General features: G+C 71.0%; 48 protein-coding genes and 1 riboswitch (2 of these 49 only partly in view). Of the genes, 12 read left to right on the forward strand and 36 right to left on the reverse strand.

Going from position 1 to position 57,265, the window contains the following annotated elements; all coding sequences use genetic code 11:
* From AB0M70_RS13215 to AB0M70_RS13230, 4 genes are all read right to left on the reverse strand, one after another.
* Nucleotides 1–36, reverse strand: the 5' portion of a protein-coding gene (locus AB0M70_RS13215) for a spore photoproduct lyase family protein (protein ID WP_365819532.1). Its footprint begins 1,152 nt before the window's first position; only the first 36 of its 1,188 coding nucleotides appear in the window; it begins with the start codon at nt 34–36; its stop codon lies off the left edge, out of view.
* A gap of 32 nt (nt 37–68) precedes the next feature.
* Entirely contained in the window at nt 69–1,436 is a 1,368-nt protein-coding gene (locus AB0M70_RS13220; protein WP_365819534.1) for a class I SAM-dependent RNA methyltransferase, read from the reverse strand.
* A 107-nt stretch (nt 1,437–1,543) separates the two neighbouring features.
* A complete protein-coding gene (locus AB0M70_RS13225; RefSeq protein WP_365819536.1) occupies nt 1,544–3,592 on the reverse strand; it encodes an APC family permease in 2,049 nt (682 codons plus the stop codon).
* Between the two features lie 61 nt (nt 3,593–3,653).
* On the reverse strand, nt 3,654–5,930 hold the full coding sequence (locus tag AB0M70_RS13230; RefSeq protein ID WP_365819538.1) for an MMPL family transporter: 2,277 nt from the start codon (nt 5,928–5,930) through the stop codon (nt 3,654–3,656).
* Between the two features lie 200 nt (nt 5,931–6,130).
* Between AB0M70_RS13230 and AB0M70_RS13235 the strand changes: the two genes are divergently transcribed.
* From AB0M70_RS13235 to AB0M70_RS13250, 4 genes are all read left to right on the forward strand, one after another.
* Nucleotides 6,131–6,460, forward strand: coding sequence for a winged helix-turn-helix domain-containing protein (locus AB0M70_RS13235; protein ID WP_363209915.1), 330 nt, complete (start codon nt 6,131–6,133; stop codon nt 6,458–6,460).
* The gene (locus AB0M70_RS13240) at nt 6,460–6,699 is read left to right on the forward strand and encodes a hypothetical protein (RefSeq protein ID WP_190082440.1); all 240 of its coding nucleotides are present in this window, start codon (nt 6,460–6,462) and stop codon (nt 6,697–6,699) included. The genes AB0M70_RS13235 and AB0M70_RS13240 overlap by 1 nt, the downstream gene beginning before the upstream one ends.
* Nucleotides 6,700–6,853: 154 nt before the next feature.
* On the forward strand, nt 6,854–7,522 hold the full coding sequence (locus AB0M70_RS13245) for a TrkA family potassium uptake protein (protein ID WP_365819541.1): 669 nt from the start codon (nt 6,854–6,856) through the stop codon (nt 7,520–7,522).
* The gene (locus tag AB0M70_RS13250; RefSeq protein WP_363209917.1) at nt 7,522–8,199 is read left to right on the forward strand and encodes a TrkA family potassium uptake protein; all 678 of its coding nucleotides are present in this window, start codon (nt 7,522–7,524) and stop codon (nt 8,197–8,199) included. The genes AB0M70_RS13245 and AB0M70_RS13250 overlap by 1 nt, the downstream gene beginning before the upstream one ends.
* 90 nt (nt 8,200–8,289) lie before the next feature.
* Here AB0M70_RS13250 and AB0M70_RS13255 read toward each other — a convergent pair whose 3' ends face one another.
* The 16 genes from AB0M70_RS13255 to AB0M70_RS13330 form a co-directional block, all read right to left on the reverse strand.
* Nucleotides 8,290–9,021: a DUF3159 domain-containing protein gene (locus AB0M70_RS13255; RefSeq protein WP_365819543.1), complete on the reverse strand. Its 732-nt coding sequence runs from the start codon at nt 9,019–9,021 to the stop codon at nt 8,290–8,292.
* A 3-nt stretch (nt 9,022–9,024) separates the two neighbouring features.
* Nucleotides 9,025–9,423: an OB-fold nucleic acid binding domain-containing protein gene (locus AB0M70_RS13260; RefSeq protein ID WP_365819545.1), complete on the reverse strand. Its 399-nt coding sequence runs from the start codon at nt 9,421–9,423 to the stop codon at nt 9,025–9,027.
* 89 nt (nt 9,424–9,512) lie between these two features.
* Nucleotides 9,513–10,196: a response regulator gene (locus AB0M70_RS13265; RefSeq protein WP_249592796.1), complete on the reverse strand. Its 684-nt coding sequence runs from the start codon at nt 10,194–10,196 to the stop codon at nt 9,513–9,515.
* Nucleotides 10,197–10,240: 44 nt separating this feature from the next.
* Nucleotides 10,241–12,787, reverse strand: a complete 2,547-nt coding sequence (locus tag AB0M70_RS13270) for a sensor histidine kinase KdpD (RefSeq protein WP_365819547.1) — start codon at nt 12,785–12,787, stop codon at nt 10,241–10,243.
* Nucleotides 12,788–12,937: 150 nt separating this feature from the next.
* The gene (locus AB0M70_RS13275; protein WP_365819549.1) at nt 12,938–13,618 is read right to left on the reverse strand and encodes an ABC transporter ATP-binding protein; all 681 of its coding nucleotides are present in this window, start codon (nt 13,616–13,618) and stop codon (nt 12,938–12,940) included.
* Nucleotides 13,619–13,694: 76 nt separating this feature from the next.
* Complete coding sequence (locus AB0M70_RS13280; protein WP_365819551.1) at nt 13,695–14,921, reverse strand: alginate lyase family protein; 1,227 nt, start codon at nt 14,919–14,921, stop codon at nt 13,695–13,697.
* 99 nt (nt 14,922–15,020) lie between these two features.
* Entirely contained in the window at nt 15,021–15,941 is a 921-nt protein-coding gene (locus AB0M70_RS13285; protein WP_365819553.1) for an ABC transporter ATP-binding protein, read from the reverse strand.
* Entirely contained in the window at nt 15,934–18,666 is a 2,733-nt protein-coding gene (locus tag AB0M70_RS13290) for a hypothetical protein (RefSeq protein ID WP_365819555.1), read from the reverse strand. Before AB0M70_RS13290 ends, AB0M70_RS13285 begins: the two co-directional genes overlap by 8 nt.
* A 716-nt stretch (nt 18,667–19,382) precedes the next feature.
* Nucleotides 19,383–22,652: an FtsX-like permease family protein gene (locus tag AB0M70_RS13295; protein ID WP_365819558.1), complete on the reverse strand. Its 3,270-nt coding sequence runs from the start codon at nt 22,650–22,652 to the stop codon at nt 19,383–19,385.
* A 135-nt stretch (nt 22,653–22,787) separates the two neighbouring features.
* Nucleotides 22,788–23,468: a potassium-transporting ATPase subunit C gene (locus tag AB0M70_RS13300; protein WP_365819829.1), complete on the reverse strand. Its 681-nt coding sequence runs from the start codon at nt 23,466–23,468 to the stop codon at nt 22,788–22,790.
* A gap of 23 nt (nt 23,469–23,491) precedes the next feature.
* Nucleotides 23,492–25,651 carry a potassium-transporting ATPase subunit KdpB gene (gene kdpB / locus AB0M70_RS13305; RefSeq protein ID WP_365819560.1) on the reverse strand — a complete coding sequence of 720 codons (2,160 nt, stop codon included), beginning with the start codon at nt 25,649–25,651 and terminating at the stop codon, nt 23,492–23,494.
* The gene (gene kdpA / locus AB0M70_RS13310; protein ID WP_365819562.1) at nt 25,648–27,312 is read right to left on the reverse strand and encodes a potassium-transporting ATPase subunit KdpA; all 1,665 of its coding nucleotides are present in this window, start codon (nt 27,310–27,312) and stop codon (nt 25,648–25,650) included. Before kdpA ends, kdpB begins: the two co-directional genes overlap by 4 nt.
* An 8-nt stretch (nt 27,313–27,320) precedes the next feature.
* Entirely contained in the window at nt 27,321–27,410 is a 90-nt protein-coding gene (gene kdpF, locus AB0M70_RS13315) for a K(+)-transporting ATPase subunit F (protein WP_033264828.1), read from the reverse strand.
* A 325-nt stretch (nt 27,411–27,735) separates the two neighbouring features.
* Nucleotides 27,736–28,509, reverse strand: coding sequence for a DUF3710 domain-containing protein (locus AB0M70_RS13320; RefSeq protein ID WP_365819564.1), 774 nt, complete (start codon nt 28,507–28,509; stop codon nt 27,736–27,738).
* 1 nt (nt 28,510) lies between these two features.
* Nucleotides 28,511–29,047: a dUTP diphosphatase gene (gene dut / locus AB0M70_RS13325; protein WP_363209929.1), complete on the reverse strand. Its 537-nt coding sequence runs from the start codon at nt 29,045–29,047 to the stop codon at nt 28,511–28,513.
* Nucleotides 29,044–29,628, reverse strand: a complete 585-nt coding sequence (locus AB0M70_RS13330) for a PaaI family thioesterase (RefSeq protein WP_365819567.1) — start codon at nt 29,626–29,628, stop codon at nt 29,044–29,046. The genes dut and AB0M70_RS13330 overlap by 4 nt, the downstream gene beginning before the upstream one ends.
* Before the next feature lie 58 nt (nt 29,629–29,686).
* Here AB0M70_RS13330 and AB0M70_RS13335 point away from each other — a divergent pair, with 58 nt between their 5' ends.
* Entirely contained in the window at nt 29,687–30,133 is a 447-nt protein-coding gene (locus tag AB0M70_RS13335; protein ID WP_363209931.1) for a DUF3093 domain-containing protein, read from the forward strand.
* Nucleotides 30,134–30,155: 22 nt separating this feature from the next.
* Here the strand turns inward: AB0M70_RS13335 and AB0M70_RS13340 are convergent, their stop codons facing one another.
* The 4 genes from AB0M70_RS13340 to AB0M70_RS13355 form a co-directional block, all read right to left on the reverse strand.
* A complete protein-coding gene (locus AB0M70_RS13340) occupies nt 30,156–31,085 on the reverse strand; it encodes a hypothetical protein (RefSeq protein ID WP_365819569.1) in 930 nt (309 codons plus the stop codon).
* A gap of 13 nt (nt 31,086–31,098) precedes the next feature.
* On the reverse strand, nt 31,099–31,395 hold the full coding sequence (locus tag AB0M70_RS13345) for a DUF4193 domain-containing protein (RefSeq protein ID WP_055544889.1): 297 nt from the start codon (nt 31,393–31,395) through the stop codon (nt 31,099–31,101).
* Nucleotides 31,396–31,805: 410 nt separating this feature from the next.
* Entirely contained in the window at nt 31,806–33,038 is a 1,233-nt protein-coding gene (locus AB0M70_RS13350) for a HAMP domain-containing sensor histidine kinase (protein ID WP_365819571.1), read from the reverse strand.
* Between the two features lie 6 nt (nt 33,039–33,044).
* Nucleotides 33,045–33,698, reverse strand: coding sequence for a response regulator transcription factor (locus AB0M70_RS13355; protein WP_135331070.1), 654 nt, complete (start codon nt 33,696–33,698; stop codon nt 33,045–33,047).
* 303 nt (nt 33,699–34,001) lie between these two features.
* On the opposite strand from AB0M70_RS13355, the gene AB0M70_RS13360 reads away from it, so the two are divergent.
* Complete coding sequence (locus tag AB0M70_RS13360) at nt 34,002–34,175, forward strand: hypothetical protein (RefSeq protein WP_351173867.1); 174 nt, start codon at nt 34,002–34,004, stop codon at nt 34,173–34,175.
* Nucleotides 34,176–34,261: 86 nt separating this feature from the next.
* Here the strand turns inward: AB0M70_RS13360 and AB0M70_RS13365 are convergent, their stop codons facing one another.
* Entirely contained in the window at nt 34,262–35,059 is a 798-nt protein-coding gene (locus AB0M70_RS13365; RefSeq protein WP_365819574.1) for an inositol monophosphatase family protein, read from the reverse strand.
* 10 nt (nt 35,060–35,069) lie between these two features.
* Complete coding sequence (locus tag AB0M70_RS13370) at nt 35,070–36,197, reverse strand: ferrochelatase (RefSeq protein WP_365819576.1); 1,128 nt, start codon at nt 36,195–36,197, stop codon at nt 35,070–35,072.
* Between the two features lie 151 nt (nt 36,198–36,348).
* On the opposite strand from AB0M70_RS13370, the gene AB0M70_RS13375 reads away from it, so the two are divergent.
* The gene (locus AB0M70_RS13375; RefSeq protein WP_365819578.1) at nt 36,349–37,599 is read left to right on the forward strand and encodes an MFS transporter; all 1,251 of its coding nucleotides are present in this window, start codon (nt 36,349–36,351) and stop codon (nt 37,597–37,599) included.
* Complete coding sequence (locus AB0M70_RS13380) at nt 37,547–38,878, forward strand: D-arabinono-1,4-lactone oxidase (protein WP_365819580.1); 1,332 nt, start codon at nt 37,547–37,549, stop codon at nt 38,876–38,878. The genes AB0M70_RS13375 and AB0M70_RS13380 overlap by 53 nt, the downstream gene beginning before the upstream one ends.
* Before the next feature lie 29 nt (nt 38,879–38,907).
* On the opposite strand, the gene AB0M70_RS13385 is transcribed toward AB0M70_RS13380, so the two are convergent.
* A complete protein-coding gene (locus AB0M70_RS13385; protein ID WP_365819582.1) occupies nt 38,908–40,155 on the reverse strand; it encodes a hypothetical protein in 1,248 nt (415 codons plus the stop codon).
* A gap of 462 nt (nt 40,156–40,617) precedes the next feature.
* Here AB0M70_RS13385 and sepH point away from each other — a divergent pair, with 462 nt between their 5' ends.
* Complete coding sequence (gene sepH, locus AB0M70_RS13390; RefSeq protein ID WP_365819584.1) at nt 40,618–41,715, forward strand: septation protein SepH; 1,098 nt, start codon at nt 40,618–40,620, stop codon at nt 41,713–41,715.
* Between the two features lie 81 nt (nt 41,716–41,796).
* Here the strand turns inward: sepH and AB0M70_RS13395 are convergent, their stop codons facing one another.
* The gene (locus AB0M70_RS13395; RefSeq protein WP_365819586.1) at nt 41,797–42,651 is read right to left on the reverse strand and encodes a sulfurtransferase; all 855 of its coding nucleotides are present in this window, start codon (nt 42,649–42,651) and stop codon (nt 41,797–41,799) included.
* A gap of 321 nt (nt 42,652–42,972) precedes the next feature.
* On the opposite strand from AB0M70_RS13395, the gene AB0M70_RS13400 reads away from it, so the two are divergent.
* A complete protein-coding gene (locus tag AB0M70_RS13400; RefSeq protein WP_365819588.1) occupies nt 42,973–43,779 on the forward strand; it encodes a VOC family protein in 807 nt (268 codons plus the stop codon).
* 1 nt (nt 43,780) lies between these two features.
* Here AB0M70_RS13400 and AB0M70_RS13405 read toward each other — a convergent pair whose 3' ends face one another.
* The 4 genes from AB0M70_RS13405 to AB0M70_RS13420 all read right to left on the reverse strand — a co-directional run bounded on the left by AB0M70_RS13405 (nt 43,781) and on the right by AB0M70_RS13420 (nt 49,316).
* A complete protein-coding gene (locus AB0M70_RS13405) occupies nt 43,781–44,440 on the reverse strand; it encodes a thymidine kinase (RefSeq protein ID WP_365819590.1) in 660 nt (219 codons plus the stop codon).
* A gap of 68 nt (nt 44,441–44,508) precedes the next feature.
* Nucleotides 44,509–45,702, reverse strand: a complete 1,194-nt coding sequence (locus tag AB0M70_RS13410; protein ID WP_365819592.1) for a nucleotide pyrophosphatase/phosphodiesterase family protein — start codon at nt 45,700–45,702, stop codon at nt 44,509–44,511.
* Nucleotides 45,702–46,298 carry a DUF5998 family protein gene (locus AB0M70_RS13415; RefSeq protein ID WP_363209944.1) on the reverse strand — a complete coding sequence of 199 codons (597 nt, stop codon included), beginning with the start codon at nt 46,296–46,298 and terminating at the stop codon, nt 45,702–45,704. Before AB0M70_RS13415 ends, AB0M70_RS13410 begins: the two co-directional genes overlap by 1 nt.
* Nucleotides 46,299–46,340: 42 nt before the next feature.
* The gene (locus AB0M70_RS13420) at nt 46,341–49,316 is read right to left on the reverse strand and encodes a GNAT family N-acetyltransferase (RefSeq protein WP_365819594.1); all 2,976 of its coding nucleotides are present in this window, start codon (nt 49,314–49,316) and stop codon (nt 46,341–46,343) included.
* Between the two features lie 133 nt (nt 49,317–49,449).
* On the opposite strand from AB0M70_RS13420, the gene AB0M70_RS13425 reads away from it, so the two are divergent.
* The gene (locus AB0M70_RS13425) at nt 49,450–49,731 is read left to right on the forward strand and encodes an HPr family phosphocarrier protein (protein WP_190085156.1); all 282 of its coding nucleotides are present in this window, start codon (nt 49,450–49,452) and stop codon (nt 49,729–49,731) included.
* 154 nt (nt 49,732–49,885) lie between these two features.
* Here the strand turns inward: AB0M70_RS13425 and AB0M70_RS13430 are convergent, their stop codons facing one another.
* The 4 genes from AB0M70_RS13430 to AB0M70_RS13445 all read right to left on the reverse strand — a co-directional run bounded on the left by AB0M70_RS13430 (nt 49,886) and on the right by AB0M70_RS13445 (nt 54,718).
* The gene (locus tag AB0M70_RS13430; RefSeq protein WP_365819597.1) at nt 49,886–50,572 is read right to left on the reverse strand and encodes a GntR family transcriptional regulator; all 687 of its coding nucleotides are present in this window, start codon (nt 50,570–50,572) and stop codon (nt 49,886–49,888) included.
* A gap of 227 nt (nt 50,573–50,799) precedes the next feature.
* Nucleotides 50,800–51,603 (reverse strand): M23 family metallopeptidase, encoded by an 804-nt coding sequence (locus AB0M70_RS13435; protein WP_365819599.1) that lies wholly within the window; start codon nt 51,601–51,603, stop codon nt 50,800–50,802.
* 12 nt (nt 51,604–51,615) lie between these two features.
* Nucleotides 51,616–51,779, reverse strand: a riboswitch (cyclic di-AMP (ydaO/yuaA leader).
* A 207-nt stretch (nt 51,780–51,986) separates the two neighbouring features.
* Nucleotides 51,987–53,372 carry a pitrilysin family protein gene (locus tag AB0M70_RS13440; RefSeq protein WP_365819601.1) on the reverse strand — a complete coding sequence of 462 codons (1,386 nt, stop codon included), beginning with the start codon at nt 53,370–53,372 and terminating at the stop codon, nt 51,987–51,989.
* Nucleotides 53,369–54,718, reverse strand: a complete 1,350-nt coding sequence (locus AB0M70_RS13445; RefSeq protein WP_365819603.1) for a pitrilysin family protein — start codon at nt 54,716–54,718, stop codon at nt 53,369–53,371. Before AB0M70_RS13445 ends, AB0M70_RS13440 begins: the two co-directional genes overlap by 4 nt.
* Before the next feature lie 219 nt (nt 54,719–54,937).
* Here AB0M70_RS13445 and AB0M70_RS13450 point away from each other — a divergent pair, with 219 nt between their 5' ends.
* Nucleotides 54,938–57,265, forward strand: partial view of a DNA topoisomerase IV subunit A gene (locus AB0M70_RS13450; RefSeq protein ID WP_365819605.1) — the 5' portion only. The gene runs 126 nt beyond the window's last position; 2,328 of the gene's 2,454 nt are visible here — the first part of the coding sequence; it begins with the start codon at nt 54,938–54,940; its stop codon lies beyond the right edge, outside the window.

Here is a 57,265-nt window from a genome sequence, read left to right on the forward strand (position 1 = left end):
GGCGTGCCCCGCCGCTCCTGCCGCAGGCTGCTCCACGTGCCGCCCCTTTCCGCGCCGGGGAGCCGGCGTCAGGAACCCTTGGTGGCGGGCTCCAGGATCGCCACGCACTCCACGTGGTGAGTCATCGGGAACAGATCGAACGCACGCAGCGTCCGCACCCGGTAGCCGCCCTCGCGGAAGTACGCCAGGTCCCGTGCCAGCGCGGCCGGGTCGCAGGCCACGTACGCGATCCTGCGTGCGCCCAGGCCCGTCAAGTGTTTCACCGTCTGCTTGCCCGCGCCCGCGCGCGGCGGGTCGAGGACGATCAGGTCGACCTCCGTGATGCCGGTGCGCGGCAGGGTGGCCTCGACCTTGCCCTGCTCGATGCGGACGCGGTCGAAGGCGGCGAGGTTGTGGCGGGCGTCCTCGACGGCTCGCTTGCCGGACTCGATGCCGAGGACGGCGCCCTTGTCGCCGACCCGGTCGGCGATGGCGCCCGCGAACAGGCCCACGCCGCAGTAGAGGTCGAGGGCCGTGTCGCCCTTGCGCGGCGTCAGGCCCTGCATGACGGCGAGCATCAGCGTCTCGGCGGCCTTCGGGTGGACCTGCCAGAAGCCGCCGTTGCCGACACGGTAGGTGCGGTTGTCGGCGCGCTCGCGGACGAAGGGACGGCCGTGCACGCGGTGGACGCCGCCGTCCTGCTCGGCGATGCGCAGGACCGAGACCGGCTTGTCCAGCTCGACGAGGGGCAGACGCGCGCCCGGCTTCGGTTCGAGGATGACCTGGCGGTCCTGGGAGCCCGTGGCGGCGATCGCCTCGACCGATGCCATGCCGGACCAGTCGTGCTTCTCGATGCCCAGCTCGGAGACCCCGGGAGCGGCGATCATGCAGTGCTCGATGGGCTCGACCTCGTGCGAGCGGTGTCGGCGCAGGCCCGCGTTGCCGTCGGGGTCCACCGCGTACTGGACGCGGGTGCGCCAGGACGGGACCTCGCCCGGGGGCAGCTTGTCGCCCTCGGCCGGGACGACCGTGCCGTCCCAGCCCGCCTCCTCGGGGGTCAGACCGGCAAGGCGCTGGAGCTGCTCGGCGATGACCTCGCCCTTGAGGCGGCGCTGCGCGCCCGGCTTCGCGTGCTGCCAGTCGCAGCCGCCGCAGCGGCCGGGGCCCGCGTACGGGCAGGGGGCCTCGACGCGGTCCTTGGAGGGGTCGAGGACCGTCACCGCGTCCGCGCGCAGGAAGCGGGACTCCTCGTCACCGTCGGTGACGCGTGCGATGACCTTCTCGCCGGGGAGCGTGTGCCGGACGAAAAGGACACGCCCCTCGGCCGTGCGGGCGACGCAGTGGCCGCCGTGGGCGACGGGGCCCACCTCGACCTCGTACTCCTGCCCGATGAGGGAGGCCGCCTGCGAACCCTCCTTCGAGTTCCCCGCCTGCGATTTCTTCGGTTCTGCCTGCATGGCGGGGTGACTCCACTACGTAAGGGGGCATCGGCCGAAAGGAAACGGCCGGACAACAGCCCACCAGTCTACGTGGGTGTCGTCCGGCCGCTCACCAACCGCGGGGGTCAGGCCTTGTTGCTCGGCTCCTTGGGGCGCTTCTCCACCGGGCCCCGGCGCACCGCACCCGGAGCGTTCCACTCCGACCGCTTGCGGGCCCGCTTCTTCGCGGCCTCGGAGGAGTCGAGCTGGTAGGGGACGGAGGTGACCATCACACCGGGAGTGAAGAGCAGGCGGCCCTTGAGCCGGAGCGCGCTCTGGTTGTGCAGCAGGTGCTCGTACCAGTGACCCACCACGTACTCCGGGATGATCACGCTGACCACGTCGCGCGGGCTCTCCTTGCGCAGGCCCTTGACGTACTCGATGATCGGCCGGGTGATCTCGCGGTAGGGCGAGTCGAGGATCTTCAGCGGGACGGTGATGCCGCGCCGGTCCCACTCGGCCCGCAGGGCCTTGGTCTCCGCCGGGTCGACGTTGATGCTCAGCGCTTCGAGCGTGTCCGAGCGCATCAGCTTGGCGTAGGCCAGGGCGCGCAGCGTCGGCCGGTGGATCTTGGAGACCAGGACGATGGAGTGCACGCGCGAGGGCCGCACGCTGTCGTCGGACGGGGTGTCCGGGGCGGCGATCTCCTCGGCGACGCGGTCGTAGTGGCGGCGGATCGCGGACATCGTCGCGTAGAAGATCACCATGCCGAGCAGGGCGACCCACGCGCCGTGCGTGAACTTCGTGACGAGTACGACGACCAGGACCATGCCCGTGAAGAAGGCGCCGAAGGTGTTGATCGCCCGCGAGCGGATCATGTGGCGCCGCTTGGCCTGGTCCTTCTCCTTGCGCAGATGGCGGTTCCAGTGCCGGACCATGCCGATCTGGCTGAGCGTGAAGGAGACGAAGACGCCGACGATGTAGAGCTGGATCAGGCGGGTCGAGTCGGCGCCGTAGATGACGACCAGGAGGGCCGCGGCGCCCGCGAGCAGCACGATGCCGTTGGAGAAGGCGAGCCGGTCGCCGCGGGTGTGCAGCTGACGCGGCAGGTAGCGGTCCTGCGCGAGGATCGAGCCGAGCAGCGGGAAGCCGTTGTACGCCGTGTTGGCCGCGAGGAAGAGGACAAGCGCGGTGGCGGCGGCCAGGACGATGAATAGGAAGCTTCCGTTGCCGAAGACGGCCTCGGCTACCTGGGAGATCACCGGGTTCTGGACGTAGTCGGAACCGACCGGCACCCCGTTGTGGAAGAGGTCCTTGCCCGGGTACTCCGCCATGCGGACCTTGGTCGTCATGGCGAGCGCGATGATGCCGCAGAACATGGTGACGGCGAGGGCACCCATCAGGGCCAGGGTGCTCGCGGCGTTCTTGCTCTTGGGCTTGCGGAAGGCCGGGACGCCGTTGCTGATCGCCTCGACGCCGGTGAGTGCGGCACAGCCGGAGGAGAAGGCCCGCAGGAGCAGGAAGACGAGGGCGAAGCCCGCGAGTCCCTCGTGCTCGGGCTTGATCACGTAGTCCGCGGTGGGCGCCTTCATCGTCTCGTCGAGGACGATGCCCCGATAGGCACCCCAGGCGATCATGATGAAGACGCCGGCCACGAAGACGTACGTCGGGATGGCGAAGAGCTTTCCGGACTCCTTCACGCCGCGCAGGTTCATCACCGTGAGGAGCACGATGACGGCGACGGCGCACAGGACCTTGTGCTCGACGACGAACGGGATCGCCGAGCCGAGGTTCTCGATGCCGGAGGAGATCGACACCGCCACGGTCAGGACGTAGTCGACGAGCAGGGCGCTCGCGACGGTGAGGCCGGCCTTGGGGCCGAGGTTGGTGTTGGCGACCTCGTAGTCGCCACCACCACTCGGGTAGGCGTGCACGTTCTGCCGGTACGACGCGACGACGGTGAACATCAGCACGACGACCGCGACAGCGATCCAGGGGCTGAAGTGGTACGCCGACACACCCGCGATCGAGAGGACGAGGAGCACTTCTCCCGGTGCATAGGCCACGGAGGAGAGCGGGTCGGACGCGAACACGGGTAGAGCGATGCGCTTCGGCAGGAGGGTTTCTCCGAGCCGGTCGCTGCGCAGTGCGCGCCCGATGAGGATCCGTTTGGGCACGTCGGTCAGTTTGGACACGCAGAGGATCGTAAGCGTTCGATTGGGTGCCCGCCCACCCACCACCCCCTAACCGCGCCGGTTAGCCGTGACGCGCCGCCGGGGGCTCCGCCCGATGCCCGGAAAGCGGACGGCCGTCGGCGGTCTGCGGTGCCTCCGGCACGCCCCGCGCCCCGTACCGCTCGGCCGCCCGCTGCTCGGCGCGGTGGATGGCGCGCGAGGGCCACCAGGTGGCTCGCCCGAGGAGCAGCAGCGCCGCCGGCAGGATCATGATGCGGATCACGAACGCGTCGAGCAGGACGGCCGCCGCGAGGACGAAGCCCATCTGCTTCATCTCCAGGATGTGCAGCATCACGAAGCTCGCGAAGACGGTGACCATGACGATCGCGGCGCTGGTGACGACCTTGGCCGATGAGCCGATGCCCTCGATGACGGCCTGCCGGGTGGGTACGCCGTTCAGGGCGGCCTCCCTGATCCGGCTGACGACGAACACCTGGTAGTCCATCGAGAGCCCGAAGAGGATCACGATGAGGAAGAGCGGCACCCGCGAGGAGATCCCGCCGAGCGAGACGAACGAGAGCAGTTCCTCGGCCCACTGCCCCTGGAAGACCAGGACGAGCAGTCCGAGCGCGGAGGCCGCGGAGAGCAGGTTGAGCACGATGCCGAGCAGCCCGAGGACGACCGAGCGGAACGCGATGACCGTCATGACGAAGGTCATCAGGAGCAGGAAACCGAGAACGAGCGGCAGCTTCTCGTTCTGGTGGTCCACGTAGTCCGTGCCGCGCGGCACGTCGCCGGTGGTGGCTGTATCCACCCCGGGCAAGGTGCCGACGGTGGCGGGGAGGTAGTCGTCGCGCAGGTGGTCGAGGGTGGCGACGGCCTTGTCGGAGTGCGTGGCGTGCGGCGCGTTGAGCTCCAGTGTGGTGGTCCTGCGGTCCTTCGAGGTGCGCAGGAGCGGGGTGCCCGAGGAGTGCGAGAACAGCGGGTCGGCCTGCGCTCTGCGGTCGAGGTCCGTCAGGGCCTCACGCACGGCACCGGCTTGTGAAGCCTCGGCCCGCACGACGACCTGGTGCCGGACGCGCTGCTCGGGGAAGGCGTCGAGCAGCCGGTCGTACCCCTGCATGGCCGGGATGTCGCGCGAGAAGCTGTCGCGCGAGGGGTCCTTGAGCTCGATGTCCAGGGCGGGCAGCGCCAGGCCGAGCAGGACGAGGACGGAGAGGCCGAGGGTGAGCACGGGGCGCTTGCGGGCCGGGGCCAGCAGCGCGTTCCAGGCCCGTCCGGGCTTCTTCTCGCCGTACGTCCGCACCGGCTTGCCCTGCGCCTGCCGCTTCAGCGCCCGGCGGTCCGCACGCTTTCCGAGCTTGACAAGGAGCGCGGGCAGCACGGTCACCGAACTGACCACGGCGACGGCCACGACCAGGATGGTGCCGGTGGCGAGGGAGTCGAAGATGACGTCGCCCGCGAGGTAGAGGGCGGCGGTGGAGACGATCACCGCGAGCCCGGAGACCACGATCGCGCGGCCCGCGGTGGCCGCGGCCGCCTCGACCAGCGCCTCGGAGGTCAGGCGGCCGCCCGCGCGGGCCCGTTCCTCGCGCTCACGCTTGAGGTAGAAGAGCGTGTAGTCGACGCCGACCGCCATGCCGATGAGCAGGATCATGTTCATCCCGACGCCGGTGTCGGGCAGTAGCTGCGAGGCCAGCATCGCCAGGCCCATGGTCGCCATGATCGAGGTGATGGCGAGGAGCAGCGGTACGCCGACCATGACCACGGAGCCGAAGACCAGGGCGAGCGTGATCAGCGTGACGGGGAGCGTGATCGCCTCGGAGAAGGCGAGGTCCTCGCCGCGCTGGTCGTTGACGCCCTTGCTCACCGAGGCGGCGCCGGTCTCCTCGATCACCAGGTCCGGGTGGGCCTTCTTGACCTGCTCGGTCTGGGCCTGGAGCGGGACGACGTTCTTCTTGCCGTCCTGGTCGGGCCCCTTCAGCTCCACCTGGATCCGCAGGACGCGTCCGTCCTCGGAGCGGACCGGGGCGGCGACCGACGCGACCTCCGGCAGCGACTTCATCCGGGCGGTGACGTCCTTGACGGCTGCGCCGGCCGCCGCCTTGTCCAGCGGCCCCGACTTGGCGCGGATCAGCACCTGCTCCGTGGGCCGCAACTGGACGCCGCCCTCGGTCGCCAGGGCCTCGGCGCGCCCCGCCTCCCCCACGCGGTAGTCCTCGCTGCTCGCGCTGTTCATGCCGGTGGCGATGCCGCCTCCCAGGCAGAGCACCACGAACACCAGCCAGCCGATGATCGCGCGCCCCGGATGCAGCGCGCTCCATCTGGCCACGCCCACCGTGACCGATCGCTTCCCCATGACCATCCCCACCCCTTCGCCGTCTCCTGGCGTCCAGTCCTTCATGCGGCTTCATACGCCTTCATGTGTAAGTCGAGACTGACAGGTGAAGGAACGAGCCGTCAACTGTCATTCGCGGCTGGGCGGGAGCGGATTGACAGTGGTTCCCGTCATGCGTAAGTCTTGGCTGACAGGTTTCGGGACCAGCGCGAAGGCGGGCCATGGACAGCGAAGAGCTGCTCGCCTTTCTCTCCGCCGTCGGCCACGCCCAGCGGATCCGGATCATCACCGAGCTCGCCCCGGGGCAGCTGTACGTCAGCGAACTGGCGCGGCGGCTCGGCGTCTCCCGGCCCCTGCTCTACATGCACCTCGAACGTCTGGAGAAGGCCGGTCTCGTCGTCGGCCGCCTGGAACTCTCCGATGACGGCAAGGCACTCAAGTACTTCGAACTGGCGCCGTTCGACGTGCGCCTGAACGTGGACACGATCCTCGCGGCCGTCCGGGAGGACGCGTCCGACGAGGCAGGACAGCACTCACCTGAGGGGTCTTAATGGACGACGTGATCATCCCGGTCGCCTTCTTCCTGATACTCGCCGGCGCGGTCGTGTCGGTCGCCTACTTCCAGTCGCAGCGCAACCGCGAGCGTGACCGCCAGTGGGCCGAGGCGATGGAGCAGTACCGCGAGGTCGTCGAACGCGCCAGGTCCGAGCAGGAGGCGGCGCGGCTGCAGATCGTCGAGCTCAGCTACCGGCTCAAGAACGTCGAGGGCCTGCTGCGCAGCGTGGACTGACCCCCCGCCCCGGACCCCGTACCGCCTCCGCGCGCACCGGCAGGTGCACGGGGGTGCCCTCCGCGGACCGTGCGTGTGTAGCTTGGGCGTCGGTCTGAGACGCTTTTACCGTTCAGCCTGAGCAAAAAGTATTGACACAGCCGGAAGGACGGGCGTGCACATCGTCATCATGGGCTGCGGGAGAGTCGGATCCGCTCTCGCGCAGACCCTGGAACAACAGGGGCACACGGTCGCCGTGATCGACCAGGACCCCACCGCCTTCCGCCGTCTGGGCTCCGGCTTCGGCGGCCGCCGCGTCACCGGCATCGGCTTCGACCAGGACACCCTGCGCGAGTCCGGCATCGAAGAGGCGGGCGCCTTCGCCGCGGTCAGCAGCGGCGACAACTCGAACATCATCGCCGCCCGCGTGGCCCGCGAGATGTTCGGCATCGAGAACGTCGCCGCCCGCATCTACGACCCGCGCCGCGCCGAGGTCTACCAGCGCCTCGGCATCCCCACCGTCGCCACGGTCCGCTGGACCGCCGACCAGATGCTGCGCAGGCTGCTGCCCTCCGGGGCCGAGCCGCTGTGGCGCGACCCCACCGGCGGCGTACAGCTCGCCGAGGTGCACGCGTCCGCGTCCTGGATCGGCCACAAGATCAGTGAGCTGCAGGAGGAGACCGGCGTCCGCGTGGCCTTCCTCACCCGGCTGGGCGAGGCGGTCCTGCCGACCTCGCAGACGGTGCTCCAGGAGGGCGACCTGGTGCACGTGATGATGCGCACCGACGAGGTCGAGAAGGTCGAAGCGGCGTTCGCCGAAGGCCCCGAGGAAGGCGGTCACTGATGAGGGTCGCCATTGCCGGAGCAGGCGCGGTGGGACGTTCCATCGCCGGTGAGCTCCTGGAGAACGGGCACGAGATTCTGCTCATCGACAAGGCGCCGACCGCCATCTCGGTCGAGCGCGTCCCGCAGGCCGAGTGGCTGCTCGCCGACGCCTGCGAGATCACCTCGCTCGACGAGGCGGCGCTCCAGCGCTGCAACGTGGTGATCGCCGCGACCGGCGACGACAAGGTCAACCTCGTCGTCTCGCTGCTCGCGAAGACCGAGTACGGCGTCCCGCGGGTCGTCGCCCGCGTGAACAACCCCAAGAACGAATGGCTCTTCAACGAGTCCTGGGGCGTCGACGTCGCGGTCTCGACCCCGCGCCTGATGTCCGCGCTCGTCGAGGAGGCGGTGAGCGTCGGTGATCTCGTACGTCTGCTGCGCTTCAGCCACGGCGACGCGAACCTCGTCGAGCTGACCCTGCCGCCCGAGTCGGCGCTCGCGGGCACCACGGTCGGCGACGTCCAGTGGCCCCAGGACACCTCGCTGGTGACGATCATCCGCGGCACGCGCGTCCTCGCGCCGACCCCGGACGACTCCCTGGAGGCGGGCGACGAGCTGCTCTTCGTGGCGGCCCAGGCCCGCGAGGAGCAGCTGGAGGACCTGCTGTCGGTGCGCAAGGAAGACGCGGCGAGCTAGTCGCCGCGTCTGCTCGTACGCGGAAGGGGGCGCCCGGGATATCCCGGGCGCCCCCTTCCGACGTGACTGCCGGCCTCTGCGAGGTGGCTGCTAGACCTCGCCCCTGGCGGCGGTCTTGCGCTCTTCCTCGGCCTTCTCCGCGGCCTCCATCTCGGCGAACACGTCGATCGGCGGCGGAGCCTTCGCCAGGAAGACCCAGGTCAGCCAGACGGCGAGCAGGAACGGCGGGATCTTCAGGGCGATCAGGACCCAGCCGAACTGGGTGGTGTCCGCCCACCAGTAGAGCGGGAAGAGGATCGCGCACTTGGCGAGCAGGATCAGGCCCCAGGCCCAACTTGCCTTGGTGTACGCCTTCTTGCGGCCCGGGTTGCGGGTCCGCCAGGAGAGGTTCTCCTTGAAGACCGGGCCGAGGATCAGGCCGATCAGCGGGACGCCCGCGATGGCCGTGATGATGTAGGCGAGGGCCAGGCCCAGGGTGTAGAGCATGCCCGGCAGATAGAAGTCCTTGGCGTTGCCGGTCATCATCGCGAAGACGACACCGAAGGCGACCCCGAAGACACCGCTGAAGGCGTGCTTGACGGTGTCCTTCATGACGAGGCGGACCGCCACGAGCACCAGGGACACCGCGAGGGCCGCGATGGCCGACATGTGCAGGTCCTTGTTGATCGTGAAGATCGTCACGAAGAGGAGGCCCGGGACGACGGTCTCCACCAGGCCCCGCACGCCGCCGAAAGCCTCGAAGAGCGCGGCCTCGGTCACGGCCCGGGAATCGGCGTCCTGATCCGTGCTTCCTTGGTCCGTCGGCTTGTCGAGGGACGTCACCGGCTACTCCCGTCCGAGGGGTCTGAGTTCGTATTTCGGGTTGAAGAGCACCCGGCGGCCCCGGCTCATCGAGATCCGGCCGGACGCGATCAGCCTGCGCCCCGGCTCTATCCCCACGATGGAGCGCCTGCCGAGCCACACCACGTCCAGAGCCGCGGAACCGTCGAACAGCTCCGCCTCCAGGGCGGGTACGCCGGCGCGTGGTCGCAGGGTGACCGTGCGCAAGGTACCAGTAACCGTGACTATCTGGCGGTCGTGGCAGTCTCCGATACGGGTGCATCCAGCCGTCTCGGCGTCCTCGCGCAGCTCCTCCGACTCCAGATCCCCCTGGGAGGAGGAAAGCCGGTCGAGCATGCGCCGGAAACGGCCTGCCGGCTTCTCGGAACCAGGAACAGCACTCATACAGGAAGCGTACCGGGGGTCGCCGACAGCGCCGCAATGGGTGCGCTCATCTGTGCTTATGCCCGCTCAGCCCCGCCTTGACCCTTGACTCATCGCTCGAACCTGTAACCCATTCCCGGCTCGGTGATGAAGTGCCGCGGATGCGCGGGGTCCGCCTCCAGCTTGCGGCGCAGCTGCGCCATGTAGACGCGCAGGTAGTTCGTCTCCGTACCGTACGAGGGGCCCCACACCTCCTGGAGCAGTTGCTTCTGGCTGACCAGGCGCCCGGTGTTGCGCACCAGGACTTCCAGGAGGTGCCATTCGGTGGGCGTCAGGCGTACGTCGCGCCCGTCGCGGTTGACCTTCTTGGCGGCCAGGTCGACCGTGAAGTCCTCCGTGTCCACCATCACGTCGTCCTCGCCCGCTCCGGTGGGCTCGGCCCTGCGGATGGAGGCCCTGAGGCGGGCCAGCAGCTCGTCCATGCCGAAGGGCTTGGTGACGTAGTCGTCGGCGCCCGCGTCGAGCGCCTCGACCTTCTCGTCCGAGCTGTGCCGCGCGGAGAGCACCAGGATCGGGACGCGCGTCCAGCCGCGCAGGCCCCTGATGACCTCGACCCCGTCCATGTCGGGCAGGCCGAGGTCGAGCACGATCACGTCGGGGTGGCGAGCGGCGGCGAGCTGGAGCGCGGTGGCTCCGTCCGGGGCCGCGTCCACGTCGTACTTGCGCGCCTTCAGGTTGATCACGAGGGCGCGTACGATCTGCGGCTCGTCGTCGACCACGAGCACCCGGGTCATGCGTACCTGCCTTTCGGACTTGTCGGTGGTGGCCGCCCCGGGCGTCATGAGACGGCCTGGGCGGAGAGGTCCAGAGGCGCCGGCGGTCCGCCCGCCGCCGCCCGCAGGGTGAGGACCATGGTGAGGCCGCCGCCGGGGGTGTCCTCGGCCTCCAGCGTGCCGCCCATGGACTCCACGAAGCCGCGGGCGACCGCGAGGCCCAGGCCCACGCCCGCGCCGCGCGGAGCGTCACCGTAGCGCTGGAAGGGCTCGAAGATGCGGTCCTTGGCGGCATCGGGGACGCCGGGGCCACGGTCCACGACCCGCAGTTCGACGCGGTCGCCGAGCGTGCTCGCGGAGACCAGGACCGGTTCGGCGGCGCGGCTGTACTTGACCGCGTTCTCGACGATGTTGGCGACCGCGCGCTCCAGGAGGCCCTTGTCCACGGAGACCATGGGCAGCGTCTCGGGGATGTCGAGGTCCGCGCTGCCGTCGGGGACGCCGCCGAGGGCCATCGGGACGACCTCGTCGAGGTCGATCGCGCGGATCAGCGGTGTGACGGTGCCGGTCTGCAGCCGTGACATGTCCAGGAGGTTGCCGACCAGGTGGTCCAGGCGGTCGGCGCCGTCCTCGATGCCTTCGAGGAGCTCGGCCTGATCTTCCTCGGACCAGGCCACGTCGTCGGAGCGCAGGGAGGTGACGGCGGCCTTGATGCCCGCGAGGGGCGTCCGCAGGTCGTGGCTGACGGCCGCGAGCAGCGCGGTGCGGATGCGGTTGCCCTCGGCGAGGGTGCGGGCCTGCTGTGCCTCGTCCCGCAGGCGCTGGCGGTCGAGGACCACGGCGGCCTGCGCGGCGAACGCGGCGAGGACCCTGCGGTCCTCGGCGGGCAGCACCCGGCCGGACAGGGCGAGCGCCATGTGGTCGCCGACCGGCATGTCCACGTCCGCGTCCTCCGGGCGCTGCAGCGTGCGGCCCTCGCCGACCCGGCCCGCGCAGGTCCAGGGGGCGACGTCGCTCGCCCGCTCCAGGAGGGCCACCGAGTCCATGCTGAAGGTCTCGCGTACGCGCTCCAGAAGGGCGTCGAGCGAGGTCTCGCCGCGCAGCACGCTGCCCGCGAGGAAGGAGAGTATCTCCGACTCCGCGCGCAGCCTCGCGGCCTGGTGGGTGCGGCGGGCGGCGAGGTCCACGACGGAGGCGACGGAGATGGCGACGCCCACGAAGACGACGATCGCGACGATGTTCTTGGAGTCGGAGATCGTCCACAGGTGCTGCGGCGGCGTGAAGTAGTAGTTCAGGAGCAGCGAGCCGAACGCCGCCGAGGCCAGGGCAGGCAGCAGACCGCCGAGCAGCGCGGCGGCGACGGTGAGCGTCAGGAACAGCAGCATGTCGTTGGCGAGACCCAGGTCCGCGTCGACATGGGTGAGGAGCAGCGTCAGGAGCGCGGGGCCGCCCACGCCCACCAGCCAGCCCCAGATGCTCCGGGACCGGCCGAGCCGTGCCCCGCGCGCCACGGGCAGGCCGCGGCCCTTGGCGACCTCGTCGTGCGTGACGATGTGGACGTCCAGGTCGGGGCCCGATTCGCGGGCCACCGTCGCGCCGACGCCGGGTCCGAAGATGTACTGCCAGGTCTTGCGGCGCGAGGAGCCGAGGACGATCTGGGTGGCGTTGACGCCGCGGGCGAAGTCGAGCAGCGCGGCCGGTATGTCGTCGCCGATGACGTGGTGGAAGGTGCCGCCCAGGTCCTCCACCAGGGTGCGCTGGACCGCGAGCTCCTTGGGCGAGGCCGCGGTCAGGCCGTCGCTGCGGGCGATGTAGACGGCCAGGATCTCGCTGCCGGAGCCCTTGGCGGCCATCCGGGAAGCGCGGCGGATCAGCGTACGGCCCTCGGGGCCGCCGGTGAGGCCGACGGCTATGCGCTCGCGGGCCTGCCAGGTGGAGCGGATGTCGTGCTCGCCGCGGTACTGCTGGAGGTACTCGTCGACCCGGTCGGCGACCCAGAGGAGCGCCAGCTCGCGCAGGGCGGTGAGGTTGCCGGGCCGGAAGTAGTTGGAGAGGGCCGCGTCGACCCGGTCGGGCTTGTAGATGTTGCCGTGGGCCATGCGGCGGCGCAGCGCCTGTGGCGACATGTCGACGAGCTCGATCTGGTCCGCGCGCCGCACCACTTCGTCCGGCACGGTCTCGCGCTGGCGCACGCCGGTGATCGACTCGACGACGTCACCGAGGGACTCCAGGTGCTGGATGTTCACGGTCGACACGACGTCGATGCCCGCGGCGAGGAGTTCCTCGACGTCCTGCCAGCGCTTGGCGTTGCGCGAGCCGGGGACGTTCGTGTGCGCCAGTTCGTCCACGAGGGCGACGGCGGGCGCGCGCCGCAGGACGGCGTCGACGTCCATCTCGGTGAAGAAGGTGCCGCGGTGGTCGAGCTGCGTGCGGGGCACCTGCTCCAGGCCGTGCAGCATCACCTCGGTGCGCGGCCTGTCGTGATGCTCCACGAAGGCCACCACGCAGTCGGTGCCGCGCTCGATGCGGCGGTGCGCCTCGGACAGCATCGCGTACGTCTTGCCGACGCCCGGTGCCGAACCGAGGTATATCCGAAGCTTGCCGCGTGCCATGGCCCCATTGTCTTCCCGAAACTGCTGTGTACGCAGCGTCGACCTTACGGCCAACATTTCCCGCAAAACGGACGAAGGTGCGCCCGTGGGCGCACCTTGACACAACCCTGATGTGGCGGGCCACGGGCATCGATACTGCGGGGGCCGGGATCAGCGCCCGACGATCTCGCCGTCGCGCAGTTCCAGGACCCGGTCGGCGAGGTCGAGCAGCGCCGCGTCGTGCGTGGCGACCAGGGCGGTGACGCCCTCGCCGCGGACGACGGCACGCAGCAGCTCCATCACGCCGAGCCCGGTCTCGGCGTCCAGCTGCCCGGTGGGCTCGTCGGCGATGAGCAGGGAGGGCTTGTTGGCGAGCGCGCGGGCGATCGCCACGCGCTGCTGCTGGCCTCCGGAGAGCTCGCCCGGCCGCTGCTCCGCGTGGTCGGACAGACCGACGAGGGCGAGCAGCAGTGCGACGCGCTCCTCGCGCGCGTGGGGGTCGGTCTTTCGGAGCCGAAGGGGTACGCCGACATTCTCGGCGGCGGTGAGGATCGGGATGAGCCCGAAGGACTGGAAGATGAAGCCGACGCGGTCGCGGCGCAGTTCCAGGAGGCCGTCCTCGCCGAGCCCCGCGAGTGCGAGCCCTTCCACGGTGATCTTGCCCGCGTCCGGGGTGTCGAGCCCGCCGACGAGGTTGAGCAGCGTGGTCTTGCCGGACCCCGACCGCCCCTTCAGGGCGAGGAGCTCACCGCGCGGGACGGCGAAGGAGACGCCGCGCAGGGCGTGCACGGCGGACGCGCCGCTGCCGTACGTACGGTGCAGGTCCTCGACGACGATCGCGTCCTCGGTCATGCCCACTCCCCCCGTGCGGCCCTGTGGGGCCGGGCGCCAGTATGGTCACCGCTCGCCCGGCCCAACAAGGTCCGTATCAGCTCGGGTTGTCCGCGTGGGTCAGGGTCTCCCAGGCGACGAACAGGTTGTTGGAACCTGCCGGGCGGTTCTTCTCGGTGAGCTTCTGGGTGTTGCTCATGGCGTGGCCGAGGCGGTTGTGGAGCGCGTTGTAGCCGACCTCGGTGACGGGCCCGAAGCCACGGTGGACCGATCCGCCGCAGAGCGAGCTCGGCGGGGCCTCGCCCAGCTCGTACTTGGCGTGGAAGCCGAGGCCCTGGCGCAGCCGCTCGCCGACGTCCGTCTTGTAGAGGTCGTCGCCCTGGATGCGGCTGGTCTCGGCGACATGGGAAATCGCGGAGAGCCCGTATCCGGTGTGGGTGAAGTCGCGGCACGTCTCCTGGGAGAGCCCGGTGGTGAAGGTGCCCTGCCCCTGCCAGTACTTGACGATCTTGGCGCGGGTGTCCAGGTTCTGGCTGGGGACGGTCTTGGGCAGCGCGCCGTCGGAGGCGAGATAGATGTACGCGGCGGTGCGCGTGCGGAACTTCGCCATCGCCTTGTCGTAGGACCCCTTGTCCTCGATGAAGACGGAGATGCCGATGGCGGCCTCCATCATCGACAGCTCCCAGTTCCCGTTGGAGTTGGAGCCGTTGATGATCTCGGGCAGGTAGACGGTGCGCAGCATCGTCGCGAAGCGGCCCGCGTTGCTCCAGCCGCCGGTGTACGTGTGCTTGATGATCTCGGCGGCCCTGGGCCAGGACGATCCCGCCCAGCCGGTCTGCAGCGGGGCGTTGCTGTTGGTGTGGTCCTTGATCGTGCCGGACCAGGCGTCCATCAGCTCGATGGACTTCTTGGCGTAGCGGTCGTCACGGGTGATGTACCAGGCGAGGGCCGTGGTGTAGGCGGCTATCGCGTCCTCGCGCTCGTCGGTGCACCCGTAGTTGGGGTCGGAGTAGGAGCCGCACTCGACGACCGCGCGGGGCTTCGGTGTGCGCGACAGGGAGGCGTACTTGCTCCCCATCATCTGGTCGTAGGCGCCCTTCCAGGGCTGGGCGCCGGCGTTGACCTTCTCCCTGGTGAAGTCCAACTGCCCGCGGGAGACGGTGACTCCGGGGTGCGCGAAGGTGCTGGGCGCGGCGTCGGCGCGCTCTGCGCCGGGCCAGGCCAGGAGGGCGGCGACCAGTGCGGTCACCACGGTGGCGAGGGTCGCGAGGACTGCCGTGCGGGGTCTGCGGTGGTGGCGCACGGGTGTGGGGGTGTCAGCCATGCGAAGGGCCATCCATTCTTGTATGTGAACTTCAAGTGCCTTTCTGAACACGCGTGTTGGGCCGTGACCATAGGTACGGACCTGACGTCCGTCAAGGCTTCACGCGGTGGGCGGGGTCGAATCCGGCCCTTCACCCCAGACTCCGATGTGATCCGGCTCCTCCGTGAGCCGTACGCGCCCGCGCAGTCCGTACCGCTCCACGTAGTCGCGCGGCAGCTGCAACCGCCCCGCCCGGTCCAGAACCGTGAACTCCTCGCCCGCACCGCCTCGTTCACGCAGCGTCTCCGTGGCCGTACGGCCGTCCCGGATGCGCACCGTGCGGCGGACCTGACCGGAGACGAGCGGATCGTGCGTGACCACCAGGACGGTCGCCCCCAGCTCCTCGTTCGCGCGCCGGAGAGCGGCGAACACCTCCTCGCCACTGGCCGTGTCCAGCTCCCCGGTGGGCTCGTCGGCGAGCAGCACCCGCGGGGCGTTGGCGGACGCGACCGCCACGGCGACGCGCTGCTGCTCACCGCCGGAAAGCTCGGCGGGCCGCCTCGCGCCGCAGTACGCCACGCCGAGCACGTCGAGCAGTTCGGCGGCCCGCGCCGCGCGTTCGCGACGGGGCACGCGCGCGTACCTCATCGGCAGCGCGACGTTCTCCAGGGCGGTGAGGTACGGCAGCAGATTGCGCCCGGTCTGCTGCCACACGAATCCGACGGTGTTCCTGCGGTATCCCAGACGCTCGCGGCGCCCCATGGAGAGCAGATCGTGCCCGGCGACCCTGGCCCGGCCCGCGGTCGGCAGATCGAGCCCGGAGAGGATCGACAGGAGGGTGGACTTGCCGGACCCGGACGCGCCCACGAGCGCCACGCACTCCCCCTCACCGACCACCAGGTCGAGCCCCTGGAGGGCCTGCACCTCCACCTTCTCGGTGCGATAGACGCGTACGAGGTTGTCGCAGACGACAAGGCCCTCGTCCTGCGCGGGACGGCGCGCGGCGTTCGCGCGGGCCTCCAGATCGGCGAGCTCAGTCATCGTTCCTCCCCAGTCGCAGCACTGCTCCAAGTTCCCTGCGCCGCCCCAGCCAGGTCTCCACCCCCACCGCAACGGCCACCAGGGCGACGGTTCCGGTGGCAAGGACCGCGGTAAACAAGGCGTCGGTCCGCAGGGCGGGCGCGGTGGGCCCGCCGGTGAACACCCGCAGGTCGAGGGCGGGGCCGAGCAGTCCGGGCAGGGTCAGACCGAGCGCGACGCCCCCGGCCACCGCCGCGAGGACCATGGGCAGCAGTTGGAGCAGATGCAGCCCGGCGGTGGCGCGGCCGCCGAGTCCCAGCGTCCGCAGCCGGGCGGCCGTGTCGCCGCGGGCGGGCGCGGACAGCAGGAGTTCGAGGACGAGGGCGAGCAGCGCGAGGAACACGGCCACAGCGGTGCAGGCGGTGTGCGCGGCGGTCATGGCCGCGATCAGCCCGTCCTTCTCGGCCTCGGCCTGCTCCTCGGCACGGATGCGCAGCTCTCCGGTGGAGGCGCCGGGCGCGGTGCGCGGGACGACCGAGCGCAGCTCACCGGCGTCCAGGTGCGGGCCGTACAGGAGCAGGGCGGACTCCTCGAACTCGCTCGCGGCGAAGGACTTGAGGTCCCGGTTGTCGGCGAGCATCAGGTGGTCCCTCGCCTCGGTGGAGGAACGTACGGGGCCCAGGGCGGGGTCGCGTCGCACGGCCTCGGGGAGTCTTCCCACGACGCGCAGGCGGCGCTCCTTGCCGTGCACCGTGATGGTCAGCAGGTCTCCCGCGTCGGCGGCGTCGGCGAGCACCCGGATGTCACGCCCGGCGCCCTTGGCCCCGCCTCCGCCGAGACCGGCGTCCCGCAGCGCGCCGGCCGCCGCCGAACTGTCCGCGGCCGACCGCAGTTCCGTGCCGTCGACGCCCACCAGGCTCGCGATCCCGTACCGCCCGCCGTCCTCGGCGCTCACCGGATCGACCCGCAGTTGCCGCACCGCCACCGTCTCCCGCACGCCACGCGCGCGTGCCAGGCGCTTCGCGGTGTCGGGGTCGCGTCCCGCTCCCAGGAAGGAGGCATCGGCGCCCACCCGCCAGGCTGCGGTGTCCCGGCGCCCCTCCGTGAGCGTCTGAGCGACCAGGCCGCCGAACACGGCACCGGCCAGCGTCACCACCAGGACGAGCAGCGCGAGCGCCCGCGCGGGGGCCTCCTTCGCGGCGCCGCGGAGCGCGACGAGGGTGACGGCTCCGCGTCCGCGGGCTGCCCGGCGGGCGACGAGGCGTACCGGCCACGGGTAGAGGCGCACCAGGACCACGACCGTGGCGAGCCCCAGGAGTACGGGGACGGCGGCGAGCAGGGGGTCGCCGGCCGCCCCGCCCGCCGTGCCGCGGGCCCGCAGCGCGAGGACGCCCGCGACAGCGACGGCCATCACGCCCACCTCGGCGACGAGGCGCCGTCCGCCGCTCGCCTCCTTGTCCCGCGGCAGGGCCCGGTCGCGGACCGCCCACCAGGTCAGCAGGGGCAGCACCAGCCACGCGCCGAGGGCGACGAGCAGCCCTCGCCCGTACGCCGCCGATGCCCCCGCCCCCGCTCTCGGCAGTAGCTGGGCGGCCGCGCACCCGCCCACGAACCCCAGCAGCACGGCCGGCGCGGTCGCCACTCCGCGCCCCAGGGCGATCCCCAGGGCCGACGCCCCGCGTGCGCGTCGCAGCCGATGGGCGTCGAGGCGGCGGCGTACGGAGAGCAGCGCGCCGACGACGACCGTGGCGAGTCCCACCGCCGTCACCGAGGCGAGCGCGAAGGAGATCACGACGCTGCCCTGCCGCCACTGCGCCTGGAACTCCTCCAGGGCGTCAGGCAGTTCGGTGGCGGTCTCCGCCTCGGCCGCGGGATGGGCACCGAGGGCGCAGTACATGCCGCCGCCGCCGATCCCCATCTCACATGTGACCTGCCGTACGGACTCCGGGTAGCGGAGCATGTGGCGCTCGAAGTCGCGCTGCCCTTTTTCGCCCACGTAGCGTGCGGCGTTCTCGCCGGGGTCCAGGCGCATGCCCCACGTCACGGTGAGGTCGGCCTCGGCCTGGCTCTGCAGCACTTCGACGCCCTGCGGGGCGAGCAAGGCGCCCGCGTACCGCACCGCACCGCCCCGGGGTTCCCGTCCCGTGCCCGCGAGCAGGGGGTGCTCGCGCCAGAGCCGCCGATCGCCCTCGGCGGCGTAGAACCCGACGACGCGTGCCGGGGCGTCCGCGATCTCCAACGCGCCGGGGCCGAGCCGCAGTTCCTGCCCGAGCCGGAGCTTCAGGGCGTCACGGGTGCGGGTGGACACGGCGATCTCGACGACGCGTCCCCTCGCGGCGGGAGGCCGGCCGGCGGCGTACGCGGAACGGGGCGGGGCATCGCTCGCGTACACGAGGGACAGCGTGGTGCCGTCAGGGGTGCGTACGGCGGGCAGGGCGATGCGAGTGGAGTCGAGCAGGAGTTCTCCGCTGAGGGCGGCGGGGGTGGCGTTCTCGACGACCTCCGAGAACCTCCGCAGATCGGCGTCCAGGGTGCTTTCCGCCCCGGGGCGCTCCTCCTCGGGCCCGAAGCGCATCCGGTGGGTGATGCCCGGGGCGTCCCGCTGCACCTGCTCGAGCCGGTGTCCCAGCGCGCGCCCCGAAGCCACGTCCAACAACCCCGGCCCACCGGCAGCGACACCACAGAGCACCACAACCACGAGGGCGAGCGCCCCCAACTCCCCCCACGCCCCATCCCTACGCCGCATCAGCCCTCCCCGAAAAAGCTCCCCTACCCACCCACCCGATCACCCCGCACCACCACAACTCACCCCCAACAGCACACGCAAGGCGGGCGCGCCGATCTGCCCGCCCGAAACGCAGCTCCCAGCACTCCGACACCGAAACAGCCCGCCAGCCACCCGCAACCGACAGCGCACGCAGGGAGACGTGCCGATGTGTTTACCCGGAGCACGACTCCCGGCCCTCCGGTTCCGAAGCAGCCCTGCCACCAGATCCCACCCCGCCGACGGAGAACACCACAGCAACCCACCCAGCCTCAGCCGACAGCACACGCAAGGGGACGTGCTGTTCTGCCTGCTCGGAACACAACCCCCAGCGCACCGGAACCGACGCAACCCAGCACCCACACCCCCACGACACCGCCGCACGCCCCCACCGGAGCGCGCCCCCCAGCACCCCGGCACCGAAGCAACCCCGCGGCCACCCGCAGCCGACAGCACACGCAAGGCGGGCGCGCCGATCTGCCCGCCCGAAACGCAACTCCCAGCACTCCGACACCGAAACAGCCCGCCAGCCTCCGACCCCCGCCCCACCAACGGAACACACCGCAGCGACGCTTCGAAGGAGCGTGCGGGACTGTTCGGGCTCTTGTCGGCGCGATCCCGTCCCACGCCGCCGGCCCCGCCGCTGCCCCCGCCCCAGCCAGACCAGCCCTGCACCGACCCCCCACCCACAGTCCCCCTCACCCGTCCTCCCCCGCCCGCAGCACCCGCCCCAGATCCACCCGGCCGAGGACTCGTACCACCCCGCTCACCACCCCGCAGATGATCAGCGTCACGGCGCCCGCCACCGTCCACACCCGTGCCCACGGAACCTCCGTGAGCAGGGCGGGGAAGACCGGGGTGCCGGTTGCGTCGACCGTTACCACCGGCATGATCACCGCGCCCAGGCCCGTTCCGAGGAGCGTGCCGAGGAGTGCTGCCATGCCCGCCAGTGCCAACTGTTCCGTCCACAGGTACGCGGCGAGTTGGCCCCGTCGTACCCCCAGGGCCCGCAGCAGCGCGAACTCCCGTTCCCTGGCCCGCGCCGCGAGGACCGTATGCAGCGTGAAGGCGATGACGGCGAACGCCGGTGCCAAGGCGAGGCAGAGCCAGAGGCCGCCACGCGCGCCCCGCCGCAGCGGGTCCTCGCCGAGGGCCACGCGCGCGTGCGGCACGTCCACGGCGGTTCCGAGCCGGGGTCTTTCCCGTACCGCCTTCCACGCGGCGCCCGCGTCACCCCGCGCCGCCCCCGCCCACCACGCGCCCTCCGCCCCCGGCAACGCCCCGCTCAGCGTCAACTGGGCCGCCATCGCACGTGAGTCGGTCAGGAGCCGGGGCCGGTCGCGTGCCTCACCCGGCACCGCCCCGATCCGGCCGACGATCTTCAGCCGGGCACTGCCACCCGTACCGCGCCGCACGGTCACGACGTCCCCGACCCGTACCGCCCCGGAGTCAAGCAGCGCATCATCGGCGAGAGCGGGCGCCGCAGGGCGCCCCTTTGCCCTGTCCGTGCCGAGCCGGACACTCCACGTCGGGTACTTGAGCCGCGTATCGGGCCCCCGGAGCACCGCGTCGAGCAGCACCCCGGCCCCGGGCCTGTCGCCGCACAGCACGGGACCGGGCGCCTCCCCCACCGACCCGCGCGGCCGCTCGGCCCCGGGGCACCCCGCCGCGTACCGGTCCGGCGCGTCCTCGCGCAGGTCACGCCAGTCGGCCTGCCGGGACAGCCCCGGCACCCGGTCGATCCGCAGCCGGTAGGTGCGCCGCGCCGTCTCGCCCGCCATGCTCAGGTTGATCTGCAGGATGCGCAGGCCACCGCTTCGTACGGGCACCTCCATTCGTACGGGCACCTTTAAAGGAAGAGCGCGGGAGCCGCCTTCTTTAAGAAGGAGGGCACTTGAGTGGACGAGACCGTCGCCGTCCTCGAAGAAGACCGTCAGCCGCACCGGCACGGCCCGACCGGCCCCGTCGGCCGACAACCGCACCCGCAGCGGGAGTTCCCGCACGGGACGGGCAGCGCCCACAGCGAGCCCGTGCGCCGGAATCCCCTTCCCCAGCGGCGCGACAAGCTCCCGCACCGGCCGCTCCGCGAGATCCCCCCGCAGCGAAGGCACCGGCCCACGCCCGGTGTTGACGCCGGTCACGGCCACCGCGTCCTGCCCGATGTATCCCTCCGTGGTCACCACGGGAGTGACCGCGTCGACCCCGGGCAACGCGCCGTACGTCGCACGCCGCTCCCCGGCGGGCACGCCCTCCCCCGGTTCGATCCGCAGGTCGGCGCCCACCTGGAAAGCGGCCTGGTCGTGGTCCCCCCGGTCGAGGATGGCGAGGGCGGTGCTGCTCAGGGCGGCGACGGCCAGGGCCAGCGTGACCACCAGGGCGGGCCCCGCGTGCCGTGCCGCGCGCCGCGCGATCTGCCACCCGCCGAGCGGCAGCACGAGCCCCTTGCCACGCCGGGCGAGCGGGTCGACGGCCCGCGTCAGGAAGGGCAGCAGGCGCAGCACGAGCAGCGCGGCAGCGGTGGTCATCACCACCGGCGCGAACACGAGCACCGGATCGACACCGTCACCGGTCACGGGAGAGCGGTACTGCCGCAGCTGCAGCCACCCCAGGACTGCCACCGCCCCAAGCACCACATCGGCCCCCACCCGCTGCGCCCCCGCGAACCTCCCCACCCGCAGGCGCAGCCGGCTCACCGCCTGCCGGTCCCGCACCAGACGCAGCGTCGGCAGCAGCACCGCGCACCCGTGCACCACGACGGCGAAGGCGGCGGCCACCCAGGCGGCACCGATCGCGGCGGCGTCCGGCACCCCGCCGTGCAGCACCCCCGCCCCTTCCAGGAGCCGCAGCAGCGGGCCCGCGAGGAAGGGCGCGGCCACCCCCACGGGAAGGGCCACCACCGCCCACTGCACCCCGGTCGACACCACGAGCCGCCGCGTCCCGGCGCCCCGCGCGGCCAGCAACGCCAGCTCCGGCCGCCGGTGTGCGGCGAGTTGCCGCCCGGTGAGGACCAAGGCCGCGACCGCGAGGGCGGCAAGCAGCGTGGCGGGTACGTAGAGCCCCGCGCGGGCCACGGCGATGGGCGTGGTGAGCCGGTCGAGCGCCCTGCGCAGCCCTGCCGAGACCGTCAGTTCCGCCGCGGGGTCCGAGCCCCGCAGCACCGAGCGCGAGGCATCGCTGCCGCCGAACCGCCGGGCCCGCTCGGCCAGCGGCGCGATGTCGCCGAGCCGCAGCCCCCGCGCATCGGGCACGCCGAGCCACACCGCGCCCGCGTCCTTCGCGAGCCCGCGCCGCGCCGTGAACGCACCGCGGGGCACGAGCGCGAGGGAGTCGGGCGTCCCGAACGTACTGCTGAGTGCCGCCCAGACCGCGGGCGCGCGCCCCTCGGTCCCGTAGAGCCCGACGACCCGCATCCGCACCAGGCGACCACCGGCGCCGCGCACGTTCACCGAGTCGCCCGTGCGGACCGCGAGTTCGGCGGCGAATGCCCTGGTCAGCGCGGTCTCCACGGGCGCATCGGCCGAGCCGCCGGCGCTCGCGCGCGGCCACCGGCCCGCCACAAGAGCGGCGTGCGACCTGGCTCCTTCGAGCGCGATCACGGACAGGGTGGCGTCCTCGCGGCGGCGGCCCCCGGCCTCGGTCACGGAGAGCTCGTCGTTGCGCGCCGCCGGTGCCCGCAGCGCGAGCCGGGTCCGGTGGGGCACCTCGCCGTAGGTGCGGCCGACCGCGGCGCGTACGTCCGCGTCCAAGCGCCGCACGCTGTCGGCGTCGTAGCGTCCGGCGACCTCGACGGCGGCTTCCCGGTCCGCGGTCAGACGCTGCCGCACCCCGCCCTCGACGGCCTTCTCGGTGAGCGCGGCAAGGGCGGCGAGCACCGTGGCCGCCAGCAGGACGGCAAGCCCGGCTGCCCCGAGCACCACCCCGTGGTACCGGCCGCTCCGCACCACGGCGGGCACGCGCCGTCCGCTCACCGCACCGGTCTCCCCCCGCGTGACCGGCACAGTATGGACGGACGCGATCGCGGCCCGCAATGCTTCGGCCACCGGGGCCGAACCGCCGTGTGCCACAAGGGAGTTGAGGAGCAGGACGCTCCTCTTCCACGGAGATCAGCCCCTGTCGGCGACAAGCTCCTTCAGGGCCACATTGAGCTGGAGGACGTTGACACGGGGCTCGCCCATGAAGCCGAGGATCCGCCCGTCGGTGTGCTCGTCGACCAGCTTCTCGACCGTGCGGACGGCAAGGCCGTTCTTCTCGGCCACTCGGTGGGTCTGGAGTTCCGCGTACTCCGGGGAGATGTGGGGGTCCAGACCTGAGCCGGACGAGGTGACGGCCTCGGCCGGCACGTCCGAGGGCCGCACCTTGAAGCCGGCCGTGGAGTTGTCCTTGACCACGGCCGCCTTGGCCGCCTTGACGTTCGCGATCAGGTCCTTGTTGTCGCCGGCCAGGTTCGTCGCGCCCGAGAGGATCAGGTCGTAGCGGGTGTTCACCCCCGCGTCCTGGTTGGAGCCGAGACCGTTGGACGGCCGGGGCTGGAACCACTTCAGGTCGGGCGCGGCGGTCTCCTGGCCCTCCTTCAGCGGCAAGTCGTACCGCTGCCCGATGAGTTCGGAGCCGACGACCTCGCCCCCGCTCCTGATCTCGGAGCCGTTGGCCTTGTCGTGGAACAGGCCCTGGGCGATTCCGGTGACGGCGAGCGGATAGATGACACCGCAGATCACGGTCAGCACGAGCAGGGCACGCAGACCCGCGCCCAGCAGCCGTGCCGTACTTCCGACGGAGTTGTTCATGACGATCAGCACGCTTTCAGGAACTACAGCCCGGGGATGAGGGAGATGACCATGTCGATGATCTTGATGCCGATGAACGGGGCGACGAGACCGCCGACTCCGTAGACGCCGAGATTGCGCCGCAGCATCCTGTCCGCGCTCATCGGCCGGTAGCGCACGCCCTTGAGGGCCAGCGGCACCAGGGCGACGATGATCAGCGCGTTGAAGACGACGGCCGACAGGATGGCCGTCTCCGGAGAGGACAGGTTCATGATGTTGAGCTTGTCGAGACCGGGGTACACCACGGCGAACATGGCGGGGATGATCGCGAAGTACTTCGCGACGTCGTTGGCGATCGAGAAGGTCGTCAACGCGCCCCTGGTGATCAGGAGTTGCTTGCCGATCTCGACGATCTCGATGAGCTTGGTGGGGTTGGAGTCCAGGTCCACCATATTCCCGGCCTCCTTGGCGGCCGAGGTCCCGGTGTTCATGGCCACGCCCACGTCCGCCTGGGCAAGCGCGGGCGCGTCGTTCGTGCCGTCACCGGTCATCGCGACGAGCTTGCCGCCCGCCTGTTCCCGCTTGATGAGCGCCATCTTGTCCTCGGGCGTGGCCTCGGCGAGGTAGTCGTCCACGCCCGCCTCGTCCGCGATGGCCTTGGCGGTCAGCGGGTTGTCGCCGGTGATCATGACCGTCTTGATGCCCATGCGCCGCAGCTCGTCGAACCGCTCCCGCATGCCTTCCTTGACGACGTCCTTCAGGTGGATGACGCCGAGGACACGGGCCCCCTTCTCGTCGTCGGCGGCGACCAGGAGCGGCGTGCCGCCGGCCTGCGCGATCGTGTCGGTCAGGGCCTGGGTGTCCTCGGAGACCGTGCCGCCGTTCCGCGTGACCCAGGCGACGACCGAACCGGCCGCCCCCTTGCGGACCTTGCGCCCCGCGCCGCCCTCGACGAGGTCGACGCCCGACATCCGCGTCTGCGCGGTGAAGGCGACCCACTCGGCCCCTTCCAGCTCCCCCTGGTGACGCTCGCGCAGCCCGTACCTCTCCTTCGCCAGGACGACGACGGAGCGCCCCTCGGGCGTCTCGTCGGCCAGCGACGACAGCTGGGCGGCATCCGCGAGCTCGGCCTCGGTCGTCCCGCGTACCGGCACGAACTCGGCGGCCTGCCGGTTGCCCAGCGTGATGGTGCCGGTCTTGTCGAGCAGCAGCGTCGAGACGTCACCAGCGGCCTCGACCGCCCGCCCGGACATGGCAAGGACGTTGCGCTGGACGAGCCGGTCCATGCCCGCGATGCCGATGGCGGAGAGCAGCGCGCCGATGGTCGTGGGGATCAGGCAGACCAGGAGCGCGGCAAGCACGATCATGGACTGCTCGGCACCCGCGTACACGGCGAACGGCTGAAGCGTGACGACCGCGAGCAGGAAGACGATGGTGAGGGACGCGAGAAGGATGTTGAGGGCGATCTCGTTGGGTGTCTTCTGCCGGGCCGCCCCCTCGACCAGGTTGATCATGCGGTCGATGAAGGTCTCGCCCGGCTTCGTCGTGATCTTGACGACGATCCGGTCGGAGAGGACCTTCGTGCCACCCGTGACGGCGGACCTGTCGCCGCCCGACTCCCGGATGACCGGGGCCGATTCGCCGGTGATCGCCGACTCGTCGACGCTCGCGACACCGTCGACGACGTCACCGTCGCCGGGGATCACGTCGCCCGCCTCGCAGACGACCAGGTCGCCGATGCGCAGCGCGGTGCCGGGCACCTGCTCCTCGGCCGTGCCGTCCTTGGAAAGGCGGCGCGCGACCGTGTCGGTCTTGGCCTTGCGCAGCGTGTCCGCCTGCGCCTTGCCGCGCCCCTCGGCCACCGCCTCCGCCAGGTTGGCGAAGATCGTGGTCAGCCAGAGCCAGACCGCGATCGCCCAGCCGAACCAGTCCCCCGGGTCCTTGACCGCGAGGACGGTGGTGATCACCGAGCCGACGAGCACCACGAACATGACGGGCGACTTGACCATCACCCGCGGATCGAGTTTCCGCACGGCGTCCGGGAAGGACTTCAGGAGCTGCTTGGGGTCGAACAGACCCCCGCCGACCCTGCCTCCGTCCTGATGGCCCTCACGGCCGCCGGGCACGTCCTGATGCGGCGCACGGGTGGGAGTAACGGTGGACATGGAGCCGGGCTCCTCTGGCTTCTGTAGGGAGGTGGTCATGACGCGAGCCCTTCGGCAAGCGGCCCCAGGGCGAGCGCCGGGAAGTACGTCAGACCGGTGATGATCATGATGGAGCCGACCAACAGGCCGGTGAACAGCGGCTTCTCGGTGCGCAGGGTGCCCGCCGTCGCCGGGACCGGCTTCTGCTCGGCCAGCGAACCCGCGAGCGCGAGGACGAACACCATCGGCAGGAAGCGGCCGAGCAGCATCGCGAGACCGATCGTGGTGTTGAACCAGTTGGTGTCGGCGCTCAGTCCGGCGAACGCCGAACCGTTGTTGTTGGCGCCCGACGTGTAGGCGTAGAGGATCTCCGAGAAGCCGTGCGCACCGGAGTTGAGCATCGAGTCCTTGGGCGTGGGCAGCGCCATCGACACCGCCGTGAAGCCGAGCACCAGGGCCGGCGTGACGAGGATGTAGCAGGCCGCGAGCTTGATCTCGCGGGTGCCGATCTTCTTGCCCAGGTACTCCGGCGTACGGCCCACCATGAGCCCGGCGATGAACACCGCGATGATCGCCATGATCAGCATTCCGTACAGACCCGAACCCGTGCCGCCGGGTGCGATCTCCCCCAACTGCATGCCGAGGAGATCGAGTCCGCCACCGAAGCCGGTGTTGGAGGAGTGGAAGGAGTTGACCGCGCCCGTCGAGGTGAGCGTCGTGGCGACCGAGAAGATCGTCGAACCGGCGATCCCGAACCGCGTCTCCTTGCCCTCCATCGCCCCGCCCGCGATGTCGAGGGCGGGAGCCCCGTGGTGGAACTCCGTCCACATCATCAGGGCGGTGAACCCGACCCAGATGGTCACCATCGTGGCGAGGATCGCGTACCCCTGCCTGAGGGAACCGACCATCCGCCCGAAGGTCCTCGTGATCGCGAAGGGGATCACCAGGATCAGGAAGACCTCGAAGAGGTTGGAGAATCCGTTCGGATTCTCGAAGGGGTGGGCGGAGTTGGCGTTGAAGTAGCCGCCTCCGTTGGTGCCCAGCTCCTTGATGACCTCCTGCGAGGCTACCGCTCCGCCGTTCCACTCCTGGCTGCCGCCCATGAACTGGCCGACCCCGTGGATGCCGGAGAAGTTCTGCAGCGCGCCACAGGCGACGAGGACGACCGCGCCGATCACCGATATCGGGATCAGGACCCGTACGACACCGCGCACCAGGTCGGCCCAGAAGTTCCCCAGCTCACCCATGCGGGAGCGGGCGAAACCGCGTACCAGGGCCACCGCGACGGCGATGCCGACGGCGGCGGACACGAAGTTCTGCACCGCGAGGCCGCCGGTCTGCACGACGTGGCCCATGGCCTGTTCGCCGTAGTACGACTGCCAGTTGGTGTTCGCCACGAAGGACGCGGCGGTGTTGAAGGCCTGGTCGGGGTCGATCGCCTTGAAGCCGAGCGATCCGGGCAGCGAGCCCTGGAGCCGCTGCAGGAGGTACAGGAACAGCACGCTCACCGCGGAGAAGGCGAGGACTCCGCGCAGGTAGGCGGGCCAGCGCATCTCGGCGTTCGGGTTGGCGCCGATGCCCTTGTAGATCCATTTCTCGACGCGCAGGTGCTTGTCGGAGGAGTAGACCCGGGCCATGTGGTCACCGAGCGGACGGTATGCCAGGGCGAGCGCCACGATCAGCGCCAGGAACTGGAGCACACCAGCAAGAACAGGGCTCATGGCCGTACTCAGAACCTCTCCGGGAACACAAGAGCGAGTACGAGATAGCCCAGCAGGGCGACGGCCACGACGAGACCGACGATGTTCTCGGCAGTCACAGCTTCGCCACCCCCTTGGCGATGAGCGCCACCAGCGCGAAGACCGCGAGCGTGGTGACGACGAAGGCCACGTCGGCCATCGTGTGCTCCTAGATGAGAGAGATGAGATGCGATTGATCCGGCGCCTTGAGCAAACCTCCTCCCTGGCCGGAAATGACCGCCGTTGACGGCTCCCTTACGTCCGTCGGCACTCCGTTGACGACTCTCTTACGGTCTCTTACGGATGCTGCCGCCTCACCGCTCCCACCTGCGAAAACGCCGATGGGCCGCACTCCCGTCAGGGAGTGCGGCCCATCGGCCTGTCCTGCTCGTTCAGGTGAGGCGCTCAGCGCACCTCGGTGATCTCGGGGCCCCGCTGGAGCTGGCCCATGCCACCGGAGAAGCGCGAGCCCTCCTGCTGCTCCTGCTGCACACTGCCCTCGGCGACCATCTGGGCGTCGTCCGGCAGCTTCAGGACGATCGGGTCACGAGGCGCCATCGGCCCGTCGCCGCGCACGATGACCGTGTCCCGGAAGATCTGCTCCAGGAGACCCGCGGCCTGCGGCTGCACCGCGCCCTGGCCGGAGATGACCCCGCGCAGGAACCACCGCGGACCGTCGACACCGATGAAGCGCACGACCTGCACGCCGCCCGTGCCGTCCGGCAGCTGCACCGGCACCTGCGCGCGCAGCTCCCAGCCCAGGGGCCCCTCGACCTCGTCGATGACCCCGCCCTGCTGGGTGATGCCCGTGGCGATCTCCTCGCGGACCTCGCCCCAGATGCCCTGCTTCTTGGGGGCGGCGAAGCCCTGCAGCTGGATGGCGCTGTCCTGGAGCACGACGGTCGCGGCGACGATCGCGTCTCCCGCGACCTCCACCCGCAGCTCCATGCCCTCGACACCCGGTACGAAGAGGCCACCGAGGTCCACGCGGCCCTCGCCGGGCTCCCGGACCTCGGAGACGTCCCAGGGGCCGTCGGGGCGGGGCTCGGGCTCGAGCCTCACGCGCGACGGCGCCGCGGCCGTGTCGTCGCTGTCAGAACCGTCAGGGCCCTCGACGACCTGCTCGGCCTCGCCCGCCGCGTCCTCGGCGGCACTGTCCTTCTTGCGACGTCCGAACACGTCACTGTCCTTCCCGGTCAGATACGACCGATGCGTATCGATTCCCACCCGTTGTGTCACCCGAGCCGGCGCCCACGGCGGCATGGCCGCCGGTGGACCCGAAGCCCCCCTCGGCCCGCGCCGAGTCGGGAAGCTCCGCCACCTCGCGGAAGCGCACCTTCTCGACCTGCTGGACGACCAGTTGGGCAATCCGGTCGAAGCGCTCGAACCGCACGCGCTCGCGCGGGTCGAGATTCACCACGATCACCTTGATCTCTCCACGGTACCCGGCATCCACCGTCCCCGGGGCATTCACCAGGGCGACACCGCAGCGGGCGGCGAGCCCGGAACGCGGGTGCACGAAGGCCGCGTACCCCTCCGGCAGCGCGACAGACACCCCGGTGGGCAATACCGCCCGCTCGCCGGGGGCGAGTTCGCACGCCTCGGTGGTCCGCAGATCCGCTCCGGCGTCGCCGGGCTGCGCGTACGAAGGCAGCGGTACATCGGAGTCGACGCGACGGATCAGCACGTCGAGCTCCGGACGGGGTGCGGGGGTCACGGGTTCACCTCGAAGGCACGTGCGCGGCGGATCTGGTCCGGGTCGTCCATGGCGGCCCGGATCTCCTCCGGGCGGCCGTTGTCGATGAAGTGGTCGACCTTGACCTCGATGAAGAGGGCCTCGGCACGGACGGCCACGGGCCCCTCGGGGCCGCCGATCCGCCCGGTGGCCCGGGAGTAGATCTTCCGTCCGGAGACGGCGGTCACCTCGGCATCGAGGAAGAGCACGGTGCCGAGCGGCACGGGCCGCACGAAGTCGGTCTCGAGCCGGCCGGTCACGGCGATCACGCGCAGCAGCCAGTTCAGCGAGCCGAGCGTCTCGTCGAGCGCCGTGGCGAGCACTCCGCCGTGGGCGAGGCCCGGAGCGCCCTGGTGGGCCTCGCGGACGGTGAACTCGGCGGTGACGCCCACGCCTTCGCCGGCACGCGTCGCGAGGTGCAGCCCGTGGGCCTGTCCTTCGCCGCAGCCGAAACAGTGCTCGTAGTGGGCTCCGATGAGCTCGCCGGGGGCGGGCGCGTCGGGGTGGCGGACGGGCGCTATTGCGTCGGCCGGGGGCGTCAGAGCTGCTGAAGTACCACTCACAGCCGCAGACCTTACCCGCGAGTCCACCGACTCAGCTCATCGTGCCAAGCTTGCATACATGCAGCCTTACGAAGAACGCCTGACGGCGCCCCGTTCCTGGTGGCTTGTCTCGCTCCTGGTCGGCGTCGCGACGGCACTGATCATGCTCCCCTTCGGCACCCTGCCGCTGCTCGGCGGCCTGGTCGCCGGTACGGCGGTCGCCGCGGTCGTCACCAGCTCGTACGGCTCCCCCCGGATCCGCGTGGTGGCGGGTTCGCTCGTCGCGGGCGACGCGAAGATCCCGGTCTCCGCACTGGGCGAGCCCGAGGTGCTCGACGCGGAGGGGGCGCGCGCCTGGCGCGGCCCGAAGGCCGACCCGCGCGCCTTCATGCTGCTGCGCGCCTACATCCCCACGGCGCTGCGCGTGGAGATCACGGACCCGCAGGACCCGACTCCGTACGTGTACGTGTCGACGCGGCACCCGGAGGCGCTCGCCGCGGCACTCACGGCGGTTCGAGCCTCGTAGATCCGAAGTGGGGGGCTCGGCGTCAGGCGCCCAGCTCCTCGGGCGGGCTGCCCGGACGTGACGGGTCAAGGGGCTGCGCGGGCTGCTCAAGGGGCGGCAGCTCGACCAGTGCGCCCCAGGGCACCTGCGACCTCCGCAGGTCCGCACGGACCCGCTCAGCGAGTTTCTTGGTGTCCCGGCGGTTCATCACGGCCCCGACCGCGGCGCCGACCATGAAGGGCATCAGGTTCGGGAGGTTCCGCACCATGCGTTTCATGATCTGCTGGCGCAGCTCGCGCTTCATCTGGCCGCCGAGCGCCGCGTTAATCGACGCGGGCTTGGCCACGTCGATGCCGCGCTCCTCCGTCCACGACGTGAGGTAGGCGGTGCTGCGCTCCTTGAGGTTGCCGGGGGGACGGCGGCCGTAGACCTCGTGGAGTTCGGCGATGAGCTTCAGCTCGATCGCCGCGACGCCGGTGATCTCGGCGGCCAGCTCCGCGGGCATCGCGGGCGGCACGGGCATCATCACCGCGACGCCGATCCCGGCCCCGACCGTCGAGGTCGCGTTGGCGGCGCCGGAGATGAGCTTGTCCGCGAGCTGATCGGGGTCGAGACCCGGGAACTGCTTGCGGAGGGCGGAAAGGTCGCGGACCGGGATCCGCGGGGCGATGTCGATGATCCGGTCGGCGAGATAGCCGATGCCGGCCTTGGCGCCGCGTCCGCTCGCGCGTACGCCCGCCATGACTCCGTCCGTGACGGCGGCAACGCGGCCCTTGGATCCGCGGATCCTGGACGCCTTGTCGGCCGCCGTCTCGTCGTGTGCCGTCTCCAGGGCGTTCGCCGGTCCGAGCGGAGCTGTTCCTGTGGGGGAAGAGCCCCGCTCGTCGTCACGCACGCCGTCGGGGACAGCGCTCTCTTGGTCCGCTCCGCGCTTACGGAAGCGGCGCTTCCTCGGCGGGGTCGAGCCTGTCACGGCCGACCCTGCCCTAGTCGCAGTCGCGGCAGATCGGCTGGCCGTTCTTCTCCCTGGCCAGCTGGCTGCGGTGGTGCACCAGGAAGCAGCTCATGCAGGTGAACTCGTCCTGCTGCTTCGGGAGCACCCGGACGGCGAGCTCCTCGTTCGACAGGTCCGCGCCGGGCAGTTCGAGGCCCTCTGCGGCCTCGAACTCGTCGACGTCCACTGCCGAGGTCGACTTGTCGTTCCGCCGCGCCTTGAGTTCCTCGATGCTGTCCTCGTTGACGTCATCGTCGGTCTTGCGTGGGGTGTCGTAGTCCGTTGCCATGTCGCTCTCCCCCTCTGGGTGTCTGCGGTGTCTCAGCGCACGTAACGCGTGAGAGGCCGGACTTGTGCCCGACCTGAGGCGGAGATTTTGCCTCACATCAAGGTCTGTTACTCAATCGACACCCAACCGCACCCCTGAAGAGGTGATCGGTTTGGATGGCGATCGGGACCGTACACGGTCCGAATGTCGCACTTCACAGGCGCCACCCCGTGACAGGCGCCACCCCGTGTACTTCCCGTGATCAAGACCCCTGAAAACCCGGATTTTCCCGGCTTTCCAACGACTTTCACGATCACGGAGAGTAGATGGCCGAAAATTCGCCCCTGTGATCGATCGCACAGGAAATCTCTGGGAACAGGTCCCGAAAATTCCGCGCAAAGCGAACATGGCGGCGCGTCTGCGGCAGCATCTCAGAGAGGAAGGGTGACTCGCATCACGAGCCCTCCCCCCTCGCGCGGCTCCGCGATGATACGGCCCCCGTGGGCCCGTGCCACCGACCGGGCGATCGACAGGCCGAGTCCCACGCCCTTGTCGCTGCCCGTGCGCTCGGTCCTGAGCCGCCTGAACGGCTCGAAGAGGTTGTCGATCTCGTACGCGGGCACCACGGGACCCGTGTTCGACACCACGAGGACCGCCTGGCCGTGCTGGGCCTCCGTAGTGACCTCCACCCACCCCTCGTCCGGCACGTTGTACCTGACGGCGTTCTGGACGAGGTTCAGGGCGATCCGCTCCAGGAGGACGCCGTTGCCCTGCACGACGGCCGGGCCGCGCTCCCCGCGGATCTCCACGCCCTTCGCGTCCGCCTCGGCCCGCACCTGGTCGACGGCGCGGTCGGCGACCTCGGCGAGGTCGACCGGCTTGCGCTCCACGATCTGGTTGTCGCTGCGGGCGAGCAGCAGCAGGCCCTCCACGAGCTGTTCGCTGCGTTCGTTGGTCGCCAGGAGCGTCTTGCCGAGCTGCTGGAGCTCCGCGGGCGCCCCCGGGTCGGAGAGGTGCACCTCGAGCAGCGTGCGGTTGATCGCCAGCGGGGTGCGCAGCTCGTGCGACGCGTTGCCGACGAACCGCTGCTGGGCCGTGAAGGCGCGCTCCAGGCGGTCCAGCATCTCGTCGAAGGTGTCCGAGAGCTCCTTCAACTCGTCGTCCGGGCCGTCCAGTTCGATGCGCCGCGACAGGTCCGTGCCGGCCACCCTGCGCGCGGTGCGCGTGATGCGGCCCAGCGGCGACAGGACGCGGCCCGCCATCGCGTATCCGAAGGCGAAGGCGATCACCGCGAGTCCGAGCAGGGCGAGCAGCGAGCGGCTCAGGAGGTTGTCCAGGGCGTGCTGGCGCTGTTCGTTGACGCAGGCGTTCATCGCGTTGTTGAGCTCACCGGCCGACGGCGAGCTCGGGAAGTTGCAGGAGTCGCTGGCCACCTGGCCGGAGACGATCTTGAACGGCAGGTCGCTCCCCACGTTCAGTGCCTGCGCGGCCAGCAGATAGATGATCGAGAGCAGCAGGATGCCCGCGATCAGGAACATGCCGCCGTACAGCAGCGTGAGCCGTATGCGGATCGTGGGGCGCAGCCACGGAAAGGGTGGTTCGGCCTTCCTGGGGTCCCAGGTGGGTTTCGGAGGCGCTGCTGGCGGCGCCGGGGTCGCGGCCACCGGGGATCAGATCCGGTAGCCGGAGCCGGGCACCGTCACGATGACGGCGGGCTCGCCGAGCTTTCGCCGCAGGGTCATGACGGTCACCCGCACCACGTTCGTGAACGGGTCGGTGTTCTCGTCCCAGGCCTTCTCCAGGAGCTGCTCGGCGGAGACGACGGCTCCCTCGCTGCGCAACAGCACTTCGAGGACGGCGAACTCCTTGGGCGCGAGCTGGATCTCCTTGCCGTCGCGGAAGATCTCGCGGCGGTTCGGGTCGAGCTTGATCCCGGCGCGCTCCAGGACGGGCGGCAGCGGCACGCTCGTACGCCGGCCGAGGGCACGCACGCGTGCCGTGAGCTCGCTGAACGCGAAGGGCTTGGGGAGATAGTCGTCGGCGCCGATCTCCAGGCCCTCGACGCGGTCGCTGACGTCGCCCGACGCGGTGAGCATCAGGACGCGGGTCGGCATGCCGAGCTCGACGATCTTGCGGCAGACGTCGTCCCCGTGCACGAGCGGGAGGTCCCGGTCGAGCACCACGACGTCGTAGTCATTGACCCCGATGCGTTCCAGGGCGGCCGCTCCGTCGTACACGACGTCGACGGCCATGGCCTCCCGGCGCAGTCCGGTGGCCACCGCATCGGCGAGCAGCTGCTCGTCCTCGACGACGAGTACGCGCACGGCGCTGTCCTTCCTCTGTGCCCCTGCGGGCAGGTCTGTTCGTGGGGTGTGGCCTCCATCCTGCCCCTTTCGGCCATAAACCGGCTGTAAGGCGGTGTCCTGGCCGGGGAATGCGGGATTTTCTCCGAGGGTTGAGGTTTCCGTGGAACAGAGCGAGGGGAGGACGACCTCACACCCGCGATCACGCTTTGTATGTGGCGCGCCACGAACCGCTTCCTCCAGGGCGGCTTGAGACGTGATCGCCCCTTCTTGAGGGCACACCCCCGTGCCATCGACCCACGACCCAGCCGAGGGGGCGCAACCATGGACGCTTTTACCGCAGGACTGCTGCAGCGCATAAAGGCCACGGAATCCGACCTCACGAAGGCCCGTGAGACGGGCGACGACTTCCTTGCCGAGGTCGAGCAGGCCGAGCTCGAAGATCTCCACCGTCTGGCCGCCGAGCACGGGGTGGAGGTCGGCGTGCTGCACGCCTGATCCATCGCTCGCAGAAGGGCCCCGGCATCCGTGGACGAGATGCCGGGGCCCTTCTGTGTGCTCTTGACGGGTGATCCGCCCGGTGGTCAGTCGTGCCAGGCGCCGAGCTCCTCCAGGCGGCCCTGGAGGTCCTCGAAGAGGCCGGGCGGGGCCGCGATGGTCAGCTCGCCCGTGGGGGGCTCTCCGGGGCGTCCACCGGTCAGGGCGCCCGCTTCCCGCGCGATGAGGTCACCGGCCGCGAAGTCCCAGGGGTTGAGGCCGCGCTCGTAGTACGCGTCCAGGCGGCCGAGCGCGACGTCGCACAGGTCGATGGCCGCCGAGCCGCCCCGGCGGATGTCGCGGACCAGCGGGATCAGCTGCCGGGCCACCTCCGCCTGCCGGACGCGGCGCTCGGCGACGTAACCGAACCCGGTGCCGACGAGGGCCTGGCCGAACGGGGGCGCGGGGCGCGTGCGCGCGGGCCTGTCGTTGACGAAGGCGCCCTCGTGGAGGACGGCCCGGTAGGTCTCCCCGCGCATCGGGGCGTGCACCACGCCGACCAGCGTCTCGCCGTCCTTGCGGGCCGCGATGGACACCGACCAATCGGGGCGCCCGTACAGGTAGTTGACGGTTCCGTCGATCGGGTCGATCACCCACTGGACGCCGCTGCTGCCCTCGGAGCTCGCGCCCTCCTCGCCGAGCACGCCGTCGGCGGGCCTGCGCTCGGCGAAGAAGTCGGTGATCAGCTTCTCGGACGCGATGTCCATCTCGGTGACGACGTCGACCGCGCTGGTCTTGGTGGCGGCCACGCCCAGGTCGTCCGGGCGCCCGTCGCGCAGAAAGGCCCCGGCGCGGTGCGCGGCCTCCAGGGCGACGCCGAGGAGTTCTGCCTTGAGGTCGGTCACGTCGGCGTCCTTACGCGTACGGGCTGTCGGCGCCCGCGGCTGCGGGCTTGGGGGCGCGCGCCGGGCAGCAGCCCACCGGGCACAGGTCGTGGCTCGCGCCGAGCGCGCCCAGGGCGCAGGGCGCGACCTCGCGGCCGCTCTCCGTGGCGGAGCGTTCGAGGACCAGTTCGCGGACCGCGGCGGCGAACCGCGGGTCGGCGCCGACCGTGGCCGAGCGGCGGACCGGAAGGCCAAGCTCCGCGGCCTTCGCCTCGGCCTCGGTGTCGAGGTCGTACAGCACCTCCATGTGGTCCGACACGAAACCGATCGGGACCATCACCACGGCGGGCGCGCCCGCGTCCCGGCGCTCCTCCAGGTGATCGCAGATGTCGGGCTCGAGCCACGGGATGTGCGGGGCGCCGCTGCGTGACTGGTAGACGAGCTCCCAGGGGTGCTCGACGCCGGTCTCCTCGCGCACCGCGTCGGCGATGAGGCGTGCCACGTCCAGGTGCTCCTTGACGTACGCCCCGCCGTCCCCGTGGTCCTCGACGCGGCCGGAGGTGTCGGCGGCCGCGGTCGGGATGGAGTGCGTCGTGAAGGCGAGGTGCGCCCCTTCCCGCACGTCGTCGGGGAGGTCGGCCAGGGACTTCAGGACCCCGTCGATCATGGGGCGGACGAAGCCGGGGTGGTTGAAGTAGTGCCGCAGCTTGTCGACGCGCGGCACCTCCAGGCCCTCGGAGGCGAGCACGGCGAGCGACTCGGCCAGGTTCTCCCGGTACTGGCGGCAGCCCGAGTACGAGGCGTACGCGCTGGTGGCGAGGACGAGCACACGGCGGTGGCCGTCCTGGACGAGCTCGCGCAGGGTGTCGGTCAGATAGGGCGCCCAGTTGCGGTTGCCCCAGTAGACGGGCAGGTCGAGGCCGTGGTCGGCGAAGTCCTTGCGCAGCGCGTCGAGGAGGGCGCGGTTCTGGTCGTTGATCGGGCTGACCCCGCCGAACAGGAAGTAGTGCTGCCCCACTTCCTTGAGCCGCTCCTTGGGGATGCCGCGGCCCCGCGTCACGTTCTCCAGGAACGGGACCACGTCGTCTGGCCCTTCGGGGCCGCCGAACGAGAGCAGCAGCAGGGCGTCATAGGGAGAGGCATCGAGCGCATCGGACATGTATCCGATCCTGCCACCCGCCACTGACAGCCCAAAAATCTTGGTGCGTCCGGCCCTGTCGGAACCGTAAGCTGTATGGGCCATCTTTACGCCTTACCGGGGCTTCTCACGCGTGTGCGGGGCCGCCCCGGCGCCCCCGCGGAGTCCCCACGTGCCCAGCCCCTACCGCGCCATCTTCGCCGCCCCCGGCACCAAGGGGTTCTCGACGGCGGGCTTCCTCGGCCGGATGCCGCTCTCGATGATGGGCATCGGCATCGTGACGATGGTGTCCCAGCTCACCGGGCGGTACGGACTCGCGGGCGCGCTCTCGGCGACCGTGGCGCTCTCCGCCGCCGCGATCGGCCCGCAGATCTCCCGTCTGGTCGACCGGTACGGCCAGCGCCGGGTGCTGCGGCCCGCGACCCTGGCGTCCCTGGTGGCGGTCGCGGGGCTGCTGCTCTGCGCGAAGTACGAGCTGCCGGACTGGTCCCTCTTCGCGTTCGCCGCGCTGGTCGGCTGCGTGCCGAGCGTGGGCTCGATGATCAGGGCGCGCTGGGCGGTGCTGTACCGGGACACCCCGCAGCTGCACACCGCGTACTCCTTCGAGTCCGTGGTGGACGAGATCTGCTTCATCTTCGGGCCGATCATCTCGATCGGCCTCTCCACGGTGTGGTTCCCGGAGGCCGGGCCGCTCCTCGCCGGGGTCTTCCTCGCCGTGGGCGTCTTCTGGCTGACGTCCCAGCGGGCCACCGAGCCCGTGCCGCACGGCCGTGAGCACCACACGAAGGGTTCGGCGCTGCGCTCCGGCGGGCTGCAGGTCCTGGTCGCGACCTTCGTGGCAACCGGTGCGATCTTCGGGTCCATCGACGTGGTGACCGTGGCGTACGCCGAGGACCTCGGCCACAAGGCGATGGCGAGCCTGGCGCTCGCGGTCTACGCCCTCGGCTCCTGTCTGGCCGGAGCGGCCTTCGGGCTCGTGCACTTCAAGGGCGCTCCCGCACCGAGGTGGCTGCTGGGTGTCTGTACGACGGCCGTGAGTATGATCCCGCTTCAATTGGTCGGGAACCTTCCGTTTCTGGCCGTGGCGTTGTTCATCGCGGGCCTCTCCATAGCGCCGACCATGATCACGACGATGGCCCTCGTCGAACAGCACGTACCACGCGCGAAGCTGACCGAGGGCATGACCTGGGTGAGCACCGGACTCGCGGTCGGCGTCGCGCTCGGCTCCTCAGCGGCCGGCTGGGTCATCGACGCGGCCGGATCGGACGCCGGGTACGCGGTCCCCGGAGTTTCCGGGGCCGTCGCGGTGGCGGTCGGATTCCTGGGGTATCGCCGGCTGAGAACGCCGGCTCCGCAACGGGGAGGGACCCATGAGCACGGCAACGGGCACGGGCAGCGGGAAGAGCACAGCACCGTGGCGTAACTGGGCGGGCAACATCACCGCACGCCCGGCCAGGGAGGTCACCCCCGCATCGGTCGACGAACTCTCCGCGGCGCTGCGGGCGGCCAGGGAGGACGGCCTCAGGGTGAAGCCGGTCGGCACCGGCCACTCCTTCACGGCGGCCGCGGCGACCGACGGCCTCCTGATACGCCCCGAACTCCTCACCGGCATCCGGAAGATCGACCGCGAGGCCGGCACCGTCACGGTGGAAGCGGGCACTCCGCTGAAGCGCCTGAACGCGGCGCTCGCCCGCGAGGGCCTGTCGCTCACGAACATGGGCGACATCATGGAGCAGACGGTCTCCGGCGCGACGAGCACCGGCACGCACGGCACGGGCCGTGACTCGGCCTCCATCTCCGCGCAGATCAAGGCACTTGAGCTGATCACCGCGGACGGCACGGTCCTCGTCTGCTCCGAGAAGGAGAACCCCGAGGTCTTCGCGGCGGCCCGCATCGGCCTCGGCGCTCTCGGCGTGATCAGCGCGATCACCTTCGCCGTGGAGCCCGTCTTCTTCCTCACCGCCCGTGAGGAGCCGATGACCTTCGACAAGGTCACCGCCGAGTTCGACGCCCTGCACGCGGAGAACGAGCACTTCGAGTTCTACTGGTTCCCGCACACCGGCAACTGCACCACCAAGCGCAACAACCGCAGCCTGGGTCCCGCCGCCCCGCCCGGCAGAGTCAGCGCCTTCGTAGAGGACGAAATTCTCTCCAACGGCCTCTTCCAGGTGGTCAACACGATCGGCAGGGCCGTCCCCGCGACCATCCCGGGCATCGCCAAGATCTCCAGCAAGGCACTCTCCGCCCGCACCTACACGGACATCCCCTACAAGGTCTTCACAAGCCCGCGCCGCGTGCGCTTCGTGGAGATGGAGTACGCCGTTCCGCGGGCGGCCCTCGTGGAGACGCTGCGGGAACTGAAGACGATGGTGGAGCGCTCGAATCTGCGGATCAGCTTCCCCGTGGAGGTCCGCACGGCGCCCGCGGACGACATCGCGCTCTCCACGGCATCGGGCCGGGAGAGCGCGTACATCGCCGTCCACATGTACCGGGGCACGCCCTACCAGGCGTACTTCACCGCCGCCGAGCGGATCTTCACCGCGCACGAGGGCCGGCCCCACTGGGGCAAGATCCACACCCGTGGCGCCGACTACTTCGCGCAGGCATACCCGCGCTTCGCGGAGTTCACGGCCCTGCGCGACCGCCTCGACCCGGAGCGCATGTTCGGCAACGACTACTTGCGCCGCGTCCTGGGCGACTGAGGGCCGCCGCCGTCCACGGGGAGGGCCGTCTACGGAGTGACGGTCTCTCCCCGCTGTACGTCGCTTCCGCTGTCGGTGCCGTCGCCGCTCGACGGGGACGGCGTCGGAGTCGGGGTGGGGGTCGGCGTCGGGGTCGGGTCCGTCTTCGAGCCGTCGTCCCCGGAGTCCGTGCCGGAGTCGGATCCCTTGTCGGGGTCGTCCTTCGCACCGGAGCCCGAGTCGTTGCCGTTGTCCGGCGTCCGCGAGTTCGTCCCGTCCGGGTCCTGCGACGCGTCGCCGCCCTGCTGCGAACCGTCGTCCGTGCCCGTGGAAGCGCCGTCGGAGGGCTGCCCGGAGGGGTCGGTCGAGGGGGCGGGCTGCTGGTTCGGCGAGCTGTTCCTGCCCGAGAAGCCGTTGCCGATCGTGGTGCCGTGGCCCCCGCTGAAGTCCTCGCCGGAGACGAGCTCGTACGTCGTGATGCCGGCCATGGCGACCCCGAAGACCACCGCGGCCGCGATCAACGGCCGCTTCCAGCTGCGGATCTGTGTGCGGTGCGTGGTGCCGTGGGTGAACTCGTCCGAGGGGAGCGGGGGCGCCGTCGGCTCCTGCGGTGCGGGCGGGGCCGCCTGCCGCAGGACGCGCGTCGCGTCGTCCCGGGGCACGAGTTGTGTGGCGTCGACCGATCCGAGCATCTGCGTCTTCTCGGCGTCGGCGTCGACTCCGGTGCCCGCCAGGGGCAGCAGCGTCGTGCGGTCCGTGTCGGCGTCCACGACCGGCAGCACGTTCGTGCGATCCGCGTCGACGGCGGAGGTGGCGGGAAGCAGAGTCGTGCGGTCCACGTCCGCGTCGCCGGCGGGAGTCGGCACCGAAGCGGCGTCCGGCTCGACCGTGCGCCCCCATGTCGTCGTCACGGGCCCCGCCCCGTGGTGCGCGGCCGCCCCCGTGTACGCGGTCGCTCTGAACGTCTGCGCCACCGGAGCTCCCGAGCCGTTGGTCAGCGGGACCTGACGCGCCCTCGGCTTGGCCTGCACCGTGACGTCACGTATCTGCTCGCCCGTGCGGCTGAAGAAGTGCTGGAAGATCGTGCCGCCGCAGGTCGCGACCGCACTCACCACTCCGGCGCCGAGGATCGTGCCGTAGACGCCGAAGCTCGACGCGAGCTTCGCCGCCACGACCGCCGCCACCGCGCTTCCCGCCACCTGCGGCACACTCAGGTCGAGGCGCCGCTTCTTCTCCGCCGAGTCCGTCGGTTCCGTCCGGTCCTTCGACTCCATGCCGGAATCCGGCTTTTCACGCATCTCCGACCCTTGCCTGCCTTTCTCGACTGTCTGCACGAGAAAGGGACGTATGGGTGAAGTGGATAGTTCCGTTTTTGGAGATTCCGTGAAGTGCGCCACTCGTGCACCACCCTGCCCGGGTATCCCGAGGCGCCAACTCCCGTCCCCCGTGAGAACTTCGGCGGCGCGGCGGACCACCCACATGGCCCGAATGGAGTACTGTTGCGAGCCCTGGGTCCGGTCTCCCACCTGGGTGCCCGGGGCCTTCCAGAACCGCCGGGAGGGGGCTCGCTGCACAGGGTGACCAAAGTGGTCACTGAGAGTTGCGAAGAGGTAACCGTGCCATAACGGCGACCTTGGGCCCATGCCCGACACGCCGGGCAACTCGGCAAGGTTGTGGCAGGCTGCACCCGGGCAGGCCACACTCGACTAGCGGAAGCAGCGACGCACGTGACGTCGGCAGGCACCACCCGGGAGGTCCCCATGCCCGAACTGCGTGTCGTGGCCGTCAGCAACGACGGCACACGGCTGGTGCTGAAGGCTGCGGACAGCACGGAGTACACGCTTCCGATCGACGAGCGACTGCGCGCCGCGGTGCGCGGCGACCGTCCGCGTCTCGGCCAGATCGAGATCGAGGTGGAGAGCCACCTCCGCCCCCGCGACATCCAGGCGCGTATACGTGCCGGTGCCAGCGCGGAGGAAGTCGCCTCGCTCGCCGGAATCCCCGTGGACCGTGTCCGCCGCTTCGAGGGACCCGTGCTCGCCGAGCGCGCCTTCATGGCCGAGCGGGCCCGCAAGACCCCCGTGCGCCGTCCCGGCGAGAACACCGGACCCCAGCTCGGCGAGGCCGTCTCGGAGCGCCTGCTCCTGCGCGGCGCCGACAAGGAAACCGTCCAGTGGGACTCCTGGCGCCGCGACGACGGCACCTGGGAGGTCCTGCTCGTCTACCGCGTCGCGACCGAACCACACTCCGCGAGCTGGACGTACGACCCGCCGCGGCGGCTCGTGCAGGCCGTGGACGACGAGGCGCGCTCGCTGATCGGCGAGACGGACGACATCGCCGCGCCCGAGCCCAGCTTCCCGTTCGTGCCGCGCATCGCACGGCTGCCCCGTGACAGGCCCTCGCTCGACCGGCCGCTCGACCGCGCCCTGGACCGGCAGTTGGAGCGTCCTGCCGTGCCGCTGCCCCCGGAGCCCTCGGAGGAGGGCGCGGCGACCGCAGCGACCGCCGCCGTGTCGGAGTCGGAGCGTGACTCGCTCACCAGCCTCCTGGAGGCGGTGCCGAGCTTCCGCGGCGACATGATCGTGCCGGAGCGCCCCGCGCTCCCGGCGACGGACCTGCCGCCCGCGGAGGAGCCCGAGCAGGACCCGGACGCCGAGGAGCCCCCCGCGGCATCGGCCGGCGCGGGCGCCGCGTACGCGGACGTCCTGATGCCGCGCTCGGTGGCCAGCCACCGCGACCGCCTGACCGGCACCACCGACCGCCAGGCGGAGGCCGACGGCGTCCGTCCCGGGCGACGCGCGGCGGTGCCCAGCTGGGACGAGATCGTCTTCGGCACGCGCCGCAAGAAGCAGGAGTAGCAGGAACAGCAGGGCGTCGTACGTCGTCCGGGGCCCCGCACCGCGCAGGTGCGGGGCCCCGGCCATGCCGCGCGGCTTCGGCTACTGCGGGTCCGGGCCCTTGGCCACCGGGCGGGACTCGTCCGACGACCACTCCGACCACGAGCCGACGTACAGCGACGCCGGGATGCCCGCCACCGCGAGGGCGAGCACCTCGTGGGCGCCGGACACACCTGAGCCGCAGTAGACGCCGACCTCGGAAGTGTCGGACGCGCCCAGCGAGTTGAAACGCTCCGCGAGGTCGGCGGCCGGCCGGAAAGTGCCGTCCGCCGTGACGTTCTCCGTGGTCGGCGCGGACACCGCGCCCGGGATGTGACCGCCGACGCGGTCGATCGGCTCCACGTCACCGCGGTAGCGCTCGGCCGCGCGGGCGTCCAGGAGCAGCCCGGAGCGGGCGAGGGCCGCCGCGGCGTCGGCGTCGAGAAGGTCGGTGGTGTTCGTCTCGGGCGCGAACGACCCCGGGGCCGCCGGGCGCTCGTCCCCCGACTCCAGTCGGCCGCCCCACGCGGCGAGCCCGCCGTCAAGCACCCGCACGGAAGGGTGACCCGTCCAGCGCAACAGCCACCAGGCGCGTGCGGCGGCCCAGCCCTGTCCGCCGTCGTACACGATCACGTCCCGGTCGGCCGAGACGCCGGCCGCCCGCATCACCGCCCCGAAGTGCTCCACGTCCGGCAGGGGATGCCGTCCGCCCGCGCCGGCCCGACCCGCGAGATCGGCGTCCAGGTCCACGAAGACGGCGCCCGGGATGTGCCCCTTCTCGTACTCGGCCCGGCCGTCGAAGGCGGGGGCGCCCGCGGCCTTGGCGATGCTCAGCTGCCAGCGGATGTCCAGGAGCACTGGCGGGTTCTCGCCCGCCAGGTCGCTCGCGAGTTCGGATGCGGAGATGATGGCATTCATGGGCCCCATCCTCGCGCACGGGGTGGCCGCATCGGCCAGGTCCGGCTACCCTGCTCCGCCGTACGACCGACGAACACGCGGCGTACGGGAGCGGGCACACCGTGTACTGCCGAAAGCCACCACAGAGCAACCGCGCGTTTACGGATGAGAAACGGCAAACCGGGCATCCTCTGGGCGGAGCCGGGACAAGCGGCGCGGCCGGGGCGCGGGGCGCCACAGGTGGTGCGAGCATCTGCACGGGCGGGCCAGGGCGCGACAGAGGTACGTGCATGCGAAATGCGGAGCCGAGCGGCCACCTGAAGGGCCGAGGAGAGAGTGACGATGACGGAGGCACGGGGGTCGACGGGCCGGCATGACGGCTCGGGGGCCGTCCGCCGCGCGCCCGGCACACCCACCTGGGTGAGTCTGATGGCGCACGGCCTGGCCACGACCCAGGAGTTCTACGGAGCCTTGTTCGGCTGGGAGTTCCGACCCGGGCCGGAACAGCTCGGGCCCTACGTACGGGCACTGCTCGACGGCCACGAGGTCGCCGGGATCGGGCAGTTGCCGCCCGACCACCATCTGCCGATCGCCTGGACGCCGTACCTGGCCTCGGACGACGTGGACGCGACGGCCGAGGCCGTGCGGCACTGCTGCGGCACGATCGGCGTCGGACCGCTGGACGCGGGCCCGGCCGGGCGGATGGCCATCGCGGTGGACCCCGCGGGCGCGGTGTTCGGGATCTGGCAGGCGGCGGAGCATGTGGGCGCCGCCCTGGGCGGGGAGCCCGGCGCCCCGGCCTGGAACGAACTGGTCACGCAGGAGACGGCGGGCGTCGTCAAGTTCTATCAAGCGGTCTTCGGATATACCGAAGAGGCGGTCGTCTCCGCCGACTTCGACTTCGTCACGCTGCAGGTCGACGGCCGGCCGGTCGCCTCGGTGCACGGCGTCGGACAGGCGCTGCCGCGGGACCGGGGCGCGCACTGGATGACGTACTTCGAGGTCGCCGACGTGGACGAGTCGGTGGAGCGGGTCGTGGAACTCGGCGGCCATGTCATCAGGCCCACGCACGCCGGCGCCCACGGACAGGAGGCCACGGTCGCCGACCCGGAGGGGGCGGTCTTCACGCTCGTGCGCTCGGAGGGCTGACTCAGACGCGGGCGGACGTGTCGACCGGCAGCACGTCGGGCGACAGGGCGCCCGCACGCGAGGTCGCCGCCGTCATCCGGCGCCTGTGGTGACGGCGGCACAGCACCTCGTAACCCACTTCGTCCGCCGCGTGGTTGACGTCGCCGATGACGACCTGGGCGCCTTCGACGACCATCGCGCCGCCTATGGTGCGGGCGTTGTGGGTGGCGCGGGCGCCGCACCAGCACAGCGCCTCGACCTGCAACACCTCGACGCGGTCGGCGAGTTCGACCAGACGCTGCGAGCCGGGGAAGAGCTTGGAGCGGAAGTCCGTGGTGATGCCGAAGGCGAAGACGTCAAGGCCCAGGTCGTCGACGACGCGCGCCAGCTGGTCGATCTGGCCGGGGGCGAGGAACTGCGCCTCGTCCGCGATCACGTAGTCCGCGCGGCCGCCCTGCGAGAGGTGGTCGACGAGATGGGCGTAGAAGTCGAAGTCGTCGGCGGCCTCGATCGCGTCCGTGACGAGACCGAGCCGCGAGGAGAGCTTGCCCTCGCCCGCGCGGTCGTCACGCGTGAAGATCAGCCCCTGCAGGCCCCGGGCCGACCGGTTGTGTTCGATCTGCAGAGCCAGGGTGCTTTTTCCGCAGTCCATCGTTCCGGAGAAGAACACCAGCTCGGGCATGGGGAGTTGAGGCCTTTCGGGACGTACGAGGGGACTGCGGGGGGGCGGCCGGGCATCGGGGGGACCGGTCAGGAGCGTACTTCGATGAGCGGCACGAGCTGCTCGACGGGGGTCATGGAGCCGTGCATGCCGACCAGGGCCGACTCCTTCGGCTCCTTCTCGGAGGCGATGATCGCCACGTCGTCGTGGGCCGCCGCGATGACGTCGCCGATGCGTCCGTACACCCGCTCGTCCACGGCGCCGGGCGGACCGAACCAGCCCGCCGCGATCGCCTCGTCCCGGCTCGCCACCCAGAACTGCTCGCCGAGCACCTCGCGCCAGACGGTCAGGACGTCGTTCTCGGCGCCCGGGACCGCGTACACATGGCGCGCGCGGCCCTCGCCGCCGAGGAGGGCGACTCCGGCGCGCAGCTCCCAGTCCTCGTCGAAGTCGATGCGGGACTGCTCGTCGAAGGGGATGTCGAGCATGCCGTGGTCGGCGGTGACGTACAGGGCGCTGCGGGGCGGGAGCTGTTCGGCGAGGCGCTGGACCAGCCGGTCGACGTACATCAGCTGGCCGCGCCAGGCGTCGGAGTCGACGCCGAAGCGGTGCCCCTTGCCGTCGACCTCCGCGTAGTACGTGTAGACCAGCGAGCGGTCACCCGCGCCCAGTTGCTCGGCCGCGAGGTCCATGCGGTCCTCGCCGGAGAGCCGGCCGCGGAAGCTGCCGCCGCTCAGCGCGATCTTGGTGAGCGGGGTGTTCTCGAACGTGGGGGACGACACCTGGGCGGTGTGCACGCCCGCCGCGTGGGCCTGCTGGAAGACGGTGGGGTACGGCTGCCACGTGCGCGGGTCCGTCCACGGGTTCCAGCGGAGCTGGTTCATCAGCTCGCCGGTGGCGGGGTTGCGCACGGTGTAGCCCGGCAGGCCGTGCGACGCGGGCGGCAGACCCGTGCCGACCGAGGCCAGGGACGTCGCGGTGGTGGCGGGGAAGCCCGAGGTGATCGGGCGCCCCGTGCCGCCGCGGGACGAACTGATGAGCGAGGTCAGGAAGGGTGCCTCGTCCGGGTGGGCGCGCAGCTGCTCCCAGCCGAGGCCGTCGATCAGGAAGACGCAGTTCCGGTCGGCCGGGGCGAGTTCCGGGATGACGGGCGTGAAGCCTTCGACACCTTGGTGGGAGACGAGCGTGGGCAGCAGGTCGGCGAGCGAGCCCACGCCGTACTCGGGCAGGGGCGCGGAGTCGAGGGCGAGCGGCTGCACGTCGTCCCAGGCGGGCAGGGACATCAGCGGGTGGTGTCCGCGGTCGCCTCGGACAGCGCCTGGGCGAAGGCCAGGGTCTGGCGCACGGTGTCCGGGCCGTCGCCCGCCTCGCTGACGCGGAGGCTGAGGTCGTCGGCGGTGGAGCTGCCGGTGTAGCCGTGGTCCGCCTCGCAGTTGGGGTCGCCGCAGGCGGCGGGCTCCAGGTCGATGCGTGAGACGGCGCCCCAGCCGATGGTCAGGACGACCTCGCGGGGCAGCGAGCCCGGGACGTACTTCTCGGGGTTGGCGACGACACGGCTGACGACCACGGACGAGATCCGGCCGATTTTCACGGACTCCGTGGAGGTCGTCGCGTACGGCGTCGGGGATGTGCTGTCCGCGGCCTGCTCGTCGGTGTGGCTGACGATGAAGCGCGTGCCCGTCAGGACGAGGACCGTGACGTGCCGGCGCACTTCGTTCGCGTCGAACGTGGTCTCCTGGTGGACCAGGTAGGACCCGATGGGTTCGCCGCCGATCGCGGCCTCCACCGCCTCGGCCACGAGGGCCGGGTAGTAGCCGCTGCGCTCGATCGCCGCGCGCAGCCCCTGGGTCGTCGTACCGGTCTTTGCCATGCCGTCCATCCTACGACCCGACGGAGGGCCCACGGTGCCCCACTGGCCGCGTCAGTACCCGGGCAGCGCCCGCGGGCCGAGGTCGCCGCGGGCCGGCGGGGGCGCGAGCCGCACGGAGGCGCCGAGCACGGAGAGGCCGCGCTGGGCGACGACCACGGGCTCCAGGGACACGGCGACCACCTCGGGGTGATCGTCCACGAGGCGCGAGACCCGCTGGAGCAGCTCTTCGAGTGCCGGGGTGTCGACCGGCGCGGAGCCTCGCCAGCCGAAGAGGAGCGGGGCGGTCCGGATGGATCTGACCAGGGAACCCGCGTCGCGCTCGGTGACCGGGACGAGGCGGTGCCCGGTGTCGCCGAGCAGCTCGGACGCGGCGCCGGCGAGCCCGAACGAGAGCACCGCTCCGGCCGCCGGGTCGATGACCGCGCGGACGACGGTGTCGACGCCGCGGGGCGCCATCGCCTGCACGACGGGCCGCAGCTCGGCGGGCTTGCCGAAGGCGCGGGTCAATTCGGCGTAGGCCCGGCGCAGTTGTTCCTCGTCCGCCAGGTCGAGCCGGACGCCGCCGAGGTCGGCGCGGTGGCGCAGGTGCGGGGCCGTGGTCTTGAGGGCCACGGGGTAGCCGAGCGCGCGGGCGGCGGCGACGGCCGCGTCCGGGTCGGGCGCGGGCCGCGCGTCCCGTACGTCGATGCCGTACCGCCCGAGCAGGTCGCGGGCGTCGTCCTGGGCGAGGGTGGCGCCGCGCGGGTCGTCCTGCGTGGCGAGCAGCTCGTCGATCCGCCGGGCGGTGCCGCTCTCGTCGATGTCCTCGTACTCGTGGACCTTGCCGGGTTCCTTGGCCTCGCGCCGCCACTGGGCGTACTTCACGGCTTCGGCGAGGGCCCGGACGGCGCGCTCGGCGGCGGGGTAGGCGGGGATTCGGTGCGACTGCGCGGGGCTTGGGCCGGGTTCCAAAGCAGCCGGGGGCTTGCCCGCTGTCTCCGCCGCCGCTGCGGGCGCCTCCGCTGCAGGCGCGCCCTCGTCGGCCGCCGCTGTGGGCAGGCGTTCCGCAGGGCGATTGGGGTCTCCCCTGCTCGAACGAAGTTGAGAGCTTGGGGAAGGGTGGGCACAGCGCTCACCGCCGGGTGCGGAGGAAACCGGGGCCGGGGCGTCAGGCCGGGTCCGGCTGGCGGCAGCCAACGCTTCGGCGAGCCCGCCGAGTTCCACGTGCACCACAGCCACCGGCTTCGCGGGGCACCCGGCGGCAGCCGCCCGCAGCGCGGCGGCAAGCTCCTCCCCCTCGGGCGACCCCGTGGCCCCGTCCTCCCCCACCCAGGGAATGGCGGTGACGATCACGGCGTCGCAGGCATCGTCCGACAGCGCACCGGCAAGCGCCACGCGGAAGTCCGCGGGGGTGGCCCCCATGGTCAGATCCACCGGCGGCAGCGGCCGAAGCCCGTCCGCGACACACGCGTCGTACGTGAGGAGCCCGAGCGACTCGGAGTTCCCGAGGATCGCCACCCGCGGCCCGGAGGGCAACGGCTGCCCCGCGAGCAGCAGCCCCGCGTCCACCATCTCCGTCACGGTGTCGACCCGGATGACCCCCGCCTGGCGGAGCAGCGCCGACACCGTGGCGTACGGAAGCCGCGTGGCCTGCACCGCGTGCCCCGTGGGCGCGATCCCGCTGTGCTTGGCCCCCTGCACCACGACCAGCGGCTTCGCCGTCGCCGCGCGCCGGGCGAGCCGCGTGAACTTGCGCGGGTTGCCGATGGATTCCAGGTACATCAGGGCGACATCGGTGTCCGGGTCCTCGTACCAGTACTGGAGGACGTCGTTGCCGGACACATCCGCGCGGTTGCCCGCGCTCACGAAGGTCGACAGGCCCGCGCCACGCCGGTGCAGGCCGGAGAGGAGCGCGATGCCGATCGCGCCGGACTGCGTGAAGAGGCCGATCCTGCCGCGCTCGGGAGGATGCGGGGCCAGCGACGCGTTGAGCCGCACGTCCGGCGACGTATTGATGACCCCGAAGGCGTTCGGGCCGAGGATGCGCGTGCCGTACGACCGTGCCTGGCGCACCAGTTCGCGCTGCCGCTCCCGCCCTTCGGGACCGCTCTCCGCGTACCCGGCGGAGATCACGACGAGCCCGAGCACCCCACGCTCTCCGCACTCGTCGACGGCCTGCGGCACCCGCTCGGCGGGCACGGTGACCACGGCGAGCTCGACGGTCTCGCCGATGTCCCGCACGGAGCGGTACGCGGGCACCCCGTCGACCTCGGTGCCCTCCCCCGCCTCGAAGTCGAACGCGCTGTTCACCGCGTACAGCCGCCCGGTGAAGCCCGCTTCCCGCAGGTTCCGCAGGACGCTGCGCCCCACGCCGCCCGGCGTGCGCCCCACGCCGATCACCGCGACCGACTTCGGCGTGAGCAGCCGCTGCACCGACCGCGCCTCGGCCCGCTGTTCACGGGCGCGCTGCACGGCGAGCGAGCGGTCGGTGGGTTCCAGGTCGAACTCGAGCCGTACGACGCCGTCCTCGAAGCTGCGCTTCTGCTGGTAGCCCGCATCCGTGAACACCTTGATCATCTTGGTGTTCGCGGGCAGCACCTCGGCGGCGAAGCGCCGGATGCCGCGCTCCCTGGCGACGGCGGCGATGTGTTCGAGGAGGGTGGAGGCCACTCCCCTGCCCTGGTGGGCGTCCTGCACGAGGAAGGCGACCTCGGCCTCGTCGGCGGGCGCGCTCGCGGACATGCCCCGCTCGTCGATGCGGTCGAAGCGGACGGTGGCGATGAACTCGCCGCCCACGGTGGCCGCGAGACCCACCCGGTCCACCTGGTCGTGGTGGGTGAAGCGGTGCACGTCCTTGGCGGACAGGCGGGGGTAGGGCGCGAAGAAGCGGTAGTACTTCGACTCGTCCGAGACCTGTTCGTAGAAGCTGACCAGGCGGTCCGCGTCCTCGGCCGTGATCGGCCTGATCCGGGCGGTGCCTCCGTCACGCAGGACGACGTCGGCTTCCCAGTGGGAGGGGTATGCGTGCCGGTCCGACGGGGTCTGCATGGGCCCAGGGTACGGGTCGCGGGGGCGCCATGGCCGGGGCAGGCTAGGAGACGTCGAACAGCCGGCGGAGCACTCGTGACGGCATGAGACACTGGTCTAGACAAGTGTGAGACACCTGGAAGGGCAGCAACACATGGCTGAGCGCCGCGTCAACGTCGGCTGGGCCGAGGGCCTTCACGCCCGACCCGCCTCCATCTTCGTCCGCGCGGCCACCGCCGCCGGCGTCCCCGTGACGATCGCCAAGGCTGACGGCAACCCCGTGAACGCCGCCTCCATGCTCGCGGTGCTCGGTCTGGGCGCGCAGGGCGGCGAGGAGATCGTGCTGGCCTCCGACGCCGAGGGCGCGGACGCCGCCCTCGACCGTCTGGCGAAGCTGGTCGCGGACGGCCTCGAGGAACTCCCCGAGACCGTCTAGTAAAGACTGGTACTCATACGCCGAAGGGCCTGCCCCCGAAATAGGGGTGGGCCCTTCGGCGTTTTCTCACTGCTATTCGGGCAGTATTCGGGCAGCAGAAATAACGCCCCGCCCAATAGCGCTTCTTTGCACTTCTTTGTATACGGCGCCTCTGTTAAAGCCGCAGACCCGCCGTGTTTACGGAATGTTGCGAATCCCTCACACCGGAGAGATGGCGCACGAAGCGCGGCCGGTGCGCTGAGGTCGTGCGCTCCGTGTGCTGAGCGGTGAGCGCGCGGGCCCGTTCAGCGTCCCCGCGAGCGACCGCGTCGACGATCGCGGCGTACTCCGCCCAGGCCTCGGCGGGAGCGGCCGTCGTCTCGACCACGTACATCCAGGCGATCTTGTGCCGGAGCTGGGTGAGCAGCGCCGTGAGGCCCGGACTGCCGGACGCCTGGGCGAGCGTCTCGTGGAACCAGCCGCTCAGGGAGCGCAGATCCTCGCTCTGGCCGCGCCTGGACCGCTCCTGGCCGAGCCTGACGAGACCGCGCAACACCTTCAGGTGCGCCTCCGTCCGGCGCTGGGCGGCGCGGGCCGCACCCAGGGGCTCCAGGAGCGCGCGTATCTCCAGGAGGTCGGCGGCCTCCTGCTCGGTGGGCTCCGCGACGCACGCGCCCGCGTGCCGGCGCGTGACGACGAAACCCTCCGCCTCCAGGGTGCGCAGGGCTTCGCGCACCGGGACGCGGGAGACTCCGTAGCGGCGCGCGAGCAGTTCCTCGGTGAGCCGGCCGCCCCGTTCGTAGACACCGGAGACGATGTCGTCCCGGATGGCCGTGCATACCGAGTGCGCGGGAATGCGCATGACTGACCTCCGCCTTAATCCCCGCGAAACGCGGTCGATCGACGCCTGTTCTGCGACTCTATTGCAGGGCGGCCGAATTTCCGACGGCAGGCCGAAATCCAGGGATACTTTTGGCCAAAGGAGATACGGGAACGGCGAAAGCCCCGGCTCTCGACGAGCCGGGGCTTTCGGTGAATCAGTGGCGCTTCGTGCATCCGCCGCCGACCGCCGGGATCAGAGCGCCGGGATCAGACGTTGACGCCGTGCGAGCGGAGGTACGAGACGGGGTCGATGTCCGTGCCGTAGTCCGCGCCGGTGCGGGCCTCGAAGTGCAGGTGCGGGCCGCTGGAGTTGCCGGTGGAGCCGGAGAGGCCTATCTGCTGGCCCGGAGTGACCGCCTGGCCGACCGTGACACCGAGGGACGACATGTGGCCGTACTGGGTGTACGTGCCGTCGTTCATCTTGATGACCACGTTGTTGCCGTAGGCGCCGCCCCAGCCGGCCTCGACGACGGTGCCGGAGCCGACCGCGTGGACCGAGGTGCCGGAGGCCGCGTGGAAGTCCACGCCGGTGTGGCTGCCGGAGGACCACATGGCGCCACCGGTCTGGTAGCCCGTGGAGACGTACGAGCCGGAGATCGGGGAGACGTAGCTGTTGAGGCGCTTGCGCTCGGCCTCGCGAGCGGCACGCTCCTTGGCCTCGCGCTCCTTCTTGGCCTTGGCCTTCGCCTCGGCCTCGGCCTTGCGCTTCGCCTCTTCGGCCTTCTTCTTGGCGGCCTCTTCGGCCTTCTTGGCGGCCGCGGCGTCGTCGGCGGCCTGCTGCTGGGCGGCGGCCTGCGCGTCGACGCTCTCGGCGAGCGAGTCGCCCACGGAGATGGCCTGGGTCAGGCCGGTGTGCTCAAGGGCCGCCGCGTCGTCGGCGGCGAGCGCCGGAGCGGCCAGGCCTCCGATGACACCGGTGGTGGTGAGGGCTGCGACGCCCGCCACGTTCGCGGTCGTACGCGTGAGGCGGCTCGGGCGACGGTGCTTCCCGGTGGCACGGGTGAACGCCATGAAGCGGCTGATCCTTTCCTTCCTTCTCGCCTACCGGGTTAGCTGACGGGTTCGGAGCAGGAAGGTCTCCTACGAGTCCCTCACCTGACGGCAAGGTTCCCGATTCACCCCAAGGGGACATGTGGGTCCCCGGCTCCCCTGGCTCGCGCCGTACGGGGACTCGGCGATGACTGTCCGGTGCCGCGGGTGCGACTACTGCATGACGAACAGCCGGGATGACGCTAAGCGGGCCGTCTTTCAAACGACAAACGGATCAGAGCTTTTGTAGCGCACGCCACAGGTCAGACACGTAACCTCCATACTAATTCGGACATATGAGGACCCCAGTGGTTAATCTCAGCCACTGGGGTCCCCATATGTCCTGACTGTCACTCAGCTCGCGGTCACCCCGTGACCACACTCACTTCACCGATGCCGAGCGCCCTGACGGGCTCCTCGATCTGCGCGGCGTCACCGACGAGCACCGTCACCAGGCGGTCCACCGGGAAGGCGCTCACGACGGCGGCGGTGGCCTCCACGGTGCCGGTGGCGGCCAACTGGCGGTACAGCTGCGCCTGGAAGTCGTCCGGCAGGTGCTGCTCGACCTGGTCGGCGAGGGTGGCCGCGACGGACGCCGCCATCTCGTACTTGAGCGGGGCCACGCCCACCAGGTTCTGCACGGCGACATCGCGCTCGGCGTCCGTGAGGCCGTCGGCCGCGAGGGTGCGCAGGACCTTCCACAGGTCGTCGAGCGCCGGGCCCGTGGACTCGGTGTCCACGGAGCCGCTGATGGCGAGCATCGCGGCGCCGGTGCCGTCCGGTGCGGAACGCAGGACCTGGGCGAACGACCGTACGCCGTAGGTGTATCCCTTCTCCTCGCGCAGGACGCGGTCCAGGCGTGAGGTGAGGGTGCCGCCGAGGCAGTACGTGCCGAGGACCTGTGCGGGCCAGACGCGGTCGTGGCGGTCCGGTCCCACGCGGCCGATGAGCAGCTGCGTCTGGACGGCTCCGGGGCGGTCGACGATGACGACACGCCCGGTGTCGTCCGCGGTGACCGGGGGCACCGGAAGCGGCTCGGCAGTGCCGCCCGTCCAGGCGCCGAGGGTGTCGGCGATGACGGCGTCCAGGTCGACGCCGGTCAGGTCGCCCACGACGACGGCGGTCGCCGTGGCGGGACGCACGTGCTTCTCGTAGAAGGTGCGCACCGCCGCCGAGTCGATGGCCGTGACCGTCTCCTCGGTGCCCTGGCGGGGGCGCGACATGCGCGAGGTCGCCGGGAACAGCTGCCGGGAGAGCTCCTTGGCGGCGCGGCGCCCCGGGTTCGCGGCCTCGTGCGGGATCTCGTCCAGGCGGTTGCGCACGAGGCGCTCGATCTCGCTGTCCGCGAAGGCGGGGGCGCGCAGGGCGTCGGCGAGCAGGCCGAGCGCCTTCGGGAGGCGGGAGACCGGGACTTCGAGCGAGACGCGTACGCCGGGGTGGTCGGCGTGCGCGTCCATGGTGGCGCCGCAGCGGTCGAGTTCGGCGGCGAAGTCCTCGGCGGAGTGCTTGTCGGTGCCTTCGTTGAAGGCCCTCGCCATGATCGTGGCGACGCCGTCGAGGCCCGCGGGCTCGGCGTCGAGCGGCGCCTCCAGGTGGATCTCCACCGCGACCACCTGCTGTCCTGGGCGGTGGCAGCGCAGCACAGTGAGGCCGTTGTCCAGGGTGGCGCGCTCGGGCGCGGGGAAGGCCCACGGCCGTGCGTCGCCCGCCTGGGGCTGCGGATGGAACTGCATCGTTGCGGCCTCGGTCACTTCGCCGCCTCCTCTTCGTCCTCGTCGGTGGCTTCGGCGCCCGCTGTGTCCGCTACGGGTTCGTACACGAGCACCGCGCGGTTGTCGGGGCGCAGGCGGGCCGCCGCGGCCGCCCTGACCTCTTCGGCGGTCACGTCGAGGACGCGCCCGACGGCGGTGAGGGCGAGCTGCGGGTCACCGAACAGGACGGCGTACCGGCAGAGTTCGTCCGCGCGGCCGGCCACCGTGGAGAGGCGGTCGAGCCACTCGCGCTCCAGCTGTGCCTGGGCGCGCTCCATCTCCTCCTCGGTGGGGCCCTCTTCCGCGAAGCGGGCGAGCTCCTCGTCGACGGCGGCCTCGATGACGGGCACCTCGACGTCACCGGACGTCTTCACGTCGAGCCAGCCGAGCGAGGGTGCTCCGGCGAGCCGCAGCAGACCGAACCCGGCCGCCACGGCGGTACGGTCGCGGCGCACGAGGCGGTTGTAGAGCCGGGAGGACTCGCCGCTGCCGAGGACCGTCAGGGCCAGGTCGGCCGCGTCGCACGCGCGCGTGCCGTCCTCCGGGAGGCGGTAGGCGGCCATCAGGGCGCGGGCGGGGACCTCTTCCTCGACGACCTCGCGCAGCTCCTCGCCGATGATGTCGGGCAGCGAGCCGTCGCGCGGCGGCTGCTTGCCGTCGTGCGAGGGGATGGACCCGAAGTACTTCTCGACCCAGGCGAGGGTCTGCTCCGGGTCGATGTCGCCGACGATCGACAGAACCGCGTTGTTGGGCGCGTAGTAGGTACGGAAGAACGCCTGCGCGTCCTCCAGCGTCGCCGCGTCCAGGTCGGCCATGGAGCCGATCGGGGTGTGATGGTAGGGGTGGCCCTCGGGGTACGAGAGGGCGGTCAGCTTCTCGAAGGCCGTGCCGTAGGGAACGTTGTCGTAGCGCTGGCGGCGTTCGTTCTTGACGACGTCGCGCTGGTTCTCCATGGATTCTTCGTCGAGCGCGGAGAGCAGCGAGCCCATGCGGTCGGCTTCCAGCCACAGGGCCAGCTCGAGCTGGTGTGTGGGCATGGTCTCGAAGTAGTTGGTGCGCTCGAAGCTCGTGGTGCCGTTGAGCGAGCCGCCCGCGCCCTGCACCAGCTCGAAGTGGCCGTTGCCCTGCACCTGCTTCGAGCCCTGGAACATGAGGTGCTCGAAGAGGTGCGCGAGTCCCGTACGCCCCTTGACCTCGTGGCGTGAACCGACGTCGTACCAGAGGCAGACCGCGGCGACCGGGGTCAGGTGGTCCTCGGAGAGCACCACGCGCAGGCCGTTGGCCAGCCGATGCTCGGTCGCTGTCAGGCCGCCGGAGCCGGCCTCGGCTGTGGCCGTGTGACCCATGGGCATGTACGTCCCTTCGATCGCGAAAAGCTGGAAATTCTGCCAGTCCTGACACTGTATGCAAGCGTGCCGACAACCTGTGAAGTTCCCGCTCCGCGCTCGGCGTAGTCGGCCCCGAAGTCCGGGTCGTGGTCGGCGTTGTCAGTGGGACAGTCCACAATGGTCGGCGTCAGATCCCGTTGATGCCCTGGCAGACACATTGAAGGAGCCGCAGCAGCGATGGCCCGCCGCAGCACGAAGACCCCGCCGCCCGATGACTCGTTCGAGGAGAAGATCCTCGACATCGACGTCGTCGACGAGATGCAGGGCTCCTTCCTCGAGTACGCGTATTCGGTCATCTACTCGCGCGCCCTGCCGGACGCCCGGGACGGCATGAAGCCGGTGCACCGCCGCATCGTCTATCAGATGAGCGAGATGGGCCTGCGCCCCGACCGCGGCTATGTGAAGTGCGCCCGCGTCGTCGGCGAGGTCATGGGTAAGTTGCACCCCCATGGCGACGCGTCGATCTACGACGCCCTGGTCCGCATGGCCCAGCCCTTCTCCATGCGCCTGCCGCTGGTGGACGGTCACGGCAACTTCGGCTCCCTCGGCAACGACGACCCGCCGGCCGCCATGCGGTACACCGAGTGCAAGATGGCCGACGCGACGTCCTTGATGACGGAGTCGATCGACGAGAACACGGTCGACTTTGAGTCGAACTACGACGGCCAGGAACAGGAACCGGTCACCCTCCCGGCGGCCTACCCGAACCTCCTGGTCAACGGCGCTTCGGGCATCGCCGTCGGCATGGCGACGAACATGCCGCCGCACAACCTCGGCGAGGTCATCGCCGCCGCCCGCCACCTGATCAAGCACCCCGGGGCCGACCTGGAGACGCTGATGCGTTTCGTGCCAGGCCCCGACCTGCCCACGGGCGGCCGCATCGTCGGCCTGACCGGGGTCAAGGACGCGTACGAATCAGGGCGCGGCACCTTCAAGATCCGCGCGACGGTGGCCGTGGAGAACGTGACCGCGCGCCGCAAGGGCCTGGTCGTCACCGAACTGCCCTTCTCCGTGGGCCCCGAGAAGGTCATCTCGAAGATCAAGGACCTGGTCGGCTCCAAGAAGCTGCAGGGCATCGCCGACGTCAAGGACCTCACGGACCGCTCGCACGGCCTGCGCCTGGTCATCGAGATCAAGAACGGCTTCGTCCCTGAGGCCGTTCTTGAGCAGCTCTACAAGCTGACGCCGATGGAGGAGTCCTTCGGCATCAACAACGTCGCTCTGGTGGACGGTCAGCCGCTCACGCTCGGCCTCAAGGAACTGCTCGAGGTCTATCTCGACCACCGCTTCAACGTCGTGCGCCGCCGCAGCGAGTTCCGCCGCGGCAAGAAGCAGGCCAGGCTGCACCTGGTCGAGGGGCTTCTGGTCGCCCTCCTCGACATCGACGAGGTCATCCGCCTCATCCGCTCCAGCGACAACTCCGCGCAGGCCAAGGAGCGCCTGATGGAGCGCTTCTCGCTGAGCGAGGTGCAGACGCAGTACATCCTCGACACGCCGCTGCGCCGCCTCACCAAGTTCGACCGCATCGAGCTGGAGTCCGAGCGCGACAAGCTCAACGCGGAGATCGAGGAACTGACCCGCATCCTGGAGTCGGACGCCGAGCTGCGCAAGCTGGTCTCCGCCGAACTGGCCGCCGTGGCCAAGAAGTTCGGCACGGACCGGCGCACGGTCCTCCTGGAGTCGGCGGGCACCCCGGCGCCCACCGTCTCGCTGCAGGTGGCGGACGACCCGTGCCGCGTGCTCCTCTCCTCGACCGGCCTCCTGGCCCGTACGGCGAACGGCGAGCCGTTCGCCGAGAGCGACACCAAGCGCGTCAAGCACGATGTGATCGTTTCCGCCGTGCCCGCGACCGCGCGGGGCGAGGTGGGCGCGGTGACCTCCGCGGGACGTCTGCTGCGCCTCTCCGTGGTGGACCTCCCGCAGCTCCCGGAGACGCACTCGGCGCCGAACCTCTCCGGAGGCGCACCGGTCTCGGAGCTGCTCTCCCTGGAGGCGGACGAGAAGCTGATCTGCCTGATGACCCTGGACGAGTCCTCACCGGGCCTGGCCCTCGGCACCGAGCAGGGCGTGGTCAAGCGCGTGGTCCCGGACTATCCGTCCAACAAGGAAGAGCTGGAGGTCATCACCCTCAAGGACGGTGACCGGATCGTCGGCGCGGCCGAGCTGCGCACGGGCGAGGAGGACCTGGTCTTCATCACGGACGACGCGCAGCTCCTGCGCTATCAGGCGTCCCAGGTGCGCCCGCAGGGCCGTCCCGCGGGCGGCATGACGGGCATCAAGCTCGCGGACGGCGTCAAGGTCATCTCCTTCGTGGCGGTGGACCCGGCCGTGGACGCCGTGGTCTTCACGGTGGCGGGCTCGCGCGGCACGCTCGACGACTCGGTGCAGACGACGGCGAAGGTCACTCCGTTCGACCAGTACCCCCGCAAGGGCCGCGCCACGGGTGGCGTACGCGTCCAGCGCTTCCTGAAGGGCGAGGACTGCCTGAGCTTCGCGTGGGCGGGC

The sequence above is a fragment of the Streptomyces sp. NPDC051214 genome, assembly GCF_040682375.1.
Lineage (GTDB): Bacteria > Actinomycetota > Actinomycetes > Streptomycetales > Streptomycetaceae > Streptomyces.

What these genes read in the sequence shown, in the direction of transcription:
- AB0M70_RS13420 (WP_365819594.1), bottom strand. Translation starts at nt 49,316, where the DNA reads ATGCAGACCCCGTCGGACCGGCACGCATACCCCTCCCACTGGGAAGCC.
- kdpB (WP_365819560.1), bottom strand. Translation starts at nt 25,651, where the DNA reads ATGACCACCTCCCTACAGAAGCCAGAGGAGCCCGGCTCCATGTCCACC.
- AB0M70_RS13445 (WP_365819603.1), bottom strand. Translation starts at nt 54,718, where the DNA reads ATGGGTCACACGGCCACAGCCGAGGCCGGCTCCGGCGGCCTGACAGCG.
- AB0M70_RS13335 (WP_363209931.1), top strand. Translation starts at nt 29,687, where the DNA reads ATGCAGCCTTACGAAGAACGCCTGACGGCGCCCCGTTCCTGGTGGCTT.
- AB0M70_RS13300 (WP_365819829.1), bottom strand. Translation starts at nt 23,468, where the DNA reads ATGAACAACTCCGTCGGAAGTACGGCACGGCTGCTGGGCGCGGGTCTG.
- AB0M70_RS13270 (WP_365819547.1), bottom strand. Translation starts at nt 12,787, where the DNA reads ATGGCACGCGGCAAGCTTCGGATATACCTCGGTTCGGCACCGGGCGTC.
- kdpA (WP_365819562.1), bottom strand. Translation starts at nt 27,312, where the DNA reads ATGAGCCCTGTTCTTGCTGGTGTGCTCCAGTTCCTGGCGCTGATCGTG.
- AB0M70_RS13435 (WP_365819599.1), bottom strand. Translation starts at nt 51,603, where the DNA reads ATGGCGTTCACCCGTGCCACCGGGAAGCACCGTCGCCCGAGCCGCCTC.
- AB0M70_RS13395 (WP_365819586.1), bottom strand. Translation starts at nt 42,651, where the DNA reads ATGAATGCCATCATCTCCGCATCCGAACTCGCGAGCGACCTGGCGGGC.
- AB0M70_RS13415 (WP_363209944.1), bottom strand. Translation starts at nt 46,298, where the DNA reads ATGGACGGCATGGCAAAGACCGGTACGACGACCCAGGGGCTGCGCGCG.
- AB0M70_RS13380 (WP_365819580.1), top strand. Translation starts at nt 37,547, where the DNA reads ATGAGCACGGCAACGGGCACGGGCAGCGGGAAGAGCACAGCACCGTGG.
- AB0M70_RS13235 (WP_363209915.1), top strand. Translation starts at nt 6,131, where the DNA reads ATGGACAGCGAAGAGCTGCTCGCCTTTCTCTCCGCCGTCGGCCACGCC.
- AB0M70_RS13280 (WP_365819551.1), bottom strand. Translation starts at nt 14,921, where the DNA reads ATGGCTGACACCCCCACACCCGTGCGCCACCACCGCAGACCCCGCACG.
- sepH (WP_365819584.1), top strand. Translation starts at nt 40,618, where the DNA reads ATGCCCGAACTGCGTGTCGTGGCCGTCAGCAACGACGGCACACGGCTG.
- AB0M70_RS13265 (WP_249592796.1), bottom strand. Translation starts at nt 10,196, where the DNA reads ATGACCCGGGTGCTCGTGGTCGACGACGAGCCGCAGATCGTACGCGCC.
- AB0M70_RS13430 (WP_365819597.1), bottom strand. Translation starts at nt 50,572, where the DNA reads ATGCGCATTCCCGCGCACTCGGTATGCACGGCCATCCGGGACGACATC.
- AB0M70_RS13360 (WP_351173867.1), top strand. Translation starts at nt 34,002, where the DNA reads ATGGACGCTTTTACCGCAGGACTGCTGCAGCGCATAAAGGCCACGGAA.
- AB0M70_RS13240 (WP_190082440.1), top strand. Translation starts at nt 6,460, where the DNA reads ATGGACGACGTGATCATCCCGGTCGCCTTCTTCCTGATACTCGCCGGC.
- AB0M70_RS13220 (WP_365819534.1), bottom strand. Translation starts at nt 1,436, where the DNA reads ATGCAGGCAGAACCGAAGAAATCGCAGGCGGGGAACTCGAAGGAGGGT.
- AB0M70_RS13230 (WP_365819538.1), bottom strand. Translation starts at nt 5,930, where the DNA reads ATGGGGAAGCGATCGGTCACGGTGGGCGTGGCCAGATGGAGCGCGCTG.
- AB0M70_RS13370 (WP_365819576.1), bottom strand. Translation starts at nt 36,197, where the DNA reads ATGTCCGATGCGCTCGATGCCTCTCCCTATGACGCCCTGCTGCTGCTC.
- AB0M70_RS13410 (WP_365819592.1), bottom strand. Translation starts at nt 45,702, where the DNA reads ATGTCCCTGCCCGCCTGGGACGACGTGCAGCCGCTCGCCCTCGACTCC.
- AB0M70_RS13400 (WP_365819588.1), top strand. Translation starts at nt 42,973, where the DNA reads ATGACGGAGGCACGGGGGTCGACGGGCCGGCATGACGGCTCGGGGGCC.
- AB0M70_RS13290 (WP_365819555.1), bottom strand. Translation starts at nt 18,666, where the DNA reads ATGCGGCGTAGGGATGGGGCGTGGGGGGAGTTGGGGGCGCTCGCCCTC.
- AB0M70_RS13285 (WP_365819553.1), bottom strand. Translation starts at nt 15,941, where the DNA reads ATGACTGAGCTCGCCGATCTGGAGGCCCGCGCGAACGCCGCGCGCCGT.
- AB0M70_RS13405 (WP_365819590.1), bottom strand. Translation starts at nt 44,440, where the DNA reads ATGCCCGAGCTGGTGTTCTTCTCCGGAACGATGGACTGCGGAAAAAGC.
- AB0M70_RS13275 (WP_365819549.1), bottom strand. Translation starts at nt 13,618, where the DNA reads ATGACCGAGGACGCGATCGTCGTCGAGGACCTGCACCGTACGTACGGC.
- AB0M70_RS13385 (WP_365819582.1), bottom strand. Translation starts at nt 40,155, where the DNA reads ATGCGTGAAAAGCCGGATTCCGGCATGGAGTCGAAGGACCGGACGGAA.
- AB0M70_RS13250 (WP_363209917.1), top strand. Translation starts at nt 7,522, where the DNA reads ATGAGGGTCGCCATTGCCGGAGCAGGCGCGGTGGGACGTTCCATCGCC.
- AB0M70_RS13425 (WP_190085156.1), top strand. Translation starts at nt 49,450, where the DNA reads ATGGCTGAGCGCCGCGTCAACGTCGGCTGGGCCGAGGGCCTTCACGCC.
- AB0M70_RS13260 (WP_365819545.1), bottom strand. Translation starts at nt 9,423, where the DNA reads ATGAGTGCTGTTCCTGGTTCCGAGAAGCCGGCAGGCCGTTTCCGGCGC.
- AB0M70_RS13345 (WP_055544889.1), bottom strand. Translation starts at nt 31,395, where the DNA reads ATGGCAACGGACTACGACACCCCACGCAAGACCGACGATGACGTCAAC.